At 42.9% G+C, this 57,671-nt stretch carries 49 protein-coding genes, 2 pseudogenes and 1 other annotated feature (1 of these 52 running past the window's edge); of the genes and pseudogenes, 42 read left to right on the forward strand and 9 right to left on the reverse strand.

Annotation, left to right across the window (positions count from 1 at the left end; translation table 11 throughout):
• The 9 genes from V1L65_RS15085 to V1L65_RS15125 all read left to right on the forward strand — a co-directional run.
• Positions 1-1,386, forward strand: a 1,386-nt coding sequence (locus V1L65_RS15085) for a hemoblobin-interacting domain-containing protein (protein WP_331700019.1), incomplete at its 5' end; no start/stop codon positions are given.
• A gap of 202 nt (positions 1,387-1,588) precedes the next feature.
• Positions 1,589-2,287, forward strand: a complete 699-nt coding sequence (locus V1L65_RS15090; RefSeq protein WP_331700020.1) for a response regulator transcription factor — start codon at positions 1,589-1,591, stop codon at positions 2,285-2,287.
• A 98-nt stretch (positions 2,288-2,385) separates the two neighbouring features.
• Positions 2,386-3,786 carry a sensor histidine kinase gene (locus V1L65_RS15095; RefSeq protein ID WP_331700021.1) on the forward strand — a complete coding sequence of 467 codons (1,401 nt, stop codon included), beginning with the start codon at positions 2,386-2,388 and terminating at the stop codon, positions 3,784-3,786.
• A gap of 66 nt (positions 3,787-3,852) precedes the next feature.
• On the forward strand, positions 3,853-5,034 hold the full coding sequence (locus V1L65_RS15100; RefSeq protein ID WP_331700022.1) for a hypothetical protein: 1,182 nt from the start codon (positions 3,853-3,855) through the stop codon (positions 5,032-5,034).
• On the forward strand, positions 5,027-5,185 hold the full coding sequence (locus tag V1L65_RS15105; RefSeq protein WP_331700023.1) for a hypothetical protein: 159 nt from the start codon (positions 5,027-5,029) through the stop codon (positions 5,183-5,185). The genes V1L65_RS15100 and V1L65_RS15105 overlap by 8 nt, the downstream gene beginning before the upstream one ends.
• 216 nt (positions 5,186-5,401) lie before the next feature.
• The gene (locus V1L65_RS15110) at positions 5,402-6,184 is read left to right on the forward strand and encodes an SDR family oxidoreductase (protein ID WP_331700024.1); all 783 of its coding nucleotides are present in this window, start codon (positions 5,402-5,404) and stop codon (positions 6,182-6,184) included.
• A gap of 269 nt (positions 6,185-6,453) precedes the next feature.
• Positions 6,454-6,792 carry a PadR family transcriptional regulator gene (locus V1L65_RS15115; RefSeq protein WP_331700025.1) on the forward strand — a complete coding sequence of 113 codons (339 nt, stop codon included), beginning with the start codon at positions 6,454-6,456 and terminating at the stop codon, positions 6,790-6,792.
• Position 6,793: 1 nt separating this feature from the next.
• On the forward strand, positions 6,794-7,624 hold the full coding sequence (locus V1L65_RS15120) for a permease prefix domain 1-containing protein (protein WP_331700026.1): 831 nt from the start codon (positions 6,794-6,796) through the stop codon (positions 7,622-7,624).
• Positions 7,625-7,676: 52 nt separating this feature from the next.
• A complete protein-coding gene (locus V1L65_RS15125) occupies positions 7,677-8,312 on the forward strand; it encodes a trimeric intracellular cation channel family protein (RefSeq protein WP_331700027.1) in 636 nt (211 codons plus the stop codon).
• Between the two features lie 551 nt (positions 8,313-8,863).
• Here the strand turns inward: V1L65_RS15125 and V1L65_RS15130 are convergent.
• Positions 8,864-10,303, reverse strand: a complete 1,440-nt coding sequence (locus V1L65_RS15130; protein ID WP_331700028.1) for a hypothetical protein — start codon at positions 10,301-10,303, stop codon at positions 8,864-8,866.
• Between the two features lie 236 nt (positions 10,304-10,539).
• Between V1L65_RS15130 and V1L65_RS15135 the strand changes: the two genes are divergently transcribed.
• The 9 genes and pseudogenes from V1L65_RS15135 to V1L65_RS15175 all read left to right on the forward strand — a co-directional run.
• Complete coding sequence (locus V1L65_RS15135; RefSeq protein ID WP_331700029.1) at positions 10,540-12,297, forward strand: sensor histidine kinase; 1,758 nt, start codon at positions 10,540-10,542, stop codon at positions 12,295-12,297.
• A 37-nt stretch (positions 12,298-12,334) separates the two neighbouring features.
• The gene (locus V1L65_RS15140) at positions 12,335-14,014 is read left to right on the forward strand and encodes a response regulator transcription factor (RefSeq protein ID WP_331700030.1); all 1,680 of its coding nucleotides are present in this window, start codon (positions 12,335-12,337) and stop codon (positions 14,012-14,014) included.
• 181 nt (positions 14,015-14,195) lie between these two features.
• Positions 14,196-15,866, forward strand: coding sequence for an extracellular solute-binding protein (locus V1L65_RS15145; protein WP_331700031.1), 1,671 nt, complete (start codon positions 14,196-14,198; stop codon positions 15,864-15,866).
• A gap of 84 nt (positions 15,867-15,950) precedes the next feature.
• On the forward strand, positions 15,951-16,901 hold the full coding sequence (locus V1L65_RS15150) for an ABC transporter permease (RefSeq protein ID WP_331700032.1): 951 nt from the start codon (positions 15,951-15,953) through the stop codon (positions 16,899-16,901).
• 14 nt (positions 16,902-16,915) lie between these two features.
• Positions 16,916-17,788, forward strand: coding sequence for a carbohydrate ABC transporter permease (locus V1L65_RS15155; protein ID WP_331700033.1), 873 nt, complete (start codon positions 16,916-16,918; stop codon positions 17,786-17,788).
• 40 nt (positions 17,789-17,828) lie between these two features.
• Positions 17,829-18,926, forward strand: a complete 1,098-nt coding sequence (locus V1L65_RS15160; RefSeq protein ID WP_331700034.1) for a hypothetical protein — start codon at positions 17,829-17,831, stop codon at positions 18,924-18,926.
• Positions 18,926-19,522 carry a hypothetical protein gene (locus V1L65_RS15165; RefSeq protein ID WP_331700036.1) on the forward strand — a complete coding sequence of 199 codons (597 nt, stop codon included), beginning with the start codon at positions 18,926-18,928 and terminating at the stop codon, positions 19,520-19,522. Before V1L65_RS15160 ends, V1L65_RS15165 begins: the two co-directional genes overlap by 1 nt.
• A gap of 70 nt (positions 19,523-19,592) precedes the next feature.
• Positions 19,593-20,537, forward strand: coding sequence for a nucleoside hydrolase (locus V1L65_RS15170; protein WP_331700037.1), 945 nt, complete (start codon positions 19,593-19,595; stop codon positions 20,535-20,537).
• A gap of 17 nt (positions 20,538-20,554) precedes the next feature.
• Positions 20,555-21,091: pseudogene (locus V1L65_RS15175) on the forward strand (LacI family DNA-binding transcriptional regulator); the annotation flags it as partial.
• Between the two features lie 205 nt (positions 21,092-21,296).
• Here the strand turns inward: V1L65_RS15175 and V1L65_RS15180 are convergent.
• Positions 21,297-22,250, reverse strand: a complete 954-nt coding sequence (locus tag V1L65_RS15180) for a TRM11 family SAM-dependent methyltransferase (RefSeq protein WP_331700135.1) — start codon at positions 22,248-22,250, stop codon at positions 21,297-21,299.
• Between the two features lie 486 nt (positions 22,251-22,736).
• On the opposite strand from V1L65_RS15180, the pseudogene V1L65_RS15185 reads away from it, so the two are divergent.
• From V1L65_RS15185 to V1L65_RS15205, 5 genes and pseudogenes are all read left to right on the forward strand, one after another.
• Positions 22,737-23,928: pseudogene (locus tag V1L65_RS15185) on the forward strand (DEAD/DEAH box helicase).
• A gap of 270 nt (positions 23,929-24,198) precedes the next feature.
• A complete protein-coding gene (locus V1L65_RS15190) occupies positions 24,199-24,861 on the forward strand; it encodes a TetR/AcrR family transcriptional regulator (protein WP_331700038.1) in 663 nt (220 codons plus the stop codon).
• Positions 24,862-24,895: 34 nt separating this feature from the next.
• The gene (locus V1L65_RS15195) at positions 24,896-25,816 is read left to right on the forward strand and encodes an alpha/beta fold hydrolase (protein ID WP_331700039.1); all 921 of its coding nucleotides are present in this window, start codon (positions 24,896-24,898) and stop codon (positions 25,814-25,816) included.
• Positions 25,816-26,577, forward strand: coding sequence for an AraC family transcriptional regulator (locus V1L65_RS15200; protein WP_331700136.1), 762 nt, complete (start codon positions 25,816-25,818; stop codon positions 26,575-26,577). The genes V1L65_RS15195 and V1L65_RS15200 overlap by 1 nt, the downstream gene beginning before the upstream one ends.
• Before the next feature lie 28 nt (positions 26,578-26,605).
• Complete coding sequence (locus V1L65_RS15205) at positions 26,606-27,310, forward strand: transglutaminase-like domain-containing protein (RefSeq protein WP_331700040.1); 705 nt, start codon at positions 26,606-26,608, stop codon at positions 27,308-27,310.
• 453 nt (positions 27,311-27,763) lie between these two features.
• On the opposite strand, the gene V1L65_RS15210 is transcribed toward V1L65_RS15205, so the two are convergent.
• Positions 27,764-28,303: a DUF4362 domain-containing protein gene (locus V1L65_RS15210; RefSeq protein WP_331700041.1), complete on the reverse strand. Its 540-nt coding sequence runs from the start codon at positions 28,301-28,303 to the stop codon at positions 27,764-27,766.
• Positions 28,304-28,514: 211 nt separating this feature from the next.
• Between V1L65_RS15210 and V1L65_RS15215 the strand changes: the two genes are divergently transcribed.
• The 4 genes from V1L65_RS15215 to V1L65_RS15230 all read left to right on the forward strand — a co-directional run bounded on the left by V1L65_RS15215 (position 28,515) and on the right by V1L65_RS15230 (position 33,518).
• Complete coding sequence (locus V1L65_RS15215; RefSeq protein WP_331700042.1) at positions 28,515-28,628, forward strand: stalk domain-containing protein; 114 nt, start codon at positions 28,515-28,517, stop codon at positions 28,626-28,628.
• A gap of 142 nt (positions 28,629-28,770) precedes the next feature.
• Positions 28,771-31,695, forward strand: a complete 2,925-nt coding sequence (locus tag V1L65_RS15220) for a response regulator (RefSeq protein ID WP_331700043.1) — start codon at positions 28,771-28,773, stop codon at positions 31,693-31,695.
• 182 nt (positions 31,696-31,877) lie between these two features.
• Positions 31,878-32,588 (forward strand): response regulator transcription factor, encoded by a 711-nt coding sequence (locus V1L65_RS15225; RefSeq protein ID WP_331700044.1) that lies wholly within the window; start codon positions 31,878-31,880, stop codon positions 32,586-32,588.
• Positions 32,589-32,723: 135 nt separating this feature from the next.
• A complete protein-coding gene (locus V1L65_RS15230; protein ID WP_331700045.1) occupies positions 32,724-33,518 on the forward strand; it encodes a putative bifunctional diguanylate cyclase/phosphodiesterase in 795 nt (264 codons plus the stop codon).
• On the opposite strand, the gene V1L65_RS15235 is transcribed toward V1L65_RS15230, so the two are convergent.
• The gene (locus V1L65_RS15235) at positions 33,492-34,112 is read right to left on the reverse strand and encodes a LysE family translocator (protein ID WP_331700137.1); all 621 of its coding nucleotides are present in this window, start codon (positions 34,110-34,112) and stop codon (positions 33,492-33,494) included. The two genes, V1L65_RS15230 and V1L65_RS15235, sit on opposite strands and share 27 nt — an antisense overlap.
• Before the next feature lie 259 nt (positions 34,113-34,371).
• Positions 34,372-35,241 (reverse strand): DUF4358 domain-containing protein, encoded by an 870-nt coding sequence (locus V1L65_RS15240; RefSeq protein WP_331700046.1) that lies wholly within the window; start codon positions 35,239-35,241, stop codon positions 34,372-34,374.
• Between the two features lie 144 nt (positions 35,242-35,385).
• On the opposite strand from V1L65_RS15240, the gene V1L65_RS15245 reads away from it, so the two are divergent.
• From V1L65_RS15245 to greA, 3 genes are all read left to right on the forward strand, one after another.
• Positions 35,386-36,897 carry an FAD-dependent oxidoreductase gene (locus V1L65_RS15245; RefSeq protein WP_331700047.1) on the forward strand — a complete coding sequence of 504 codons (1,512 nt, stop codon included), beginning with the start codon at positions 35,386-35,388 and terminating at the stop codon, positions 36,895-36,897.
• A gap of 20 nt (positions 36,898-36,917) precedes the next feature.
• Complete coding sequence (gene thpR, locus V1L65_RS15250; protein WP_331700048.1) at positions 36,918-37,484, forward strand: RNA 2',3'-cyclic phosphodiesterase; 567 nt, start codon at positions 36,918-36,920, stop codon at positions 37,482-37,484.
• Between the two features lie 76 nt (positions 37,485-37,560).
• Positions 37,561-38,025, forward strand: a complete 465-nt coding sequence (gene greA / locus V1L65_RS15255) for a transcription elongation factor GreA (protein ID WP_331700049.1) — start codon at positions 37,561-37,563, stop codon at positions 38,023-38,025.
• 71 nt (positions 38,026-38,096) lie between these two features.
• Here greA and V1L65_RS15260 read toward each other — a convergent pair whose 3' ends face one another.
• Positions 38,097-38,624, reverse strand: a complete 528-nt coding sequence (locus tag V1L65_RS15260; protein ID WP_331700050.1) for an SMI1/KNR4 family protein — start codon at positions 38,622-38,624, stop codon at positions 38,097-38,099.
• A 206-nt stretch (positions 38,625-38,830) separates the two neighbouring features.
• Here V1L65_RS15260 and V1L65_RS15265 point away from each other — a divergent pair, with 206 nt between their 5' ends.
• From V1L65_RS15265 to V1L65_RS15275, 3 genes are all read left to right on the forward strand, one after another.
• Positions 38,831-40,603: a glycerophosphodiester phosphodiesterase gene (locus V1L65_RS15265; protein WP_331700051.1), complete on the forward strand. Its 1,773-nt coding sequence runs from the start codon at positions 38,831-38,833 to the stop codon at positions 40,601-40,603.
• Positions 40,604-40,730: 127 nt separating this feature from the next.
• A complete protein-coding gene (locus V1L65_RS15270; protein WP_331700052.1) occupies positions 40,731-41,333 on the forward strand; it encodes a stalk domain-containing protein in 603 nt (200 codons plus the stop codon).
• An 85-nt stretch (positions 41,334-41,418) separates the two neighbouring features.
• Positions 41,419-42,006 carry a GNAT family N-acetyltransferase gene (locus V1L65_RS15275; RefSeq protein ID WP_331700053.1) on the forward strand — a complete coding sequence of 196 codons (588 nt, stop codon included), beginning with the start codon at positions 41,419-41,421 and terminating at the stop codon, positions 42,004-42,006.
• Positions 42,007-42,488: 482 nt separating this feature from the next.
• Here the strand turns inward: V1L65_RS15275 and V1L65_RS15280 are convergent, their stop codons facing one another.
• Positions 42,489-43,001, reverse strand: a complete 513-nt coding sequence (locus V1L65_RS15280; RefSeq protein ID WP_331700054.1) for a GyrI-like domain-containing protein — start codon at positions 42,999-43,001, stop codon at positions 42,489-42,491.
• Between the two features lie 156 nt (positions 43,002-43,157).
• Here V1L65_RS15280 and V1L65_RS15285 point away from each other — a divergent pair, with 156 nt between their 5' ends.
• From V1L65_RS15285 to V1L65_RS15310, 6 genes are all read left to right on the forward strand, one after another.
• Complete coding sequence (locus V1L65_RS15285) at positions 43,158-44,132, forward strand: MraY family glycosyltransferase (protein ID WP_331700055.1); 975 nt, start codon at positions 43,158-43,160, stop codon at positions 44,130-44,132.
• A gap of 321 nt (positions 44,133-44,453) precedes the next feature.
• Entirely contained in the window at positions 44,454-45,143 is a 690-nt protein-coding gene (locus V1L65_RS15290; protein WP_331700056.1) for a response regulator transcription factor, read from the forward strand.
• A 1-nt stretch (position 45,144) separates the two neighbouring features.
• On the forward strand, positions 45,145-46,149 hold the full coding sequence (locus V1L65_RS15295) for a sensor histidine kinase (protein WP_331700138.1): 1,005 nt from the start codon (positions 45,145-45,147) through the stop codon (positions 46,147-46,149).
• 132 nt (positions 46,150-46,281) lie between these two features.
• Positions 46,282-46,965, forward strand: a complete 684-nt coding sequence (locus tag V1L65_RS15300; protein ID WP_331700057.1) for an ABC transporter ATP-binding protein — start codon at positions 46,282-46,284, stop codon at positions 46,963-46,965.
• Positions 46,962-49,559 (forward strand): ABC transporter permease, encoded by a 2,598-nt coding sequence (locus V1L65_RS15305; RefSeq protein WP_331700058.1) that lies wholly within the window; start codon positions 46,962-46,964, stop codon positions 49,557-49,559. The genes V1L65_RS15300 and V1L65_RS15305 overlap by 4 nt, the downstream gene beginning before the upstream one ends.
• Entirely contained in the window at positions 49,556-49,792 is a 237-nt protein-coding gene (locus tag V1L65_RS15310; RefSeq protein WP_331700059.1) for a hypothetical protein, read from the forward strand. The genes V1L65_RS15305 and V1L65_RS15310 overlap by 4 nt, the downstream gene beginning before the upstream one ends.
• A 79-nt stretch (positions 49,793-49,871) precedes the next feature.
• Here the strand turns inward: V1L65_RS15310 and V1L65_RS15315 are convergent, their stop codons facing one another.
• On the reverse strand, positions 49,872-51,668 hold the full coding sequence (locus V1L65_RS15315; RefSeq protein ID WP_331700060.1) for a methyl-accepting chemotaxis protein: 1,797 nt from the start codon (positions 51,666-51,668) through the stop codon (positions 49,872-49,874).
• Positions 51,669-52,033: 365 nt separating this feature from the next.
• Positions 52,034-52,286, forward strand: a binding site (T-box leader).
• Positions 52,287-52,366: 80 nt separating this feature from the next.
• Here V1L65_RS15315 and leuA point away from each other — a divergent pair.
• Positions 52,367-54,028 carry a 2-isopropylmalate synthase gene (gene leuA, locus V1L65_RS15320; protein WP_331700061.1) on the forward strand — a complete coding sequence of 554 codons (1,662 nt, stop codon included), beginning with the start codon at positions 52,367-52,369 and terminating at the stop codon, positions 54,026-54,028.
• 433 nt (positions 54,029-54,461) lie between these two features.
• Positions 54,462-55,367, forward strand: coding sequence for an AraC family transcriptional regulator (locus V1L65_RS15325; protein ID WP_331700062.1), 906 nt, complete (start codon positions 54,462-54,464; stop codon positions 55,365-55,367).
• A gap of 63 nt (positions 55,368-55,430) precedes the next feature.
• Here V1L65_RS15325 and V1L65_RS15330 read toward each other — a convergent pair whose 3' ends face one another.
• Positions 55,431-56,474, reverse strand: a complete 1,044-nt coding sequence (locus tag V1L65_RS15330) for a Gfo/Idh/MocA family protein (protein ID WP_331700063.1) — start codon at positions 56,472-56,474, stop codon at positions 55,431-55,433.
• Positions 56,475-56,714: 240 nt separating this feature from the next.
• Between V1L65_RS15330 and V1L65_RS15335 the strand changes: the two genes are divergently transcribed.
• Positions 56,715-57,671: the 5' portion of an extracellular solute-binding protein gene (locus V1L65_RS15335; protein ID WP_331700064.1), read on the forward strand. 405 nt of this gene lie beyond the right edge of the window; only the first 957 of its 1,362 coding nucleotides appear in the window; it begins with the start codon at positions 56,715-56,717; its stop codon lies beyond the right edge, outside the window.

A 57,671-nucleotide genomic window follows, 5' to 3' on the forward strand; every position in this document is an offset into this window, starting at 1 on the left:
TCCGCTAAAGCAAAAGTTGATCTAGTGGCGGATAGTGCGGAAAAGTCTACTTTGCTCGCAGATATTCAATATGCCCAGCAACTCTTAGATGCACAACTAGAAGCTATTGCTAAACTACAAGCAGCCACTGAAGCCGTAAATGGCTTGTTCACGGACAGTACGAAAACTGCATTGAAAGTGGGCGTAGATCAAGCCGCTATTGACGCTGCGAAGGAAAAGATTGATCTAGTGGCAGATGGTGAGGAAAAGTCTGCCCTAAAAGAAGCTATAGAAATTGCTCAAGATTTACTTAGTCAAATATTGGCGCCACCGACTTTAACGGGAACAGTTCCAAATGTCAACACGGTGCGAATTACATTTTCTGATGATGCTGCGTGGAGAGACAAAATTACAGGGGTTTATCAAAATGGCAACTCCGTTCCCATCCACAGCTCTAGGGTGAACAGGTCTACCGCAGGAATGATTGAAATTAATCTTACTGGTGCTTCACTAACACCAGGAACGCATAAATTTCAAATCAAAGCCGAAGGGTATGCGGACGCTGAGGTTACTATTGAAGTGCCTGTACCATTAGCAGCGCCGGAATTAATGGGGACAGCTCCGAATGTCGACACTGTGCGGTTAACGTTTTCCGATGATGCTGCATGGAGAGATAAAATTACTGGGGTTTATCAAAATGGCAACTCCGTTCCCATCCACGGCTCTAGGGTGAACAGATCTACCGCAGGAATAATTGAAATTAATCTTACTGGTGCTTCCCTAAGCCCAGGAACGCATAACTTTCTAATCAAAGCGGAAGGGTATGCGGACGCTGAGGTTACTATTGAAGTGCCCGTACCATTAGCAGCGCCGGTTTTAACGGGGACAGCCCCGAATGTCGAGACCGCGCGGTTTACATTTTCCGATGATGCTGCGTGGAGAGACAAAATTACCGGAGTGTATCTAAATGGCAACTCGCTTCCGATTCACAGCTCTAGGGTGAACAGGTCTACCGCAGGAATGATTGAAATTAATCTTACTGGTGCCTCGCTGACATCAGGAACGCATATATTTCTAATCAAAGCAGAAGGGTATGCAGACGCTGTCGTTACTATTGAAGTCCCCCCACCGTTAGCAGCGCCGACTTTAACAGGGACAGCACCGAATGTCGACACAGTGCGGTTAACGTATACCGATAATGCTGCATGGAGAGAAAAAATTACCGGGGTTTATTTTTATCGGAACGATATCTTGGTTTTCCTTCACCCCTCCAGGGTGAGCACATCCACCGCAGGAATTATTGTACTTGATTTTACTGAAATTTCACTAACACCAGGAACGCATCAATTTCTAATCAAAGCAGAAGGGTATGAAGATGCTACGGCAGTGATTATTATTGTGCCTTGATTATAGTATAAAGAAATCAGTTCAATGCCCGTAATTGTTATGTTAATATTTAACGCTATTTGTATTCAAAACATCGCCAAGGGCTAACCCCAGGCGATGTTTTTTTATATTGAGTTATGAAAATTCATCCCGTTCACATTGTGGCAATAACTGTCCGCTATAATGAAAGAATAGGTTAATAGTTTGAAAGCGGGGGAGTGCTGTGAGCGAGCCAAAGCAGAAAAAGCTGCTCGTCATCGAGGATGATGAAGCGATACGGGATTTATTAATCTATGCGTTTAAAAATGAAGGCTATCAGGTTTTTGGTGCTGGTACCGGAAAAAGCGGGCTTCGGATGCTGGAGCAAACCGAACCGGACGCCCTGCTGCTCGATGCTATGCTGCCGGATATTAGCGGCTTTGATATTTGCAGGGAAGTATCGGAGAAATACTCTATTCCTATTCTAATGCTTACTGCACGAACGGACACTGTAGATAAAATAATTGGCCTTGAGCTAGGCGCAGATGATTATGTGACGAAGCCATTCGAGCTGAGAGAGGTGGCTGCCCGCGTCAAAGCTTTGCTAAGACGAAAGGAAAAAGCGGAGCTTCGTAAAGGGAACCAGCGCGAGCAATTAGTTTACGGTGTAGAGCTGGACAAGAAGGGATACGCGGTCTATAGGCATGGAGAGGAAATCAAGCTTAAGCCGAAGGAGTTTGAGCTGTTGCTTCTATTTCATGAATATCCAGGGCGGGTCTTCTCCCGGGAAGAGATTGTGGATCGGGTATGGGAGATGGACTATGACGGCGATTTGAGGACAGTAGACGTTCATGTTCAGCGCATCCGCAAGAAGCTGGACGTTGCATTAATAGAGACGGTATTTGGCATCGGCTATCGAATGGGCGAGCGTGGAGCGGGATGAGCAAGGTGGCGCTCCCAATCCATTGGAAATTCACAATTGGATTTATACTTATTTTCTCCCTTGCAACCAGCTGTCTTTATTATTACATGTCTCATGTCATGGAAAAGCAGACAAAATCAACGATTCAGGAAGATATGAAGAAGCTGCAGCTGTATACCTATGACTTTATTCAGCAATATGCCCTTGTCCATCAAGGAAAAGAAGAAGCTGAGGGGATAACGCCATTGCTCCAGGCGATTAGCCGGAGCATTGGTCACCCTGTTGCTTATTTTGATAAAGAGGGTCGGTTTTTGGGAGAGTCGTTGTTATCGAAAAACAGGAGTACCCGATTGGATAGCAATGCATCTGATGTTTTTATGCATCATTTTGAGGAAGACCGAGCCTTAAGCATGCAAAATAAATCTGTCGTTACGATCGTTCAGGATGGCAGTAAGCATCAAGTACTGTTAACACTGCCTTACTATGCGGGCGGCCAATATGAAGGAGTTTTCCGGATGTTGGGCGATTATTCAAGCCGCTATGCGCACAATGCCGTGATGCTAAGAAGCCTTGCCTGGTTTATGGCTGGTCTTTTTGTTATTGTCCCGATATTTTCATATTTACTATCCAGAAAAATAACCCGTCCGCTGCTTACGCTTTCACGTGTAATGAGAGACTTTGGCGAAGGCGGGCAGGAGGATGAAACACTGCCGCTTGAGCGAAGGGATGAAGCAGGCCAGTTAGCGGAAAGTTTTAAACGGATGAAAGAACAAATTGAAAAGCAAATGACGCATCTTGCAGAAGAACGCAACCGGGTAATCGAGCTTGAGCAAAGCAAGCGGCGTTTCTATCAGCATATGACACATGAGCTGAAAACACCCCTCACTTCTATATCCGGTTACGCACAAATAATCAGTGAGCCGGGCTTTAACGATCCCGTGTTTCTTGAGCGGGCGGCCCATCGCATTAAAGCAGAGAGTGAACGGATGCATGCCATGGTAGTACAAGTGCTTGAGCTCGCACGCCGGGAGGATAGACAAAACGAGCCGGCAAAATTGCCCTTTGATCTAGGTGCTCAGCTCAAAGCTTGCTGCGAGGATATGGAAATGAAAGCTTCTCGTTACAATATTAAGCTCCAATGCAATATGCAGCCTGTATTAATGAACGGGCAAGAGGAAGAGCTGCGCAGAGTATGGGTGAATTTACTCGATAACGCAATAAAATATGGCGCTGCAGGCACCACTATTGCAATAAAAACAGAATGTGTTGAGGGGGATATCATTGTAAGGCTGAGAAACGAATTGGATCAGGATCAAAAGGCGGATGCTGCTTTAATTTTTGAACCCTTCTATAGAGAAAATGACATGCTGGCCAAAGAAAAGGGCAGCATTGGGCTTGGGCTGGCTATTTGCCGTTCGATCATTGAGCGGCATGCAGGAACGATTCATTTTCAACAAGGGGATCGATTCGCAGTTGTTCAGGTTCAGCTTCCGTATGGTCATAAGTTGGCAACAAACTAGGCTAATTCGGACATAACTCTCGGTTATAGTGGTCGTAAGAAACGATCAGAAAGGGTGTTAGTGGATATGAAAGTGTCGGCAACTGCTCAAAGAAATAACCGGAGGTGTAAGGAACGCAGATTAGGAATCGTTTTGCTAGCAGCGGCAATCATTATGGGGGGATGCGCATCCGTCGCAGCGGAAGCTCCAAAGACCAGCTCATTCGTGTTGAGTGAGGATGTGAGGCAGGAGCTTAACCGTATGGAGACGCCAATGTTCGAGGGACAATTGCTGCAGCTGAGTGAAGAGCTCAATTTTGACGATATTTTAACTATCAAGAAAGGCGAGATGCTGTTTAACAAACAGCAGGGCTTCTATACAGCTCATATAAAAGATGGCGGCAATCAACAGCCGATACAATTATTGGATAAGTCTGCAATCGCTGTTTCCGAGAATGGTAGGAAGGCGCTCTATGGAACAGCGACAGAAGCTTATATTCTTGATATCGATAGCGGAAAAAGTAAGAAAGTACAGACTAAGAGTGACTCGTATAAGGGTCAAGAAAGTATCGATGGATACACCAGTATGTATTTTGCAGATAAAGAGGGGCGTTACGTTGTTATTTTAAGAGAAGTAGGTGTGCTTGCTGTTGCAGATACGGCTACGGATGCTGTTTATACGATTATGCTGAAGGATTATTTGCAGTCGGAATCCTACGGGTATAGGCATGATTTTAAAGTGTATCAAAATGAACTGTATATGTTTGCGAGCGTTCCCGACCGTGACTATGACAATTTAATCAAGATTAATCTTGAACAGCTTCGCTTCGAGACAGTCCTGAGCGGCGATGATTTGTTTATTGGCAAGTACGAGCTGTTATCGGATGGCAAATTGTTGTTCGATGGGCAATTCCGTGAAGAAGATGGTATTTTCCTGTACGATCCCGTATCAGAAACATTTAGGTCTGTGCTTAGCGAGCCGGATGCAGATCCGGGGCGGTTTACTTATGCTTTTAGCTTATCGCCTGACGAAGGGCATATTCTTATTCATAATGTGGTCAATGAAAATGTGGAGTTAGCAGAGTTCAAGGAAGGCAAGCTGCTGAACAAGCGTTTTGTGATGAAAGGCTATTCGCTGCACGCATTGATCTGGCTGCTCACGAGCTGGAATGAGGATGGCAATGACCTGTATATTAAGTTGGCTTATGAGGATGGAGGCACGTCATCCGGGATTGTAAGTAATATCGTGGAATATACGATTAATGAATAAACAGTTTGAAAGATTAAGCTGCGGTATTTTGCCAATAGGCAATGTACCGCAGCTTTTTTATAATCAATCGGGCAACGATTGGCAAGCAAAAAGAAAAGGGGAACGAAGAGCAAGATTGGGAATGGAGAAGCGGCAGCGTCCGCCTTTGTAGGCCCATTTTATCCTTTACAGGGGTTATGTAATCAAAAAAATTGGACTACAACAGCGATCGGAATCCCAAACTTGATCGTAGTAACCTCCCTTATCGACAACCTACCAGTATTCGTTACAAAAGGGGAAGCTTTTTCGACACGCGGAATAAATGATTATATTTACAGAAAGAAGGGTATAACGGTTTATAATCGAGTATCCGAGGAGGTAATGAGGAATGAGCGAAATATTAAAAGACAAAGTAGCGGTCATCACAGGAGCGGGCTCAGGTATTGGACGTGCTACAGCGCTGCAGTTGGCTCGAAATGGATGCAGTATTTGCTTATTTGATTTGAATGACAACCGAACGGAGGAAGTGGAGAATACGATTCACGATATGGGCAGAGAATCCTTATTTCTTGATGTGGACGTCTCCGACACGCAGCGGGTAGAACGAGCGGTTCAGACTGTAATAGAACGCTTCGGAAAGATTGATATCGTGTTTGCCAACGCAGGGATCAATGGGACGCTTTCTCCAATCGAGGATTTAACACCGGAGGCATGGGATGAGACATTGGCGGTTAATTTGAAGGGAACTTTTTTGACGGTTAAAAATGCAATTCCGCATATGAAGAAATCCGGCGGCAGTATTATTATTACGAGCTCAATTAACGGAAGCCGGAAGTTTTCCGGCTTTGGCATGTCGGCATACAGTGCGTCCAAAGCAGGGCAGGTTGCCTTTGCAAAAATGGCAGCATTGGAGCTGGCTCGTTACAAAATCCGCGTTAACGTTATATGCCCGGGGGCTATTGAAACCAATATTGGTGAAAATACAGAACGCACGAAGCAGGTAGACAAAATCAGTATTCCCGTTGTATATCCGGAGGGCAATCAGCCGCTCGAACACGGTCCGGGCCAACCAGAGCAGGTAGCCGACCTGGTCATGTTCCTCGCTTCTCCGCAATCGAGTCATATTTCGGGAACGGAAATTTTTATAGATGGGGCAGAGACACTATTGTAGTGGAATTAAAATGAAGTAATATTGCAAGTGAAGTTTGGGGCTGTGCCAGGTTGAAAAGTAACCTGCCGCAGCTCTTTTTGTGCTTGTTTGCAAATACTTTTGCTAATCGAAAAAACGGTTCATAAGAAGCTGTTGATGCATTGTGGGCAACTGTTCCTTCTTGCTAGATCAACAATGCATCGACAGCCTCCATAAAAGAAATCTGTATATAGTAAACTACTTTACAGTATAGAGTAGTGTATGGTATATATAAGTGGGGGTGTTTTCTTTTGGAAATCGATAAAGAGATGTTAAAAGGCTATATTGAAAGCATTATATTAAGCTTTTTAAATAAAGAAGATCTGTATGGATATGAAATTTCTAAACGGATAAGGGAAATCAGCGGGAATACATTTGAAATCAAAGAAGGAACGATGTATGTCGTGCTGAAGAGGCTAGAGAATAGTGAATATATATTGCCTTATTGGGACGATTCTGAGAGCGGCGGGGGAAGACGCAGGTATTATAAAATAACAGATCAAGGAATCGAGTATTTGACAGTAAAGAAAAAGCAGTGGGATTTTTTCAAAAATATTATGGATACTTTTTATAGGGAGGTCGAGGTTTAGTATGGATCGAGTTGAAAATTATATGAAGTCACTGAGCAAAAATGTTTGTTTGAGTCCGAAGGAATTGGAGGATTTTAAAGCTGAAATTAGAAATCACTTAACAGATACAATAAAAGAGTTACAGCAGCAAGGAAAGTCGGAGGAAGAAAGTATTACAATTGCTTTAAACAGATTTGGAGCCGAAAAGTTTGTTAATAGGGAATTGAGAAAAGTTGTTCCGCCTCGGAGTAAATTAAGTAAATCAATGCTGCGGATTTCCGGTTTATTTTTAGCAGCTTCTTTATTGATTTTTTCATTCCATCTATTTTTAGAACAACGAAATAGTACTGATTTTGATAGAATGCAGCTGCAATATCATCAAATGGAAGAAAGAATAATAACTGATGGCACAGTCACCAATGAGCAAATGGAAGCCTTCTTTAGTAAAAATGAGCGAATTTTGCGGTTTGTTTACCTATCCAAAGTGGATAATGAGGGTCAGATAACGGAGCATGTATTTCCTTCTGGCACAGCAAAAGAGCAATGGCATACACAGCCATATATATCATACCCCTTTTTAATGGAGGCCAATAGCAGCAAATGGGAAACAAAGATCGGGCTAAATAGAGAAGCTCTATTTTCGCCAATTCCTAAAGTTGTACTTCTCCTCGCAATGACTAGTTTCGCCGTATATTGGATTTTGTTCGGATGGTGGAATACGATGAATGCCTATCGCATGAACCGGCTTAATATAGTGTGGGCGGTCATGTTTTTCACGCTTAATATATTCGCATATTTGTTATTTAGATTAGATGAGAATATTAAAATGCGGAGATTAAAGCTCACCGCTTAAGCAAGGTTTGTCGATAGGTAATAGAGAAGCCATTGCTAAGGAGATAGAATGAATGTTTTTACTAGATGCTTTTGTATACTTAGGTATTATCGCGGCGGGAATATCAGGGGCATTAATCGGGATTAAGAAGGAATTAGACTTGTTCGGAGTCATCTGCTTATGCGTGGCAACCTCACTCGGAGGAGGGATCATTCGCGATTTATTAGTAGGCAATGTGCCGCCGATTGCATTTGTAGAGCCAAGTTATTTCTTTGTAAGCTTGAGTGCGGCAATTCTGACCTGGTGCTTTTATGAGAGAATCAATCGGCTCGGACAAATCATTCTTATATCAGATGCGATTGGTCTGGGGGTCTTTACTGCGGTCGGTTCCAATACAGCCATAACCTTGTTTCCCGATGAATCCTTTTTGGTCGTGTCCATGGGGCTCATTACAGGAATCGGCGGCGGAGTATTAAGAGACCTGTTTGTGAAAGAGATTCCTTATGTTTTTCGTAAGGAAATATACGCAATAGCATCTATTTTGGGGGCTGTCAGTCTTATTCTAACGTATAATGTTGTCCCGCATATCGTCTCTCTCTATATTTGCTTCGGCATCACATTCATTCTCCGCATGGTATCCGTCTTCTTTAACCTTAACTTCCCTGTTTTAGCTGCTGAGAAGAAGAAGTCAGGGAGTGTTGGGAAATAACGGGTGGTTGTATGACAACCCTATCGTATTATTAGGTCAACCAGGTATTACTGGTTGGCTATTTTTTTGCTGTAACGGTTGCTATTGCGCCTATTCGCCTTAAAAAGAAAGGGTTCAGATTCTTACGGTTGTCACAGCGGCTATTTACGAAAAATCTCCAAAAAACCACCTGAAAACTCTAAATAAGCTCTGCCACAACCGTAAGAAAATAAAAGTGTGCAAAAACAAGTGTTTAGCCGCTGTGGCAACCGTTAGAACGATAGCGGCGGCGTTTACAAGCAACTATTAAAACTGTTGAATAACCCGTTTGGAAACTGTAACCAATGCTAGGGAAGGTGTCGATTTATTGTGGGCAACTTTGATAAGCAATAAGAAAGGGAACGAAGAGCAAGATTGGGAATAGAGAAGCGTCAGCGTCCGCCTTTGTAGGCCAATTTTATCCTTTTACAGGGGTTTTTTCATCAAAAAAATTGGACTACAACAGCGGTCGGAATCCCAAACTTGATCGTAGTAGCATCCCTTTCGACTTGCCATCCAACTGCTTCGAACCGCTACATGATGTTAATCCAACTGCTTTTGGAAGTAATCTCCTTCCCTTTGTCTGTCAGGAAATAGACCTCTAATTTTACTTTGTAGTTAGCAGCTGCGGGCTTGGGAATAGTTAGCGTGAAGCTGCGATCCTCATCGTCCACAATGTTATAATAGGCTGTTCCCGCGTCGAGCAGAAGGCCTTTTTGGTCAAAAAGGCGATAGCCGGTCCAAACGTTTTTATGTTTAAGCTTTGCTTGGGCTTTGCCATGAATATTTAGTTGCTGCGTGTTTAATTCATGCGTTAGCCGATCAACCGTAAAGTATTTATTGCTTAATGAGTTTATTTTATTTTCTATGATATGATTCCCGTCGCTTAACGCGCCTGTTATTCTCCAAATGTTATAAGTATATTCAGGCAAGCCGGTTAGGTTTGGAGCAGCCTGGCTTTCTGTAAAGTAAACGACTGCTTCGTTCTGATCTGGCAAGGTACCGAAAGCAGTGCGCACCAAGCCTGCATTATGATTGCGAGGCAGATCGGTCAGCTGCGGTGTAATATTGCCTTCTACCCGCCAAGCTCCGCCGCCGCCCCAAATAGAGGCGCCATCAATGCTGGCAAGCTGAATGCTTTCTGTTATATAGTTTGGCTGTCCGGACGGGAACGGATGCTGATCACGAATTGCATAGAAGCGATCGCGAGTAGGATCGTAGACGATATCGAAATTGTTAAGCCAATCGTTATTGCCATCCGTCCCGATTAGACCGGCGGTAGTCAACTGCATTGGCGTACCGATTACAGGCTGGCTCATATCGCCGAGATTCAGCTCAACCCGATATCCGGCTGTTGCTGACGGATCGCCCTGTGTATAAAACAGCATTAACCGTCCTTGCCCGTCTATACTTGTAGCTGATGGCTGCCCGACTCCCCAATATCCGTCATTCGGATATGTGATAATCGGATCGTGGTATCTTGTCCAGTCGCCGGACAAATCATTGGAAAAAGCAACGCCGATCTGATTATGGTAGCTGGCATTTACGTCGTTGCCCAAGTAGAACAGCGCATAGCTGTAGCTTGTTCCATTGTATAGAAATTTGCCTTCCACAACGGAAGGGTCGCATACATGGAAGCTGTCCCATGTTCCGGCTGGACCTGGTGCCAGTACGGAGCGGGATTCAACAACGGTATTGTTCTCGATTTTTGTATAGTAAATATGATCTCTTATGATACCGCTTTCATTGTTGTGGCAGCTCCACATATGAGTGGTATCTCCTTCTTGGATTACTGTAGGAGCGTAAGTATATATTTGCCCTGTCGGATTGTAAACCTCCTCAAGCGACTGTTTGTCCCAAAGAACGGCAGCAGAAGCGGATTGCGGCTGCATCAAACCGATCAATAGTACGATAGCCAGCATGAATGCACAGCTTGCGTATAACCATCGGCTGTTCTTTTTTTTAATTCTCATAAGCTATTCCTCCCTAAATGTTTTTGTTGTGCAATAAAGACAACCATGATGATGTCTTACATCTTCTTCATCATAGTAACAGCGAGCAGTTACAGTCTACTGCAAGATGATGACTGTCCGTTTTTTACACAGGAGAGTATAAACAGGTAAATATAAGATAGAAGGAAGTTCTTTTTGATCAAGTATAATAGAAAGAGAAGACAGCCATGCAGCGAAGGACAGAGAAGGGCGGTTAAATGATGAAGCTGTTTCCGATCAAAAAGATGCCCACAACAGGCTTTAATTTATTTCAAAAGCTTGTTGTTATTTTTTTAATTATGATAATTCCGGCATTTATTATTAGTGCTCTTATTAATCGTTCCGGCGAAGCGGCCGTATCCGGACAAATTACAAGCTCATTGAAATCGAATGCGCATTTTTACTTAAGCACCTTTGAGCGAGAGATGGAGCGGGTCATTCGTATGAAGCAGCAATATATGCTGGATAGCACTGTTCAAAATTTAATGCGCTATCATATGATTTACTCGGACAGCGATACGATTTATGCCATACAGGAAATTGAGCGCCGCTTGCAGCAATTCAAAGAATCGAGTTTGTTTGTTCACCAAATCAAATTGATGCTGCCAGAGCTGAACATCGTCATTCAAAACGACAGGGTGGAGCAAACGATTCCATTATCTGAACAGAAGGCGGTGTCTGAGCTGGCGGTGTCCGGAAAACATATCGAATCTTTTCAGGAAGAGCTGATTATGGGGGATTATTATCCGCGTCACGATATGCAGGAAGGATCAGCTAAGATGTGGATGGAAATTAAGCTGTCCCAAAAAAACATGGAAAAATCGCTTCGTGAAGCAGTTGCCTACAATGGCGGCGAGGCTATTATTGCCGATCGAAACAGCGCCTGGATGATTGGGGCATTCCCGCAACAAGAAATAAGCAATCGGCAGTTTATTGAACAATTGAATCTGGATGATAACAGCCAATCGGGAGGCATTGGACGCTTCTATATCGGACAAGAAGCTTATGTGTATGCATTTGAAGCCTCCTCTTTACTAGATGCTGTATTTATGGTCTATATGCCGGAGGACAGCTTCCTTGGACCAATCAAAAAACATAAGCAAATTTATGCTGCGCTGGCGGCTACATCTGTACTTGTAATTGTTTTGTTTGCAGCGTGGATTTACAACATTATTCATATTCCGATGCTGCGTTTGACGAGTGCTTTTCGGCGCTTGGAGAGCGGGAGCTTCCAGCATAAGTTGGAATCAAGCGGCAAAGATGAATTTAATTATTTGTACAAGCAATTCAACAAAATGTCTGAGCGGCTGGAAACGTTAATTAACGATGTTTATGAGCATGAGCTGCGCTTAAAACGTTCCGAATTAAAGCAACTGCAAGCACAAATAAATCCGCATTTTCTATACAATATTTTCTTTTTGCTAAACCGAACGATCCAGCTTGATGATATAGAGGCTGCCAAGCGTTTGACCAAATACTTGGGACAGTTTTTCCGATTTATTACGCGCAATAAAGAAGATGAAGTGCGTTTCAAGGAAGAGGTTGAGCATATTGAGGCCTATATTGGCATACAGGGTTTACGTTTCGGTCGAAAGTTGGACGCTCAAATAGGCACTTTGCCACCCGAGGCAATGCAAGTACAGGTTCCGCGGTTAATTTTGCAGCCGCTCGTGGAAAACGCTTTTGAATACGGATTGGAAGATCATTTGGTGCAGGGCGTGCTTCGCGTTTCCTTTGTAAACGGGGACGACAGCTTTTACGTCCATATAGAAGATAACGGAACGGAGTTATCTGACGACAAGCTCATGTATTTGCAGCAACAGCTCAGTCAGCAGGATAAGGATACAGAGACAACTGGGCTGCTGAATATTGACAAGAGGATAAAACTGAAGTTTGGCGGCGAGTATGGTATAAGCTTAAAGCGCAGCGGGTTGGGCGGACTGCATGTCATTCTTCGTTTGCCGTTGCATTCTTGATAACTATACAGAGGCAATAGGAAGGGAACGATCTAATATGTACCGCTTATTAATTGTAGACAACGAGGAATATGTTGTAGATGGCTTGGTTGATCTGTTTGGACCTGATAAGCATCCCGATTTGGAAACAGCAGGAGCCTATTCGGCTGCCGAAGCACTCAACTTTTTGATGACGACGCCTGCAGATATTGTATTAACCGATATTCGCATGCCCGGGATGAATGGGCTAGAGCTGCAAAAAATTATTGAAGCCAGATGGCCCTACTGCAAAGTTTTATTTTTGTCAGGGTATGATGATTTCAACTATGCGCAAGAAGCTCTGCGGCATGGTGCTGTTAATTATATATTGAAAACGGAAGATGACGAAGTGATCGAACAGGCGGTGTACGCCGCCATAGAGCTGGCGAAGCAGGACAAGGAATCCCAGAAGGTGCTGGAGCATGCCCGTCAACAGGTAAAGCAAGCGCTTGGCGCTTTGCAAAGAGAGTTTCTGGAAAGTCTGATCGTTGGTAATAAGCAGGCTTATCTTTCACTCGATAAACAGCTCGCAGAGCTGCAATTGCCGCTTCATTCGGACAAGCAACTATTTGTGGTCATCGGCAAGGTAGATGAATGGCGGCCGGGGGATAGCCATTATGATCGCTCGCTACTGCTGTTTGCAGTGCAAAATATAGCGGATGAATACTTGTCGTTATCTATGTCGCACTACTCCTTTATTCATGATCGCTCCAAAATAATATGGCTGATTCAATCAAAGGCTGAGCCGTGGATGGAAAATATACAGGCAGCCAGCACGATGGCATTGACAAGCCGCTTTGTGTACGGAACGTTCGAGTGTATTCAATCCTCCTGCAGCGATCTATTGAAGTTGTCGATGTCATTTGCTGTTTGCGGTCAGCCGATGGCATGGAATCAGCTAGGCAGCTATATGGAACAATTGCAGCTGCGTATGCGAGCATCCTTCAAAAAAGCGCAGCTTTATATAGAAGACGGCTCAGATAGGCAAGATAGCAGTATGCAGCAAAAATATGCCGTGCAACAACAAATTTTTAAACAATACGAGCATTTGTCCTATGCTATGGAGCATCGCAATAATGAAGAGTTTGACCGCATCTTTGAGCTATTGCTGCAAACAGGCGATCATTCCGCAGAGGCGGGACAGGCTGTTGGTTGCTTGCAAATTACAAGTTCGCTTTATGCAATATTTATGTCCTATGCGAGCAAGCTGAACACGACCGAAGCTGAAAATATGCCGCAGCATTTAACGATCATGATGAAACAGATGGAGCAAGGGGAGCTCATAAGCTGGCAAAGTCAGCGCTCGATGCTCATCTCGTTTGCCGATTATTTGTGGCAACAGGTGCTGCCTGCCGGAGAGCATGAGGAAAATCAAGTTGTGCAGAATATTAACGCTTATTTGGCAAGCAACTTGGACGGTGATTTGTCGCTCAAAACAATGGCCTTCGCCATTGGTCACAATCCATCGTATTTGTCGCGCCTGTATAAGCAAAAAGCAGGAAAAACATTATCTGAAACGATCAATGAGCTCAAGCTCGAGAAAGCAAAGGATTTGCTTGCCGGTTCCCAGTACCGCATCAGCGATGTGTCCAAAGCAATCGGGTTTTACTCGGAGCATTATTTTTATCGTTTTTTCAAAAAAGCGATGAATATGACCCCGCAGGAATATCGGGATAAGCTGGTTGCGGAGCAACCATAAAGAATGGGTAGTAAAGAAAAGATACGAATTTGCAGTTGAATGGTATCTAAGTAAACAAAGGACAGCAAATAAGGTCATCATATCGAAGTAGATATTAGCGCCTGCACACTTATACAATAAAGGCATAGTTCTGGCCCGAACAAAAAAATGCAGGTGCATCGCACCAACAGGGGGTAAAGGAATGAAGTACAGAAAGTGGACAGCTACAATTTTAGTTATGCTGCTTGCTGCAATGTCTATTCTGTCAGCATGTTCCGGCAAAGGCAACACAAATGGTCAAACAGGGAGCGCATCGCCCAATGGTGAGACAAGCGAGACGCCAAAACAAGAAGTAATCGATATTGATTGGTATGTGAACTTATCTTGGTGGAAATATAGCGGCGACTACGGCAAGGACAAGTTTTCACAATTGATCCGCGACCGTTTTGGCTTGAATATTAATTTCATTACACCTGCCGGAGACGGTTCGGAGCAAATGTCGGCAATGATAGCGACGGGCGCAGTACCGGATTTGATTACAGTCGAATCATGGCTTGATTACAAATCCAGCCTTGTAAAAGGCGGCTACCTCATTTCGATGAACGAACTGATTGAGAAGTATGCGCCGGATTTTGAGCCTTATGAGGATATTTTTAACTGGTACAAAGAGTCGGATGGCAAAACGTACGTTTTGCCGAACTATGCATACTCCAGCCATGCCATGAAACCGGGCGAGAAATTAGTTCCAAACAGCGGTTTTACGCTGCGTACTGATATTTATGAACAGCTCGGGCGCCCGGACATATCGACAGCAGACAAGTTTTTGGATGCGCTTGAGCATGTTAAAAATGAAGTGAAGTCTTACGATGGGAAGCCAATCATTCCGCTACAGCTCTATGAGTTTACAGCAAACGGCAACAGCTCGCTGGATTGGCTGCAAGAATATTTTGCGATTCCATATGAAACAGCAGATGGACAATTTGCCAACCGACTCTATGATGAAAAATATTGGGATACGATTCGTTTCCTTAATGATGCGTACAGAAGAGGCTTGATCTCCAAAGACAACTTTACAGATAAGCGCGATCAGGTAAATGAAAAAATTGCGAGCGGACGTGTATTTGCAAGCTTGACTGCACCTCAGGACTTTACCGATTCGATGCGCACCTTGTTCAACAATGACGAGAAAGCAGCTTATGAAACATTTGTACTGCGCAACTATGAAGGCGATGATCCTGTATTGACCGACATTCGCGGCTTTGGCTGGCTGGTCACAATGGTAGGCAAAGACTCCAAAGCACATGACCGGATTATTAAACTGCTGCAGTTTTTGAACAGTAAAGAAGGCCAGCATTTGGTGCATTTCGGCTGGGAAGGCGAAACTTACACGTACAATGAGGACGGTACAATTTCCTGGACGGAGCAGTATATGGATGCCACGACAAAGCAGGATGGCTCGGATAAGCAATGGGGCATGGGCTTTAACCTGCTAATGGATTGGTACTCTGTGAAGGATCTATTCCCGAAACCGGAGAAGCCGGTTGATATCTACTTGTCAGAAGAAAATATGAAAAAGCCGCTTGTTGATTATAGCTATGACACAAGCGCAAGAATCGGCAAAGTCATCCCAGATCATCCGGACCGCGACAAAATGCAAGAGGCGAGCAACCGCATCTCCCTTTATTGGGGCAGAGAGTTGCCGCGCATGATTATGGCTGATTCTGAGGATAAAGCTCGCAGCATCTTTGATGAAACATTGAAGAAGCTCGACGAAATGGGCAGACAAGAGCTGGATAAATACAGCAACGAGCTGTTCCAAAATGCAAAGGATGCGCTGGGCATCAAGCATTCATGGCCTTTGTATAACAACTAACTGACAAAAATTTAACAGCCCGTGCGGTTGCAGGTCAATCACACGGGCTGCTTGTATCCTGAAGAGGGGAAGGAGGCGCACGTTGTGCAGCAAACAACAGGAGTGCCGCGTAAACCAAGCCTGCCGTCGCGTCTGCTGAAGCAATGGGAAATCCAGCTAATGGCATTATGCGGCATCGTCTTTATACTGGTATTTTGCTATTTGCCGATGTTCGGAATCGTCATCGCTTTTAAAAAGGCAGATTATTCCGTCAATTTGATGAAAAGCCTGTCGGAAGCGCCTTGGGTTGGCTGGGCTTACTTCAAAGAATTTATTAATGACTATCAATTCCGAGATATTTTATTCAACACGATTGGTTTGAACCTGCTTCAACTGGTTATTAACTTTCCGGCGCCAATTATATTCGCCATTCTCATTAATGAAATTGCCAACAAACGCTACAAGCGGTTCGTGCAATCGATTACGTATTTCCCGCATTTTATCTCATGGATTGTGTTCGGCGGTATCGTCATTAATATGCTCTCGGTTGAATCAGGCATGGTCGTGCCGTTATTAATGAAATTGGGCATCATCGACGAGCCTGTCTCTTTCCTGGGAGAAGCTGGAGCGTTCTGGGGACTTATCATTATTACATCACTTATAAAAGGGCTTGGCTGGGGCTCGATCATTTATTTGGCGGCAATCACATCGATTGATCCTACTCTTTATGAAGCCGCTACGATAGACGGGGCGGGACGTTTCCGCCGCATATGGCATATTACAATTCCGTCCATATCCGGTACGATTATTGTCTTTTTCCTGCTATCCGTCAGTAATTTGCTTAATTCATCCTTTGACCATATTTGGGTATTCCAAAACCCGCTCAATCTGGAGCGAAGCGAAGTTATTGATACATTCGTCTACAAAATGGGAATTACACAAATGCGTTACTCCTATACAACGGCAGTCGGCCTGTTCAAATCCGCAGTTGCTCTTATACTGCTTGTGACTGGTCACTTAATCAGTAAACGAGTAGCGGGCAGAGGGATATTCTGATAGGAGGAAGAAAAATGGTTGCTAAGCGGCTAGACTGGTTCAACATCGTAAACTACACATTGCTGGCCATTTTTTGTCTAATAACGATCTATCCGATTTACTTCGTGTTAGTTGGTTCCTTTAATGAAGGCAACGACTATATGCGCGGAGGCATCTACCTGTTCCCAAGAGAGTTCAGCCTGTCCAATTACAGCGTGGTGTTGCAGGATGAGCGCCTTTTTACAGGTATGAAAATCAGCGTGCTGCGTACCGTCATCGGAACTGTAACGAGCATCCTCTTTACAGCGATGGTATCTTACGCGATGTCACGTAAAAACTTGATCGGACGCGGCCCATACTACTGGCTGCATTTGTTTACTTTGTTTTTTAACGGCGGTCTTATTCCGTATTTTTTAGTACTCAAAAACATCTATTTAATCAACTCCTTTTGGGTATATATCATTCCATCGCTATTCTCTGTATTCAACATGATTATTTTCAACTCGTTCTTCCGAGAAATACCAGAGGAGCTGCATGAATCTGCTACAGTAGATGGGGCAGGGGAGTTCCGTATCTTTTGGTCCATGTTCATTCCGCTCTCCGTACCCGTTCTGGCAACAGTGGCGTTATGGAATGCGGTGTACCACTGGAACTCCTTCTTCGACGCCATGATCTTTACGACCAATAAAGACTTAATGCCGCTGCAGCTGTTTCTGATGAAAATGATCCGAGAGGCGGACGTTATCTCCAACAGTCAATATATTCCGCCGCAAGTGAAAAAAAGCATCAGCGTGCAAACAATCCGTATGGCGGCTATTATGATCAGCACCGTACCGATCCTATGCGTTTATCCGTTTCTGCAAAGATACTTTGTAACGGGCTTTATGGTCGGTTCTTTGAAAGGGTAAGCGTGCAGTAAAACAGCCATAAAGAAGGGAGGCAACAAATATGCCTGTGGCAGAAAAAAACTATGAAATGTTTAGTGATGCTGATCTTATCTATAACTATTGTCCTGCTCCCGTCTGTACGGATGAGGAAACGATGTACGTTTTTTATTGTGCCAATACTCAGCCAGGACTGGTCATAGACGACATCTATGCGCGCAAAGGAAAGCTAAAGGAAGGTTTATGGGAATTTGGCGAGAAATTCCGCGTACTGGAGCCATCGCGACTCGGCTGGGACTGCATTCATGTATGCGATCCCGATGTCATTAAAGGGGATTTCCACTACAAGGGAGAGACCTATAGCTGGGTGATGGTTTTTCTCGGCTGCGACATTCATTACAGCTACCACAACCAAATTGGCATAGCCTTCGCCAAACAGATTGAAGGACCGTATATCAAATACGATGCCAACCCTATTGTTGCTTATGAGGAAGTGTTCCACTGGGGAGCGGGGCAGCCCTGCATTTTATCGCTTGATGGCAAAGGGAAGTTTCGTATGCTATACACCAAATCCATTCATGAATACGAACGCAGAATGCATATTACGAAAACCTTCTGGCGCGATCTCGATTTCTCAAACGCCGACAATCCCATCATCGGAGAAGAAGTGCTGATGCATGAGGGTGGTGTATGGAATGCAACGTTAAATGATCAAGCGGATGAGCAAATCAGTAGTGACATAAATCAGCAAACAAATAGTGAAGGATATAATCCGGACCCTAACGTGTCTATCTTTAATCCGTCGATTCTCTGGGATCGCCAAACGGATTGCTACTACTTGACCCGGGAAGGAACACCGTTTGACAAGGATCGGGTGCCAGGATTTATTTCATCCTATGTGCAACTGATAGTTATACCGAGAGAAAAATTTGAGCGCAATGAGGGCGGCTGGCAGGTGCTTTACAATTACAGCGAAAAAGATACCGGCTTCCCGCGCAACCATAACGCCGGACTCATTAAAAATGAATACGGCTGGCGGATGCCGGGAACTGCGCTATCAACGGCTGTTACCGTGTCGAAGCTGCATCCGACTCATTTTCTCTGGACATATCGCATCTATCATACGGAGCTGAGCAGCGTCCGAAAGGAGGGCGACAGCTGATGTCGAGAATTTATGTTCTGCAAGCGGAGGATATTGCTATTGCCGCGGCCAGAATGAAAGTGGATATAAACTATATTGGCATTTTGGACGAGAAGACCAAGCGAAAGCTCGAAGACAACCATGTGTTTATTCGAGATTGGTGGACAGAGGGAGAGCTTCATACCCGGCGTCTGCAACGGCTGTATCATCAACTGATGCCTGGCGACATATTATTTTTATCGGATGATTTGCCGTTGGAACAACGTGAAACAGCTATTCGTTATGCAAAAGAGCGTAGTGCATTGACAGTATTTTTGCAACTAAATGGAATGGATAACACTTTTAACTGTGCCGCTAGTTTAACGAACTGCTTTGCCGATATTGTAATCCATTATAAACAGGATGATGAGAGAGAAAGCAATGATATCCAAACAGCAGCAAACAAGTTTGCCGTAGAACGAATCGAGCTTGCAGCTAATGAAAATATAATCGGGCTTTCTGGAGCGCTTGCCCTCTGTTTGCTTAATGGTTTGAGGGGAGAAAAAGCTGCCGAGTTTTACCGCAAAGCCGCTAAATTTAAAGAACTGCCCTGGTATGATGAGGTGGCTTACAGCTAGGGATATAACGATATGAAATAGATCTAAAAAAAACAGATAAGGCAATAGAAGATAAACGGGAGTGACAACGATGCAACCAAGCTTTCCAGTGATTCCAGCAGATGAAATGATGCGTAAATTAACGCATCCCGGCAAAAAAATAAGAATGGTATTGGACACAGATACCTTTAACGAAATAGATGATCAGTTTGCAGTAACCTATGCGATCTTATCCTCTAATCAGATGGAGGTAGAAGCTTTTTATGCAGCTCCTTTCTATAATGAGCTGTCCGAAGGACCGGCAGATGGTATGGAAAAAAGCTATCAGGAAATACTCAAAATCAGAAAAATCTTGGGCAGTGAGGATATTCCAGTGTATCGCGGATCAGAAAGCTTTATGACGGAGGCGAATCGTCCGGTTGAAAGCGAAGCAGCCCGGAACCTGGTAGAGCGCGCTATGGCTTCCGAGCCTTCCGACCCGCTATATGTCGTTGGCATCGGCGCAATTACGAATGTGGCTTCGGCTATTTTGATGGAGCCGGCTATTATTGAACGAATTGTAGTTGTATGGCTGGGCGGCAACGCCCTGGAATGGCCGGATACAAGAGAATTCAACCTCATGCAGGATATTCATTCGTCGCGTTTGCTGCTGGATTGCGGAGTGCCGCTAATTCTTGTACCATGCGTCGGCGTGGCAACGCATCTGCATACCAATCTTTCGGAGCTGAGAGATTATGTGAAGGGCAAAGGCGCGATCGGCGATTATTTGTATGAAACCTATAAAAACTGCGCCAAAGACCATTTTGCCTATTCGCGCGTCATTTGGGATATATCCGTCATAGCATGGCTCAACAACCCGCACTGGTGCTGGAGCTCGGTCGTTCACAGTCCAGTGCTATCCGACGACCTGCGCTGGAGTAAGGATACGAACCGACATTTCATCCGCTGTGCTTACTTTATTACGCGTGACCCGATCTTCAAGGATTTGTTTACTAAGATTGCGGAGAGTGCCGGGAGCGGCGAAGAGAGAAGCTAAGAAAGGAAATTATTGCATTGCCGACAATTAGACAAGTAGCAGCGCTAGCTGGTGTATCTGTAGCAACAGTTTCCCGCGTATTAAATGACAGAGGATATGTCCAAAAGGATACTAGAAAAAAAGTAGAAGATGCTATTAAAAAACTGAAGTTTATTCAAAATGAAGTGGCGCGTTCTTTATATAGGAAAGAGTCGCGTTTAATAGGCTTGCTATTGCCGGACATTACGAACTCATTTTTTCCTGAGTTGGCTCGCGGCGTAGAGGATGAGCTTCAGAATGAGGGGTTTTATTTGCTTTTTGGTAATTGTGACGAGAAGCTGGAAAAAGAACTAAATTATATACAAACTTTTGTACAAAATAATGTAGTAGGACTGATTTCTGCAACAAATCTAGTTGATAACGTCAACTATGAACATTTGTCCATTCCAACTGTATTTTTGGATTGCGGATCGATAAGAGAATCTTCTATTTACTTGAATGGTAAAGAAGGCGGCAGATTAGCAGCTCGTGAATTGGGAAAAGAAGTTGCCAAGTCATTGATAACTCTAATAAAGAAACAAGAGATTTAACAATCTCACATTATGTTAATAGTATCCTATGTGGGGTAACGAAAAATTTTATTCTCACAAAATCGGTCATAAGCTGCAGACATACGTGTAATCTTCTTCGTAGGCTTCTAGTGGTATTTGTTCTTTAAAACAAGCTGACTCTAATAGTTAACAATAGTTAGCTTGTTTGTCATATTATTAGAGTTTAGAGCTAAGTACAAACAATAATTTGTCTAACAAAATTGCCCTTTCTAGTAGTACAGCGATCTTGAATTGTCAAACCAGCAATCTTAATTAAATCATCGATCTCGCCAACAGTTACAATAACGGCTTTGTCTGCAATTCGGCGAGTATGCCGCAGCAAGGAAAGCTGTGCCTCAGGTGTTGTGTGCGAGAAGTGATTATAGGGCATATCTATAATAGTTGTATCGTAATGCTCAGTCACCTCAGAAATATCGCCGCATACTACATCGGCTTGCAGGTTGAAATGAACTAAGTTTTCCCTCGTACCTCGAACAACGAAATGATTGATATCTCGTCCAACTATATTTATCCCCATGGAGAGCGCTTCGACTAGTACCGTCCCGATGCCGCAGCAGGGATCAATTGCGTTCACTCCTGTAGGTTCAGGGACAGCAATATTGGCGACAGCCCGCGCTACACGCGTACTCAGAGCAATGGAGTAGTTTCTTGGCTTTTTCATATGGTTTAACCAAATGGCTTTACTACTAATATAGTTGCCGAAATACCAGCGACCACCTATAGTTATGATGCCAAATAAGAAATCGGGCTGGCGCATACTGGCTTCAGCCTCGATGTATTCCCCGAGTGCCCGTTCAATGCTGCGCTGCTCTTCGAAGTCTAGTTCTTCCTCGGGTGCTAAATCATTTGTTTTTACAAAAATAATCTTAAAGGTTTTTTCGTTTAATTGTATCTGTTTAACCTGCGTTAATATTTCTTCGAGATTTTCACCTTCATACATGACTTCCAATCGTTCTCTCATAAAAGGGCTGCGGTCAGGCTGGACGGCTACAGGACTCATTAAAATTTTACCATTCGTATCTTTGCCGAAAAACATTCGCATCTCTAGCTGACATAGCCCGGTTTCCTCTACACGATACCCGTAAGTGTATATATATAATGGTTCTAATTTATTCATGTTCAGTATCGTCACATCCTTTTTATTAACGTACAGAACATCCTATTATACGCTAAATAAAGAAGAAGCGACATGTTGCTAGATAGGAGTAAGTATGCATAGGTAGCCTTCATTCGTAAATAATGACTAATAATGCTTCATAATGTGTAGCGAAATTTCTATAATAAAAATCAATAACGAGTATAATGAGAGTGTCGATTAATTGTGGCCAACTTTAGATAAAGTAAAGGAAGGAGAAGTGGAGAGCAAGATTGGAACTGGAGAAACGGTAGTGGCCGCCTTTGTATGGCAATTTTAACTGATAATTTGGTTAGAGAAAATTGACATACAACAGTGGTCGTAAGTCCAATCTTGTTCGCAGCTTCGTCTTTTTCCATTGCTTGTTGCACTATTCACAATTAATCGACAGTCACATAATAGATGCTATACTCAATAATGTTCGGCCTAGGTCGATATGTGGGATGAGCGAAAATAACGTAAATGAGGGTAATAATGGATCAGATGCAGTTTGCAGATTATCGAATAAGTGAAGAGATAATTAAAGCGCTAAGTAGCCTCGGCTACGAAACGCCAACAGAGGTTCAGACAAAGGTGATTCCAGTTGCACTAGAGAAGAGTTGGAACACCTGGTCGAGTATTCGACCATATTGAACGCGGCTCGTTGTCTCTGGAGCGTATTGCTTACTTAGTTATAGATGAAGCGGATGAAATGCTGAATATGGGCTTTATTGAACAAGTACAGTCGATTATTCAGGCGCTGCCTAGTGACAGGGTTACGATGTTATTTTCGGCTACATTTCCAGAGGATGTGGCGAAGCTGTCAAGCCAGTATATGGATCATCCTGTTAATATTGAAATAAAGGCAAGCGGATTGACGACGACCACCATTGAGCATTCACTGATTGAAGTGAAGGAATCAGAAAAATTGACGCTTCTGCAAGATCTGCTTATTGTTGAGAACCCAGATAGCTGTATTATTTTTTGCCGTACACAGGAGCATGTGGATCTTCTATTTAAAAATATGATTGAGCTTGATTATCCTTGTGATCGTATTCATGGCGGTATGGAGCAGGAAGAACGTTTCGGAGTAATGAATGCCTTCAGGGGAGGGCAATTCCGTTACTTAATTGCTACAGACGTGGCAGCGCGAGGAATTGATATTACAAACATTACTCATGTTATAAACTATGATATTCCACTTGAGAAGGAAAGCTATGTTCATCGAACAGGACGTACAGGACGAGCTGGCAAGAGTGGTAAAGCAATAACCTTCATCACTCCTAATGATGGAAGACGACTAGCCGATATTGAAACGTATATTGGATTTTCTATAAGTAGAGTAAAGGCTCCCTCGGAGGTAGCTGTAAGCCTTCGTCGAGAAGCGTTTGAACGGAAAATAAAAGCTGGTCCTGATGTGACGAAGGATAAACGTGAGCAGCTGAATAAGCAAATCATGAAGCTTAATTTCAATGGCGGAAAGAAGAAAAAGCTTCGAGCTGTAGACTTTGTTGGAACAATAGCCAAGCTAGAAGGGGTAACGGCAGACGATATCGGTATTATTACGATACTGGACCATGTTACAGATGTTGAGATTTTGAATGGTAGAGGCTCGCTTGTACTTGAATTAATGAAGAATACGACTGTTAAAGGCAAGCTGCTAAAGGTGCGTAGGAGGAAGAAATAGCAGTATTTTGGTGAGCTCACCAAAGAACAAAAAGAAGAATGCTTAAAGCTTGCTAATCAAATGGATGAAAAGAGTGATATTTTAAAGGAAACTTCGGAAGAACTGCGGAGCTTCTAGTTTATTTTTTGCAAGAGGGGTTATGGTTAACATAGCTCCTCTTTTATTGTCCTAATTTAGAAAAACGTAGAAGAAGACAGTAATATTAAGAAAAGGGTGTTTTTACTTGCAACAAAGAAATCAGTTGAAGCTAAACAATTGACATGATATTATTTGAATGAACGTTCATTCAAATTCGAGGTGAAATACATGACTTCGCAAAGCAAAGAGCTGCAAACAAAATTCGAAGAAGGCTTCGAGGCGCTAGTTCCCGATGGTGCTGTCAGACAAATTATTTTGCATGCTATTGAGGTTTTTTCTAAAAAAGGATTCGTAGGCACGAAAATAAAAGACATTGCTGCAAGCGCAGGCTTCAGCCAAGGTTATGTGTATACCTATTTTAAATCTAAAGATGAAATTTTCACCAAAATTGTCGAGCTTGCATCGGAAGGAGCGTGGCAGGCGGTTCGTGATGCTTCGGAGATGCCAGGAACACCGCTCGAAAAGATAACTTGTCTGACGGAAGCATTTTTATCTCCAGACAGTATAGCGATGCAGCATTGGAGACTGATTTTACTTCAAACCACTACATCTGAAGCGATACCGGAGGAAGCCAATCGAATAGCTAAAGAAAAGATGGGAAAACCGTTCGAATACTTAATCCCTTTAATCATACAAGGCCAACAAGCGGGAGAGATCAAAGAGGATGATCCGATGCTGCTGGCTTTGACCTACTTTTCTTTTATACAGGGCTTAGCAATTTCCAAAATACAAACAACCAGTAAGCTTCCATTTCCATCAGCAGAGGTCGTTTTACGTTTTATGAGAAAGGATTAGCGAGTAATGCAAACTGGCTTGAGAGGAGACGGCTATGGTGAAAATATACAAAAACGATAAGGCTAAACAACAGGTTATAAGCTCATATAATCAATTGATGGACAGGTGGGAGGTACAATATCAAGAGCATACTGTCGATACGAAGTATGGTTTTACGCATTGCATAACTTGTGGCAAGCCGGAAAATCCGCCGCTCCTTTTGTTTCATGGTGTTGGAGATAATGCAGCCGTTATGTGGGTATTGAACATAAAGGAATTATCCACGCATTTTTATTGCATTGCCGTTGATACGATCGGCGGACCGGGAAAAAGTGTGCCTAATGAAAATTACACCAAGCACTCTTTTAACCAGGTAGAATGGATTAATGAAATTCTTGATCATTTTAACATTAAAAAAATCAATATGGCCGGCGTGTCCAATGGAGCATATATGGCGTATAACTATGCTGCCGTCAATCCAGATAGAGTCCATAAAGTGGTATGTCTAGAAGGCGGTATGGTTACAAATCCGTTAAAAGCGATGTTTAACACCTTAATGATTATGTTTCCAGAAATACTAATTCCCACACATCGTAATTTATCTAAAGTGCTTAGAAAGCTTAGCTCGCCTCACACTGATCTGTTTGCCAAATACCCTATCATCGAAGAGCATCTTATTACGCTTATGAAAAGCCATAACCAACAAGCGATGTTTGCCCATAAAATAGAAAAGTATGACCGAAGCCGCGGTATCGCTGTCAGAGAGAAGCTTTATTTTTTAATAGCCGAGCATCACTTAAACCGGAAAAATGATCTTATACATACACTCGATGACGGCCCATATTACTATAAAGTGATTGCAAATGCCGGGCATGGCATAAATCATGAGCAGCCTGAAATTATTAATGATGAAATTATACAGTTCGTTCTAGGAGGCAGTAATGACAAGACAACGATAAGGAGTGCTTACAATTGATGCATTTATACGGGGCGGACCATCACCTTTTAATTTTATCGGATACGATTGATGCCGAAGTTCATCAGCATTCTTTTCTACAGGTGACCCTGTCCCTTCAGTCTGATTTCGAAATGGAAATAGAAGGGAATACAGTGCGCTGCGCCGGTATAGTCATTGATTCTCATGTCAATCATCGCCTGAACGGGGACGGTCAGCCTTTACTGCTGTTATTAATAGACAGCACCTCTAATTTGGCACGAAGCTTTAAGAAGTTGATTAATGGCAGTAATTATTATCAGTTTCCAAAAGACAGGCTAGAAAACACTGCATTATTTGTCCAGAGTCACTATTTGAACATTGAGGACAGCGACAGCTATCATCATTTTTTAGTACAGTTCTTAGATCAGCTTGGCACCAAGTATTTGCAGCCAGAGACGATTGATCCAAGAATCGCCCAATTTATCGATCATCTGAAAAACTGCAATGAACATGAGCATTCTGTGGATTCATATGCAAGCCAAGTCCATTTATCCAGCAGCAGGCTGTCGCATTTATTCAAGCAAAATACGGGCATATCCCTAAGCGGCTATATCGTTCTGCATAAGCTGCAGAAGGCGATTTATTTGATTTTTAATGGTCAAAGCATTACAGATGCGGCCTTAGCTGCAGGCTTTGACAGTCCTTCCCATCTGGCTGCTACGAGCAAGCGATTGCTTGGCATGGCAGCTAAGGATATTAGAAAAGATAGCAGCTTTTTGAAAGTTTCCTGCTTGCTATAATCGTATAGTAAAGGCAGGAGGTGCTGCTATGAAACAATATACGAAAGAAACAGCGTTGCTTAACTTTACTCATCCTGAAATTCAACAATTAGTAAATAAAAAACAGTGGGGCCGTCAAGCTCCCAAGGATCAAATATTAAACATTTATAATTACGTTAGAGATGAAATATTGTTCGGATATAATAGAGCTGATGATATACCGGCTTCAGAGGTTTTGATGGATGGCTACGGTCAATGCAATACAAAGGGCGTTCTTTTTATGGCGCTGCTAAGAGCTGTTGGGGTGCCTTGCCGCATGCATGGTTTTACGATTGATAAAAAGCTGCAAAAAGGCGCAATGAAAAGCTGGTATTATGAGCTTTCGCCTAATGAAATCGTTCATAGCTGGGTAGAGGTATTCTATGAGAACAAGTGGTATAATCTCGAAGGGTTTATATTGGATGTTCCTTATTTGACAAAGCTGCAGGAGAAATTCGATGATTGCCAGGGCTCGTTCTGCGGTTATGGTGTTGCTACCGACAATTTTCAAAACCCGGATATTTATTGGAACGAAAATGATACCTATGTACAAAAAGAAGGCATTGTGCGTGATTTGGGACTTTATGATAGCGCAGATGATTTTTTCGCCAAGCACAATCAGAATTTGAGCCCACTGCGAAAAAAAATATTCCAGCATGTGGTTCGGCATCTTATGAATCGGAATGTTAGCAAAATAAGGTTGAGTACAAAATAACTGATTTACGTACAAAAGCGTGTCTCAGGAGACTGTCGATTCATTGTGGATAGCTGCAACACGCAATAGAAAAGGGAACCTCTGCGATCAAGATTGGGATTCCGACCGCTGTTGTAGTCTAATTTTTTGATGAAATAACCCCTGTAAAGGATAAAATTAGCCTACAAAGGCGGACGCTACCGCTTCTCCATTCCCATTCTTGCTCTCCGTTTCCCCTTTCTCATTGCTTATAAATAGTTGCCCACAATGAATTTACACTCTCCTCAGTTCCGTTAGCTTTTTCAACGGCCTGAGGAAATACATGTAGATTCTTTTATTTTGGTAAAATGAAGAAACTAGATGTACAAAAGCATTTAGCTTCCAACAGTTCAAAATAAAGGTACAATGGTAAGGCCAACTATAGCAGACTAAAGTCTAGCAGTTGGCCTCTTAAGGTTCATCTTCCCGGAGGGTCTACTCTTTTTCCAACCAGAAATATTCACCTTTCTCATTATCACACTCCGTCAAAGCATAATATTCCTTGCCATTTTCATGCTTCTTGACTTCGATTCCCTTGCAGCTCGCCTGCGGTCTTTTGGAATCAACACCGAAGTTATCCATAGAGTTATCATAAACAAATTTAATGGTTTCCCCGTTGTAGGTCAATTCGTACAAAATAGGATCTCCCTCAATCGTATATTGCGTGACGCGGACCTTATCTTTTACCTCCAACTTTACGTTATTCGTAAACTCAGTCCATCTCTCAGCATTCGTATATTTACCATGAACATTTACGACATCGCCGTTTTGCGCTGCTAGTTCAGGCGTATAAGGCTTTTTAACTTCAGGAAAGTCAGGCTCCTCTGTAGGCGTAGGCTTATCATCTTCATTAGAATTAGGGGCTTGAGTCTGCATTTCTATAAGATCTTGATCATTTGGGTTTTGCTTCGTTTCATTGCCGCATGCTGCGAGCAAAAGCACAGCAACTGCCAGTATGCATATTAATTTTTTCATAATATCACCCTCCTAGCTCATTGACGAGTAGTAGGGCTCAATTGTTTCAACAACAATGTCAATGAGCAATGGAGATAGCAAAATAAATTCGTCGTAACGTAAAGTAATAGTAATTGAAATTTATCTATTAACATAGTAAGATGTTTGAAACAATATCTTCCAAAAGAGGGATGAGAATGAAATTTTCGTACAAAGTAGTTTCGTTTATAAGGTGTTAAATGTTAACGGCAAAAAGTATGCGCCAATCCGTTCCATCGTCGAAGGGCTTGGAGCAAAGGTAACGTTTGATCAAGACAAAAATGCGGTCCACGTCACACTTAAATAACATAAAAGAAGCCCTCCAGAAATGGCTGCCTGACGCATCCATCAAGGAGAGGCTTCTTTTTATTTTTTTAAAAATAGAGAAGACATTCTTCACGTAGTATAGTATGTTTATGGAAAATTAATAGGTAGAAAAAGGGGGAGCTATGAAAAAATTTGACGAAGGTTACGCCAAGAAATTAACTCTTTTAATTCTTTTTACAATTGCTATTTCCTTTTTTCTAACGGGTTATATTGTGTTTTCTCAATCCAGCAAGCTAATAAAAGCTGAGGTAGAGAATAAGCTGACACTGCAAAGTAAAGCTTTGGCCAATTTGATGAATGCTTTTTTTATTCAAAAAGGCACAATGGTCAGGCAGCTGAGCACCAGCCAAGCGATTATTAATTATTTAAAAGCAGTGCAATCAGGAGACGAGGCTTTCTCTAACCCTTATTATAAAGAAGCTGCAGCTGAGCTTGATGCGGTAAAAGCATTGGATAATACGCTGGGGCTCGTTTGGATCGGCAGCCAAACAGGCAATTTTTTTATCGGAAATGAAAATGTGACAGCAACGAAAGAGTGGAATATGCAAGATCGTCCCTGGTATAAAGAGGCTATAAGTTCAGATGATGTTTTTTTTACTGAACCCTATAAAGATTATTTAACTGGAAAGCTCGTAACTAGCGGTATTTTTAAAATTGTTGAAAACGATGTTTTACTTGGCTTTATTGCCGCTGATATACTGCTGGACGATATTCCCAAGTTTATGAAATCTTATCCGATTGGCGAGACGGGCTATCCTATTTTGTTATCGAGAAAAGGCACCATTTTGTATCACCCCAGGGATGAGTTAATCGGGAAAGAAACGCTTATGGAGCAGTCCGGCGACATAGGAGATATAGGCAAACATATGGTAGCTGGTGAGATGGGATTGCAAGTTGCAACTGTCAATGGACATAAAGAATATATTGGATATGCCCCTATAATTGACTCAAATTGGTCGGTTGCTGCTGCATTGCCTACTCGCGAAGCACTGCAGCAATTAGATGATATGAAGCAGTTAACTATTATTATATATGGGATATCTATTTGCTTTCTTGTCAGTTTATTGTATTTGTTATTGCGATACATGCTGCGAGAGCAAAAAAGAGCGCAAACAGAGCTGTTGCACGCTAAGGAAGAGGCAGAAGAAGCGAATCAGGCGAAAACTCATTTTCTTGCCAGAATGAGTCATGAAATACGAACGCCTATGAATGGCATTATGGGATTATCGGAATTGATGAAGAAAACCAGGATGACGGGTGTTCAGCAAGATTATTTGACAAAGATTATGTCGTCCTCACGTTTGCTGTTGCGAATCATTAATGAAATATTGGATTTCTCCAAGGTTGAAGCGGGCAAGCTGGAAATAGAAAAGGTGCCGTTCCGCCCCGATGAGCTTTTACAGGATTTATCTAATATGCTGGGCATCTATCTTGGAACAAAGCAGTTAGAGATTATTATAGATACAGGACAGGAAATCCCGGAGCAATTAATAGGAGACCCGCATCGTCTGGAGCAGGTGCTGTTGAATCTATGCAGCAATTCAATAAAGTTTACGGAGCAAGGGTTCGTTTCGCTGAGTTTGAAGGTAGAGGAGCAGTTGGAGCATAAGCTCATAATCAGGTTTGTCGTAGAGGATACAGGAATTGGGATGTCGGCAGAGCAGATGCGCAATCTATTTGAACCTTTTTCACAAGCAGATGGCTCAACTAGCAGAAGATACGGGGGAACAGGGCTTGGACTTGTTATTTCACAAAATTTAATTAAGATGATGGGCGGCAAGCTGGAAGCATCCAGTGAACTAGGTAAAGGCAGTTTGTTTTCATTTACGCTGCCATTCGAAACAATGTCAAAAAAGTATGAAAGTAGTTTCAGACTGCATCTGGAAAACGGCAGCCTGACTGCTCTTGTTATCGAAAACCATGACAGGATGCGAGAAAATCTTGCTAAAATGTTGGAATCCTTTCTATTATCAACGACAATCGTTCCTAATTGGCAGGAGGCCATTCATTTGTTAGAGCAACAGTCCGTTGAGGGCGGGTTTAGTTTTATTTTGCTCGATATGGAAGCTGATGATATGTATGGAGTAGAAACCTTAAGCCGGCTGCAGGAACTCGCGCGAAAGAGCAATAGTATAACGATTGCAATGACGTCCGAATACGGCAGGGATGAATTAGCGACGATTGAAGAGACGGCCAAGCCTAATGCGGCTTTGATTAAACCTATTAATCGATTAAATTTGTTTAAGGCTCTCCAGTCAACTCTTGAGCAAAGGCGGGAGTTATCCTCTCTCTCAAGCTTGGATGCGTTCAAGATGGATAACAGTATAAGCGGCTATAAAGGAAGCATTTTGCTTGCAGAGGATCATGAAATTAATCAACAGGTGGCGGTTGAGCTATTACAAGACCAGGGATATTCGGTTACTGTCGCTAAAAATGGGCATGAGGTTTTGGAAAAGCTGGATAGTACAAGCTGGGATTTAATTCTGATGGATGTGCATATGCCTGATATGGATGGATGCGAGGCTACTTTGATTGTTCGGCAAGATAAACGGTACGATAGCTTGCCTATTGTGGCAATTACCGCGAGTGTCATTAAAGAAGAGCATGACAAATGTTATCAAGCGGGGATGAATGACGTACTTACGAAGCCAATCGATTTTGAAGAAATGTCTTATTTGCTGGGAAAGTACATTCCTCTGCCCTATTTGGATGTACCCAAAGTTATGGAACGGTTAAATGGAAAGATGCGGATTTATGAGCATATGCTTAAAAAATTTGAGTGGGAATATGCAGGCTTTGGAGACAAGCTCCGGGAAACGCTGAGTAAAGGCGATTATGCTACAACTAAGCGCTTAGTGCATACGTTGAGCGGAGTTGCTGGAAATCTATCGGCTGAACGATTGTTTATTGCTTCAAAACAGTTTGAGGAAAAGCTTAATCAATCTTTATATGCGAATGAGTATCAAGAATATACGAAGGATATGAAGGAATTAGAGCAGCATTTAGAAAATGTCTTAACTTTAATACGTAGAACTGTACAAAACTGATATTGTCTTAACATTTTTCTGAATTTCAGCTTCAAACTGAATACAATTAGCGATTTATTTGTTAAAATACGTTGTATGTATGAAAAAAGTATGAAGAAAGTTTTAAAAATATAAGAAAGTATAAGTTTTCACCATGTAGGTATAAAGTAACACTGTCTTTTCAGAAGAAAAGGGGGGGACCGGTGTACAAAATATTAATTATTGAGGACGACCAGATCATGGGCGAAATGTTGGCCATGTATTTATCAGAAGAAGGATTTAATGTGCAGACAGCAGAAAACGGTCAAAAAGGGATCGAATTGTCTAAACAATTTTCACCTGATGTCATTCTTCTAGACATGGTTCTGCCGGATAAAAGCGGGCTCGAAATATGTAAAGAGATTCGAAGCTTTTCTACAACCCCGATTCTTATTGTATCCATGAAAACAGAAGTGTCGGAACGGGTGGATGCTTTGAAGGCTGGTGCTGACGATTACTTGTGCAAGCCTTTTAGCATGAGAGAATTAACAGCCAGAATTGAAGTGCTGATTAGACGAACTTATAAGTATCCGAAAGTTGATGAAGCAGAGGAAGAAAATTTAACCGAGCTGGTTAGTAAAAGCGATGCCGTTATGCTTGATTTAGATAGAAGATTAATTTATTTAAACAATGTTTATATCGAAACGACTTTTTCTGAGTTTGAAATTATGCGATTATTTATTACAAATGAAGAGAAAGTATTTAGCAGAGAAGAGCTCCTTAACGAGTTAAGGGGGTATGATTCATTTGTTACAGACAGAACGATTGACGTACATATTGCCAACTTGCGTAAAAAAATCGAGATTAATCCCAAGGAACCGAAATATATTAGAACAGTCTGGGGAGTAGGTTATAAGTTTGTCTCCAGAATATAGAAGAGCGGCAAAAACATCATTTCCATGCGAAGTGATGTTTTTTGTTTATACTTTTCTCAAACCTATTCGTTAACTTTTTTAATAACTTTTTCCTATTATGACTTTAATAGAGTAAATGTGCGGAGGCGGAATAGTGTGTTAAAGGAGCAGTGTTCGGAAGAAACGAGCAGGATCGCAGATGAATTGGAATATGCATTGGAAAAGCGTCAGCTTTCGCTTCATTATCAACCGCAATTTGAGTTCCCATCTGGGAATATTAGAGGCTTCGAGGCTTTGCTTAGATGGCATCATCCGGAGCTTGGTTCTATATCACCACTCAGGTTCATCCCTATTGCAGAAGAGACGGGTTTGATTGATTCAATCGGCATGTGGGTTATGCATCAGGCTTGTGAAAAGATTCGACAGATTCAAAAAAGTCATTTGCCCAACTCCATTATTTCCGTGAATATTTCAGCTATTCAACTAAACAATCCATTTTTTTTCGAAAATGTGATGAACGTGTTGCACCAAACATCGATAGCTCCCCAATACTTGGAGCTGGAATTAACGGAAAGCACCAATATAGCTTGTATAAACAATGGAACAGATACGTTGCGGACGCTGGCTCTCCAAGGAATCAAAATAGCTTTGGACGACTTCGGGGTAGAAAATAACTCCCTTTTGCAGCTGCAGAAGCTTCCGCTTTCCACAATAAAAATAGACCGCAGTTTTGTAATAAATATGATGCATGACTCACGCTGCAAAATTATTACAGAGTGGGTAATCACACTTGCAAGAAAACTGGGTCTAATTGTAATCGCAGAGGGTGTTGAATCCTTTGAGCAGCTGCATCAGCTGCGGCAATGGGAATGTGAATATATTCAAGGTTATTTGTTAAGCCGGCCATTAAGCGAACAAGAATTGTTACTTCTCGCTAAAAGCTACCTTTAGCCCGATAAGAGCGAACAGGGAGCCTTGAATCATATTCATTTTGCTTGATATAAACGTGCTTTTGCGCAGCAGATGTCCTACTTTTTCAGCAAAAATGCTGACAGCAACCAAGAAGATCAAGGACTCGATCAAAAAGATGAAGCCAAGCACGAGCATTTGCACCGTAACATTGTGCTGGTAATTAACAAACTGCGGCAGCAGCGCCAGAAAAAATAAAGAGAGCTTCGGATTCAAGAGGCTCATAATAACGCCTTTTTTGTATAAAGAGGTGTAGTTTTGCATACCGCTGCTTTTTAAGGATGGATCGAAGGACTTTTCCTTAAACGACTTGTACGCCAAAAACAGCAAATAAGCGGCTCCGGCGTATTTGACGATAGAGAAAGCTAACGCAGACTGGTAGATGACAGCGGAAATGCCTACCGTCGCGGCTGTAATGTGACCGAGCAGCCCTGTGCAAAGTCCGAAGGTTGTCGCTAGGCCTGCCTTGCGATTTTGCGCTATGCTCTGCGCAAGAACAAACATATTGTCTGGACCAGGCATAATAGTAAGCATAATCGCGACACCCAGAAAGGATAATATAGTTAAGCCGTCGATGATGAGCACCTCATTTTGAATAAAATTGATTATTACTATTATATTTGATTTTGTTCGAAATAGGAGAGGAATACTAAATAAAAAAAGAGCTACCCGAGGATCGTAAGCGACCAACTGACAGCCCATAGAAAGTCAAGATGTTTAGATAAAGACGTAAAGCCCTCTACTTTTTTGAGAATGAAATTAATTCTTACTGTTCTTACATTTTATCGGTAAACGCGCCTTTTTCGTTAAAGCAAAGGACAGCGCAGCCGCTTCCTTACTTAAAGCTATTGTGGAAAGCTTTCTCCAAATCATCAGCGCTTTCTGAGATCAGGAACAGCACATAGTTTCCTTTGGTTACAATTTTATAGTTTTTAGCGTTCTCATACTGATCCGGAAGGTAATGCTCGAATTGTTTTTGAACCGCCTCAGCACGCGACTTCATTCCATTCTTAACCTCATCAATATCCGAATCCTTTTTCACTTTAAAAACAGCAATTTCATTTGTCTTAATATTTATGAGTGGTATACGAACAGAGAAATCTTCAAGAATTGCAGGATCTATGCCGTAGTAATCCTTAATTTGCTCGCTGGTTAGTTCCGAGAGATGGGGTTGTTCCACTTCCTCTAGCATGCTTTTGACTATATCTGCGGAACTAAGAGCTGGCGCTTGGCTTGGCTCGGGCTTTTTAGTAGGTTCCGGTTTCTTAGTAGGTTCTGGCGCTTTGGTTGGGGCAGGTTTTTTAGTAGCTTCAGGCTGTTTTGTCGGCTTAGGTGCCTCAGTAGCCGTTGGTTTTTTTGTAGGAGCAGGTGCTTTGCTGGCAGCAGGCGCCTTGGTCGGCTTCGGCGATTGATCCGGAGTTGCAGGTTTTTGGCTGGCAGCAGGCTCCTTGCTAGGCTTTGCCGTTGGGCTTGGCGCTAAACTTGGAGCTGTTGATTCATTTGTCTCAGGAGTATTGTTTGGTTCTGCCGTTGGGCTGGGACTCGGTTCTGCACTTGCGCTAGGGTCAAGGCTAGGACTAGATTCAGGGCTCGCTTGTACATCGCTGGATGCAGCTGGATTTGGATTTGATGAGCTGGAGCATGCGCTTAATAACCCCCCTACGATCATAGTAGCGGTTAACAGTGCAATAATTCTTTTCTTCATGTTGTAAATCAATCTCCCTTTATGTTTTAGCAAAGTCGCTAGTGAAACTAACGAGGGAAAGGAAGAAAAGGTTTCACCGATTACTATTTATTAGCAATGGACATACTATGCAAAAAAAGTGTCACACAGGAAAGGAACTATGCCATGGAACTCCCTAAATTTCCAGAATCTTATTGGCTTACCTCGACAAGCATACCAAGCTATCCAAAGTTAGAACAAAATATTGAAGTGGATGTAGCCATTGTCGGAGCAGGTATAACAGGCATTACCACAGCGTATTTGCTCTCCAAGCATGGCCTTAACATTGCGCTCATTGAAGCAGGGCAAATTTTAACGGGAACAACTGGGCATACAACGGCCAAAATTACCGCACAGCATGGGTTGATCTACGATGAGCTGATTGCTCATATCGGACTAGAAAAAACAAAGCTTTATTATCAAGCAAATGATGAAGCTCTCAAATTTATTAAGCAAACGGTAAAAGCGCATGCCATTCCCTGCGACCTTAAGACGGAGGATGCGTATATCTATACGAATTCTGATGAATCTTTGGCCAAGCTGTCCAAAGAATTTCAAGCGTATCAGCAATTGGAGCTTCCAAGTGCCATGCTGCCGCAAGCGCCATTGCCATTCCCGACGATAGCAGCTATCGTGATGAATGATCAAGCGCAATTTAATCCGATTAAATATTTAACTGCTTTAACAGATTTGGCTGTAAAACAGGGTGTTCAAATATACGAGAACACAACTGCTGTTACTGTTGATAAAGGCGATCAAGCAGCCGTCGTAACAAGGGATGGCCATAAAATTGCTGCAAAGCATGTTTTATCCTGCTCGCACTATCCGTTTCATGACGGGGGCAGTTTTTATTTTGCAAGAATGTATCAGGAGAGATCTTACGCGCTGTGCATTAAGCCTTTGCATGCCTTTCCTAAAGGGATGTATATAAGTGCAGAAGAACCGACCAGATCGCTGCGCACCGTTACGGTCAATGGCGAGGAGATGGTTATCGTTGGCGGGGAAAACCATAAAACAGGGCAAGGTATTTGCACGATTAAGCACTATGAAGCGCTGCAGGCCTTTGCCGAGCAAACGCTTAGCGCCCAGGAAATTTTGTATCGCTGGTCCGCTCAGGATCTCGTTACGCTGGACAAACTGCCTTTCATCGGACAGACCGATTCGGATGCACCTAATATTTATGTAGCGACCGGGTATAAAAAATGGGGGATGACGACTGGCACAGCAGCGGCATTATTGCTGGAGAAGCTCGTTATGGGCCAAGAAAGCCCTTATGAGCAGCTGTTTACGCCATCAAGATTTTATGCCGACCCTACGATAAAACAATTTATTAAAACAAATGCTGATGTAGCCAAGCACCTGGTTGGCGGCAAGCTCGAATCGCTTAACAGATATCCGGAGCATTTAAGCAACGATGAAGGTGCTGTAGTAGCCGTTAATGGAAAAAGAGCAGGCGCTTATCGCGATCAAGATGGCCAGATGCATATTGTGGACACGACTTGTACGCATATGGGCTGCGAGGTGGAATGGAATAGCGGCGAACGCACTTGGGACTGTCCTTGCCATGGCTCAAGATTTTCATTTGAAGGCGAGGTGCTTGACGGACCAGCTAAAAAGCCTTTGAAAAAAATTAATTAATGAATGGGGGGAGGAGAACAATGAGCACAGCGGAGCAGTCTATGCGTTTATTTGTAGCGGTGCCTGTGTCGGCAAAAGTAACGGAGGAGCTTGGTAACTGGGCACAATTACATAAATCGAAAATAGCTTTTCGCAAATGGACGCATCCATCAGACTATCATATTACCTTGCAGTTTTTAGGTGATACTGTCATAGAGCAGGTTGAACACCTGAAAAATAGTTTAGCGGAGATTAAAGCAGATTCTTTTTCCTTAAAATTAGATGCAGCGGGCTTCTTCGGATTGCCAAAGTCGCCTCGTGTGCTCTGGTCCGATGTAGCTGGAGAGGTAGAGCGTTTGCGCAGCCTGCAGCGTGCAGTTACACAAGCAACAAGCAGGCTCGGCTTCGAAGCGGAGAAACGCGCCTACGTTCCGCATATTACGATTGCCCGCAATTACAATAGTCAGGATCCGTTTCCAGCAGAAATGCTGCAGACGGTTCCTTCCCAATTGAGCTGGACTGCAGATCGCTTTATTTTAATGAGAACACATATGAAAGCTTCTCCTATGTACGAGAATATAGGCAGCTTTTTATTGAACAAGGGCTAGGTATTTAAACGATTATGTTTTTTGGAGCTTTTTGAGTTAGAATAGAGGGAGGACATAGTGAAGGAGCGGGAACGCATTGAGCAATGAAACCATTTTAACAGCAGAAGGGCTTGCCAAAATTGAACAGGAACTGCAGGAGCTGAAGGGTCCGAGGCGCAAGGAGTTGGCGCAGAGGCTGAAGGTGGCGATCAGCTATGGCGATTTGAAGGAAAATAGCGAGTATCATTCTGCCAAAGAAGATCAAGCCTTTATGGAAACCAGAATTTTAACACTGGAACGGATGCTGCGGACCGCTCGTGTTGTTGAGTCTGCTGATATAAGCAAAATAGGGGTAGGCTCAATTGCATTGCTGCATGATCTTGAATTTGACGAGAAGCTGGAGTATCGTCTTGTCGGTCCTGCGGAAGCGGATGTCATCAATAACAAAATCTCGTATGAAAGCCCGCTTGGCAAGGAACTGATTGGCAAAAAGGTTGGCGATATTATTGAGGTCAGCGCGCCGGTAGGCATCATTAAATATGAGTTGTTAGAAATTAAATAAATAACGCAGCATGAACAGGCCGCAAGCATTTACTTTGAAAAAAGTGAAGCTTGCGGTTTTTTTGCATATCTTCATGAATAAGGGCTTGCCCCTACCCTCCAATACCAATACTTATTTCCTTGTGAAATTAAAAAGCGCTCCAGCCAAGTTTCAAAATTACAATATAAGCTTCTAACATCATCTAATGGACTCAGGCTTTCACACAAATATAAGTAGTGCTCATCCCCATTGCGCCATTTTTCTAAGTCAATCACAATACGATCATCGAGAATATAGGCAACTTCCATTTTGTCAGGGTAGTCATTAACCCAGCTTCTTCCGAGTATCTCCCCAACGCTGAATAAAAGATTTTCACTGCCATACTGTGGATGTATATAAAGCACAGCACCGTTGCAGCTTTCCAAAAATGCTACGTAATCAGGAGGCAATTCGGAAGAAAAATGATTTTTTAGCTCATCGATCATTTCTTTTGTAGCAGGAGGGTGAAAACGACTGCTCATTTTTACAATTTCTCCACTGCCATCCATCTGTTGGACATCAATTTCACCGTTGTGTTGCTCCAGTCTTTTTTTAAACGCTTCTATCAGCTGCATGGTCATCAGGTTACTCCTTTCCTCAGGAATTATTTACTATTATAAACTAAATTTATCCACAAATGTCCGTGCGTACTTCCTGTTTTGACATTCTTAATCTCACTTAGTCTTTCCAGCTACAATTTAAAGATATTTCTGCCCGATTATTTGTATAGCCTGCTTATTTTGTATAGTATAATATAGGAAGACTCTGACAGATTAGGTGGTTTAACATGCTTAGAATATTAGGCAGAAGCTGGCGAGACTTTCGGGCATCCTACAAAAAATTGCTTGCTTTTGAATATTTCTATATGCTGCTGACGAGCGTACTGATTATTCCGTCCATTACTTTGATATTTAATCGGATATTGATGGTAGCTGGTTCAGGCTCATTGCTTAATAGCGAGGTTTATTCCATTGGATATAACTATGAAGCCGTTTTAGGCTTGATATTAATTGGTTTGGTTGCTTCCTTTGCGCTGTTTATTGAGCTGTCTGTGCTGGTCATTATGGTACAGCAGCGTTATTTTGGCCGGAAAATAACGATTTCTGATGCTTTTTTTACGACTTTGCGCCAAACTCCCCGTTTATTTGGATTTGGTCTAGTGCAGCTGCTCGTATTTCTTCTTATTCTTATTCCGTTTATTGATTCGCCTCTTTCAAAATCGTTCTATGCTTTATTTAATTTTCCTATTTTTTTTCAAAATAAAGTGTTGGACGCTTCTTTTACTATGACTTTTATTTACGTTTTGCTGCTGCTTATCACGTTGTATATGGTGCTTCGCTGGGTATTTGTGCTGCATTTCATTATGCTGGAGGGCATGAAGATTACGGATGCTATACGCTCCAGCCAGGCTTTGACGCGCGGCAGGCGCTTGCAGTTGTTCGTATTTTTATTTGTGCTGAATGCGATCGTGTTTCTGATCGGTTTTTTAGTCATTTCCTCTCTTTCGTATTTGCCGCTATGGCTTAATATAAACGTCTTAAAGGTGTTTTCCACTCACTATTCCTTAACGCTGCAATCGATTCTGACCTATATGTTTGCCGCACTCTTAATGCCGCTTAACATTATTTTTGTGACTCGGTTATTTTACTATTTTGGTTACAGTGAAGGGCTTAAGCCTCGCAATAAGCTGAGCATCCATGCAAGCAGGCTGGGCAAGCTGGAGCGAAAGCTTACAATCGCATTTAAAAAGTGGAAAAATAAACGTCTCATAATTGTAAGCGCGGCAGCTATATATTTGGGCTTGGCTCTGTTTGTGGGCTTTAAAGCGAACGACGGGCTTGTCTATGCCAAATGGACAGTATTGATTTCCGCGCATCGCGGTGATACGGAGAATGCTCCTGAAAATTCTATACCTGCGATTACGCATGCGATTGAGAAGGGGATCCAGTCGGTTGAGATTGATGTGCAGCTTACTAAAGACGGTGTAGCTGTGCTGCATCATGATGTAAATTTGAAGCGAATGGCAGGTATTCCGCAGCGTGTGCCTGATCTTACTTACGATCAAGTAAGCAAGCTGACCATAGGCCGTGACACTGAAAATCAGCCTATTCGTATTCCGATGCTAAGCGAGGCTCTTGCAGAGGCACAGGGTAGATCAAAGCTGCTAGTTGACTTGAAGCCGTATGGCCCAAGCGATGATTTGGTGAAGGAAGTTGTAAAGCTTATAAAAGCGTTTGAGATGGAGCAAGAGGTGTATATACAGTCCTTTGACAAAACAGCGCTGCTGCAAATCAGAGAGCTCGAGCCTGAGATTAAAATAGGGCAAATTCTTTATTTTGCATTAGGCAACTTGTCGTCACTTGATGTTGATTTTTATACGATCGAGCAGACGATGCTGACGGATCAATTAGTGGACAGGGCGCATGCCGTTGGACGCGAAATATGGGTATGGACGGTCAACAGCAGAAACAATATGAAGGAAGTGCTGAAGTATAAGGTGGACGGTATTATTACCGACTATCCTGCTCGCGCGCAATCGCTGCTCGATATTAATTTATAGCGAATCATTAGAAATTGATGAGAGAACCATTAAGAATAGCTGCTTATTATTGAAATTAAAAAAAAATAAAGGTAGTATGTAAAAACAGTGAGCGTTATAACCAAAGACAGCAAGAGAGGTACCTGCTATGAAAAAATATTTTAAAACGATATCAATAATGTTGGCGTGCTTGATTACCCTAACAGCTGTGCTGTCAGCATGCTCAAGCGATACAGGCTCTAACAGTGCTGCCTATGCAAAGGAAAGCGCAATACATACAGGCAATGAGTCTGAGCAATCTGCAGCAAATAATAGCGTTACTGAAAATAAAAGTGAATGGCAGAAAAATAGTGCGGGTGAACTGCAGCAGGAAAGCCAACCGAACGGAGACAGCTCTGTAATAAAAGCAGCAAATGAATCAACGGGCAGTTATGAGGAATCTCCCTACAAGCTGTATGTAGATGGCGAGAAGCTTGCCCTCGAATCGGCTCCTATCGATAGACACTGCGAGGAGTATTTTCCTATTAATGAAGTTGCTGATGCAATAGGGGCAAAGGTTACAGTGGATAGCAAACGCTCGACAATTACGATTTCCAAAGGGAAAAGAAAGCATGTGCTTCATGACAAGGGAGACAAGTTTCCTATTATTGACGGCGTGAAATATGCTCCGATCGGCGCGATTGCAGGAGGATTGTATACACAAATCAGATTTAATCGTGAAGAAGCTGCAGTTTACTTGACGACGATGTAAATAGTGACTGGGCATGATAGCTCAGTCTTTCTTGTGTATGTGACGCAGAAACTATTAGAGCAAATGAATACCCCGGAGGTTGAGGATGAAAATAGAAAAGGTTACGCTTGAGGGCAGCAGAGTGATGTTGCTGCCGCTTGGGATTCAACATATCGAGCCTTTGTACCAGGCTTTGGATGATGAGCAGATTTGGACTTATTTGCCCGGCCGTATGGAAAACTTTGAGGATATGTCCCGGCTGGTAACAGATGCGCTGGATGCTCGGCAACGGGGAGAGGAGCTCCCTTTTGTTGTCTATGATAAGGAAACTCAAAAAATTGTCGGAATGACTAGACTGCTGAATATATCGGAACCAAACCGCAGCGTTGAAATAGGATATACCTGGTATTCTGCTTCTGTTTGGCGTACGCGTGTCAATACGGAAAGTAAATTTCTACTTTTGAAACATTGCTTTGAAGAGCTGCGAACTGTTCGCGTACAGCTGAAGACGGATCGCAGAAATACAAAATCCAATCAAGCGATCACTAGAATTGGGGCTAAGCTGGAAGGCGTGCTTCGCAAGGAGCGCATTTTGCAGGATGGCTATATTCGCGATTCTGTATATTACAGCATTATTGATGATGAATGGGACGCGGTAAAGCAGGGATTAATCGCTATGCTGGATCAGCGTTAGTAATTAGCCTATGGCTGAAAATTAACTGTATTCTCCAACAAACGCTAATGTGCTGAAGTTAACTGTATTCACCAACAAACGCTAATGTGCCGAAGTTAACTGTATTTATTGTTGGTGCGAATGCCTGCTCAACGCGAATCGGCATGGTCACACGTCCGCTATTCGCCTTAAACCACCTTTTTCTTAATTTGGCGGTCACACGTTCCGCTATTTGCCTTAAAACGACCTTTTTTTAAGTTTGGCGGTCACACGTTCCGCTATCCGGCTCTAAATGGGACTTTTTCTGCGATTTTTGGACCAATAGCGGAACGTCTGTCACTTTTTAGCCACAAAACTGCGATTTTGGGCGCAATAACGGAACGACTGACCAGCTAGTGAAGACGGAAAAGGAATAGCAGCCCGCCGAAATGTAATGCCGCACCAATGCTGGGAGCTGCGCGAAATTCGAGACATGGTGCAGCTTTGCAATGGCACGACATCGGCTACTTGCTTTTAGGCTTGATCGGCATATAAATATCCATTTCCAGCAGCTCATTACGGTCCGACCAGCACCGTTCATCGTAATATTCAAACTCTATGGCTTGTCCATGCTCGTAATCTGACGCGGGCAGCCATTCGTAATAAATGTAATGCCAAGTCTGTTGTATCGAAGGGGAAAACTGCTCAGGAGCAACTCGCGGAGTTGTGAATACAGCATACGTTTGCTCGGGATAGTACTTTGTAACGACAGCAGCTCCTTCAGGCGCTTGTACGTCCTCTTTTGCTTCGACTCCAATAATATAGCTGAAGGTGCCGGTTGCCGCATCAAACTCATCGCAAATGCCGTACTCTGCATTGTTGACGGCAGCATCGCATAAGCGTGGCCCTGCTTCCCCATTCATATAACGACTCCAAAAGGCGGGAATATCCTGCAGGTTTTGTCCGCCGTGAATCGATGTACGGATAGCGTAGCCAATAATGGTAAAGCCCGGCTTCGTGACAACTTGATAATCCATAAACAGTCCTCCTCATTTACTTTCGTCTTAAAATCAAATAGATTGTACCATGTAAATATAAAGGTTGAAATTATAGTTTTTTTGAATCATTTTTCAACATCCATCGACAGTTTATTCAATCGATTGTATAATTATGGGTGTATGTCAAAATGAAAAATGGCGGTGAGAATCATCTGGTACTTGTTTGCATTCGTAGTGTCATTAGTTACTGTGCTCGTCTTGATACCACCATTCAGCAAACTGGCGTTTAAACTGGATTTCGTGGACAGGCCTCAAAAGGATGTTGAACGCAAATTACATCGGCAGCCTATTCCGCTGACGGCCAGCTATGCTATTTTTATAGCTTTCTTTATAACCTATCTAATTGTTGCAAGAGATTTTTCGCTAGAAACAGGAGCTATATTTTTAGGCGGGATACTGCTTCTGGCAATAGGAACAATAGATGATTGGTTTAAAACAAAAGGAAAGGATTTTCCTGCATTGCCCAAGCTGGTTGTTCAGATGTCCGCTGCCGTGCTCGTATACGCTTCGGGAATTGCATTTACTGGTTTCGTTAATCCGTTCACTGGCGCGTATGTGGAGCTTCCGGCAATTTTACAGTTTATACTTACGATTTTATGGATTTTCGGCGTTACGACGGTTATTAATTTTACGGATGGATTGGACGGGCTGGCTGGCGGCCTTTCCGCTATTTCTGCCACGACGTTGTTCATTGTTGCTGTAGTCATGGGCCAGACCAATTCCGCTTATATGGCGGTTATCTTGATCGGCGTTACATTAGGATATTTGAAATATAATAAACCCCCGGCCAAAATATTTATGGGGGATGCAGGAGCGACGTTTTTGGGCTTTTTGCTTGCCGTTATAGCGCTGGATGGAGCCTTCAAGCAAGCAACGGTATTATCCTTGTTCATTCCAATATTGGCGCTTGGCGTACCGATCTTCGATAATATATTTGTTGTGGTCAAAAGATTTATGCAAGGGAAAGCGATCTATAAGGCGGATGCAAGCCAGGCCCATTACCGATTATTGCGAGCAGGTTTGAATACGAAGCAGGTATTAATGTTCCTATGCTTGCTCGGCACTTGCTTTGGCTTGTCTTCTATTATATTGTTGCTGGTACAACTGTAGTTAATAGATAAAATTGATAGAAAAAACGATAGAATGGAATCAATAAGTGAACGGCTGCCGAAAATTGGCGGCTGTTTTTTTAATGATAAGAACAATTTTTTGCTATAAACTTGTTCTTATCATTCATCGGTAAACGCGCCTTTCCAAAGGACGGCGGAGTTGTTTATCCTTGTCTGTCTATATTTAATAAGTAATCAAACCCTCAACGTATAATATTGGAAAATATCTCTTTTTTCTACAGTTGGAATTTAGTGTAACTTTCGTTATTCTAGGGTGAGAGTTATATTAGCTGTGTGATGACAAGTAAGGAGAGTTTGGTAAATGCAAATTTTAATCGTGGAAGACGATCGCACCATTGCTGCAGGGCTGGAGTATTCCTTACAGCAAGAACAATATAAAACTGTATTATGCCATACGGTTGCTGAAGCGGTCTCCGTTATTCAAAACGGTGATATTAAACAGTTTTCTTTATGCTTATTGGATTTATCGCTGCCTGATGGAAGCGGCTATGAGCTATGCCGCCTAGTAAAGGAAAAGAGCGGCGATGTCCCCGTTATTTTCCTTACAGCTATCGATGATGAGGTAAATGTGGTCATGGGACTGGATATGGGAGCAGATGATTATATTACGAAGCCTTTTCGCATTCGCGAACTGATTTCCCGCATAAAGTCTGTTATGCGCAGATATCAAAAGCAGCTTCCGCAAAAAAACGTAATCGATATGGGTCATATCCGTATTCATACGCTTGAGGGCAAAGTATACAAAAATAACGAGGAGCTGGTGCTTACTGCTTTAGAGTATCGCCTGCTGCTTATTTTTGCCAATCATATCGGTCAAATTTTGTCTCGTAATCAGCTGCTTGAGCAGATATGGGATGTTGCCGGCGATTTCGTTAATGACAATACACTGACGGTATATATAAAACGGCTTCGTGAAAAGCTGGAGGATGATCCTCAGCACCCGGCTGTCATAAAAACAATTCGCGGACTTGGCTACAAGGTGGGTGAATAGCTTGCTGCGCAATCGGGAATTTCGTTTATTTTTAGGAAGTATTATTGTAATTTCTATTGTATGTATTCTGTTTTCATTTTTGTATGATCCCTCTGCTGTATGGCCTGTTTGTATAACTTTGGCACTGCTGATTGGCTGTGTTATTACCTATACGGTATGGCGATATAGAGAAATTGAACGCCTGTCCGAGTATTTGCGGCAAATTAGTGGTGGGGACTACAGCCTTGATGTACGGGATAATGTGGAAGGCGAGCTTAGTATTTTGAAAAATGAAATTTACAAAATGACTGCTATGCTATCAGAGCATAATCAACTGCTTAGCCGCGACAAAATGAAGCTGACTGATGCGATATCGGATATTTCGCACCAGCTGAAGACGCCGCTTACTTCGATGATGGTGATGGCTGATTTGATTAGCGATACAGAGCTGCCGCCCGTCAAGAGGAAGGAGTTTACGCGCAATATTCGCATTCAGCTGGAGAGAATCGAGTGGCTCGTATCTTCATTATTGAAGCTGTCGAAGATCGACGCAGGTACTGCAGCGTTCAAGCAGGAGAAAGTAGCGGTCAAGCGTCTTGTGGAAAAGGCGTTAGAGCCGCTCGTCATTCCGATGGATATAAAAGGGCAGCAGTTAACAGTGGATGGGGACGAGAGCGTATCCTTCATTGGTGATTTGAATTGGACGGCAGAAGCGGTTCTGAACATTTTGAAAAACTGTGTGGAGCACACGCCCGAAGGGGGCAAGCTGCATATTTCCTTCTCGGAGAACTCGCTATTTACTGAAATAAAAATTGAAGATAACGGCGTCGGAATCGCAAAAGAGGATATTCCTTACTTGTTCCAGCGTTTTTATAAAGGTAAAAATGCCAGTGAAGGCAGTATAGGGATCGGCCTGGCGATGTCGCACAGCATTATTACAAGCCAGCAGGGTGTCATAGAGGTCAAAAGCAAAGCAGGACAAGGGACAAGCTTTACGATAAAATTTTATCGTAAGTCAGCTTCATAATTAATTTTGCTGAGCGCTTTATGGATCAAAACGCTTTCCGGCCGTAAGTGACGATTTTGTCACTTAACAGTCACTGCATAGTCATTTTGGGCAGATATACTGACTTCATAAGCATAAAGTGGAGGTATGGAAATGGAAATTTTGAAGATCGAGCATCTGTCTAAAATGTACGGCAAAGGCGAAACAGCGGTTAAAGCGCTTGATGATATTTCATTTTCAGTTAATAAAGGTGAATTTGTAGCTATTATTGGCCCGTCGGGGTCAGGAAAATCTACACTCCTGCATTTGCTTGGCGGGGTAGACCGGCCAACAAGCGGGAAAGTATTTGTCAATAATAGGGATATTTATGAATTGAACGAAACGCAGCTGGCTATTTTTCGCCGCAGGCAAATCGGGCTTATTTATCAGTTCTACAACTTGATTCCGGTGCTGACAGTTGAAGAAAATATTACACTGCCAATGCTGCTTGACGGGCATAAGGTGGACAAGAAGCAGTTTGCTTCGATCGTGGAAAAGCTGAATTTGCAAAGCCGCTTGCAGCATCTGCCTAATCAATTGTCCGGCGGGCAGCAGCAGCGGGTATCAATCGGAAGGGCATTAATAAGCAACCCGGCCATTATGCTGGCCGATGAGCCGACGGGCAATTTGGACAGCAAAAACAGCGCCGAAATTATTGAGCTTCTGCGCATGTTCAATCGCACCTTTAACCAAACGCTGATCGTCATTACGCATGATGAGCGTATAGCGCTGCAGGCTGACCGGATTATTGCCATAGAAGATGGCAAGCTGGCCAAGGACGAGGTGGTTCGTCCATGAATATTGTAAACAAGCTGACGCTTAGAAGCTTGAAGCAGAACAAGCGCAGAACGCTGGTGACGATTATCGGTGTCGTTATTTCCGTCGCGATGATTACCGCTGTTGCTACCTTGTCAGAATCCTTTCTTAATCTGATGATCAAGCAGACGATTGCCATGGACGGCGAATGGCATTACGGCATGAGCGATGTCGATGGCGATCAGTTAAAAGCGATTAAGGAAGATAAAGCAACGAAGTCTGTAGTCGTTTCCCGTGATCGCGGCTATGCTCATCTGGAAGGAAGCGATAATAGAAGCAAGCCTTTTTTATTCATTGCACAGTATAATGCGGCCGGATTCGAACATTTCCCTATGAAGCTTCGCGAAGGGAGATTTCCAGCAGCGGAAAATGAAATTATGATCTCCGATGAGATTGCCGACACGGCTAAAGTAGAGCTGAAAATCGGCGATACACTGAATCTGGAAGTAGGACAAAGGCTGGGCAAGCGGGACGGTGAAATCGTTCGCTTGGGGCAGAATACTCCTTTGCTGGTAGAAGAAGATAAAATTGTCGAAGACTTTGCAGCCGAAGCAACAGAAAGCTATACTATTGTCGGCATTATGGAGCGTCCAGATTGGGAGCAAGCATGGGCGCCTGGCTATACCGTAGTCTCTTTTCTAGATGAGCAGCTGATCGGTGCGGATAAAACAGTTAAGGCGCAAGTTATTATGAAGGAAGTAAAAAGCTCGCTTTATGGGCATGCTAAACAGCTGGCAGAGGAAATAGGGATAGATAAAAATAAGCTGAAATTTAACAATGGCTTGCTGCGTTATTATGGCATCTCTAATACTGAAAATGTGCGCAGTATGATGTTATCCTTGGCTGCAATCATTATGGCCATTATTATTGTTGGCTCCGTTTCTCTTATTTATAATGCTTTTGCCATTTCTGTATCCGAGCGCTCGCGTTATTTAGGCATGCTGTCCAGTGTCGGAGCGACAAAACGGCAAAAAAGGAATTCGGTATTTTTTGAAGGGGCTGTTATTGGGCTTATAAGTATACCGATCGGCTTTGCATGCGGATTGTTAGGCATTTGGATTACATTCAAATTTATCAATTCGACGATTCAAGGCGCGCTTGAGTTAACAGAAACGCTGACGGTAACTGTAACGCCGATGACAATCGCCATCGCATGCGCAGTTTCTATTTTAACGATATTTATATCTACTTATATACCGGCCCGGAGAGCTTCGCGTATTTCAGCAATTGATGCGATAAGGCAATCGACGGATGTTAAGCTGACAGGAAAAGCGGTGCGCACTTCCAAGCTTATTCGCAAGCTTTTCGGTATTGAGGCTGAGATTGGATTGAAAAATTTAAAACGGAACAAGCGCAAATATCAAGCTACCGTATTTTCGTTAGTTATTAGCATTGTTCTGTTTTTATCTGTTAGCTATTTTACGGATACGCTGAAAAAATCGATGGTGCTGTCCCAGGATGGCATTAACTTTGATATTAAGGTTTCGTTGTATAACGATGAAAAAGCGGATACGATCAAGAAGATCGGCTCCTTGCCGACAATATCAGATTATAATGCGATTCAAGAATTTTATATGACAAGCCGATTCGCACAAGAAAAACTGCCGGCTCAGTTGAAGGGCGGCGACAGCACGGATGAACGTGTCGGCAAGGATGGCGGCTATCTCTATGATTTAAATGTGTATGCGCTGGATGACAATAGCTTGCAAGCTTACGCCAAGGAGGTTGGCGTCGATTGGAAAGCATATACTGATGTGAACAATCCTGCTGCAATCGTAGTGGATACGATAGTTTATAAGGATGAGATTGCATCTAAGTATGTGGAGATGAAGGCGGTCAATCTCAACGTTGGCGAGCCGCTCGATTTGGAATACCATGATTACGATACGAACAAGGATATAGCTGCGCTGCAGGTTAAGGTAGGGACGTTGACTGACAAGCAGCCTATGGGAGCCTTCTCGCCTGGAATAGGCGGCTTAAATATTGTAGTCTCGGATCGTTTGGCAGCTCAATTGTATAATGAGGAATATGAACCGCGTACTTCTACGATTATGTACATTAACAGCAGTGATCCGATGAAAACACAGCAGCAAATTGAAGAACAAAAGCATGAGAGAATCAGTGTGTACAATATTTACCAAGCAAGAGAGCGAGAGAGGCAAATGCTTCTGCTTATGCAAGTGTTCACGTATGGATTCATTAGCTTGATTACGGCGATTTCAGTAGCTAACATTTTTAATACGATTTCTACGAGCATTTCTTTGCGCAAACGGGAGTTCGCGATGCTGAAGTCAATCGGCATGACGCCTAAGGGCTTCAATAAAATGATTAATTACGAAAGTATTTTTTATGGCGTAAAGTCGCTGCTATATGGTCTGCCGCTTAGCGGAATATGCATGTATTTGATATACTGGTCAACTAGCAAAACCTTCAGCTTCACATTTGAGCTGCCTTGGGTTGATGTAATAGAAGTTATAGCAATAGTCTTTCTAATTGTAATAACAGCGATGATGTATTCAAGCTCCAAGGTGAAGAGGGAAAATATTATCGATGCGCTCAAGCAGGAAAATATATGAGTAAGGTTGAAGTGCTAAGATCGTTTGAAGTGACGGGGTACCGAATCGCTTATTATTTGCTAAAGGATGAGGAGCTCGCAGCGAAATCTGTGACGGATGCATTACTGGAGCTGTATAAAAATGATGCGTTTTTTGTTCAGCCGTGTGAATTGCAGCAGCAGACAGCAAAGAAAATGTTTATTAAAAAATCAATCGATTGTATAAAAGTAGCCTTAAACCGTTCAATTGTATAAACAAAGAGCAAGCTTAAACGGAAATGTAATTGTATTCCGTCCTAGGCTTGCTCTTTTGTTTGGTGGCAGCCGTTTATCTCTAGCTTAGCTTAAATTCGTTGGCGAGCTTCTTCATATCCTCAGACATTGTCTTCAGCTTTTCTAGAGAAGCTGAAATTTCATCCATAGATGCAAGCTGCTCTTCAGCTGCGGCTGAAACATTTTGCGCAGAGTCTGCGGTACGGTTCGAAATTTGTTCAATTTGATGGATTGTAGCTGCTATTTCCTCTGTGCTGGCGGACATTTGCTGCGCAGCTGCAGAAGCTTCAGAAATTTGCTCAACAACTGAACGCGTAGAGGAGACGATGGTGGTAAAGCTCTCACCTGTCTGTTTCATAGCTTGTACAGCTGCAGATACCTCGGATTGACTCTTGTTCATAGAAACTGATGTATTGGCAATATGACCTCTTATATCCGCGATCAGCGCTGAGATCTGTTCAGCGGAGGTGTTGGTCGATTCAGCAAGCTTTCTCACCTCGCCAGCAACGACGGCAAAGCCCTTGCCGTGCTCGCCTGCTCTGGCTGCCTCGATTGCCGCATTCAGCGCCAGCAGATTCGTTTGGCTGGAAATGCCTTTAATCGTATTAATAATTTCTTCGATCTGTTCGGATTGCTCCATTAGCTTGCCGACGGAAGCATTCATTTCTCCAACCGATTCGCTGACGACTTGAACTTGGTTTGTAGTGCCTTCTATTAATTGATTGCCGTTTTCGGCTTCCTCCAGTGTTGCAAGAGAAAGCTCATGCGCATGCGAGGAGGCGTCTGCTACCCTGCCTATGCCATCGGTCATTTCATCCATCGCACGAGATGTTTCCTTTGTGGAATGAGCCTGTGTTTCATTATCGCTGGCTACCTCGGAAATGGCATTAGTTGTATGGTGTATGGCCTGTATGGTTTCGTTGGTCGTTGCAGACAGCTGATTGGAATAGTTAGCTAATGTATGCGAGCTCAGTGTCAGGTTGCCGATTATTTGCTGTAAATTTTGCGATAGCGTAGTGAATGCCTCGCCGAGGCGGCCGATTTCGTCACGATTGCGAATTTGCAAAGGCTCGCTGGTCAAATCGCCGCTTGCAATTTGTTCAGCTGCGCGAGTAATGCGAATGATAGGCTTCGCTAAATGCTGTGAGAAGAAATACAAAATAATGCTGCCTGCTGCTGTGCAAATGATCAGCGTTGTAATAATAGCCCCAAGGATATTGGCTTGTCCTTCATTGAAATCCTGCATATATGATCCCGCGACAATAACCCATCCCCAAGCTGGAGCATATTTTCCATAAGTAATTTTCATAGCTTCTTTATTGCTTTCTTTATTGCTTTCTTTATTGTCCGAGCCGTCGCTATTTTCAAGCGGCCAAGGATAGTAGGTAAAGCCGCCTCCATTCATACCCGTTTGTATCACATCTTTTATGTAGTAGGTACCGTCTGATGACTGGCGGTCAATGATATTTTGTCCTTCCATGGTAGGATGTGCAATCAAATCACCTTTACCATTAATAACGTAAAAATAGCCGTGTTCACCTAAATCGAGATTAGCATTGATCGGACGGGTGCCATCAGCCGCCAGCTTTCCTAGCAGTATTTCTTTTACCTGCTCTTGCGCATCGCTCCGATTTATTATTTGCTTATTGATGGATGTTTCCAAATTATCTATCATTTCGATTACGAGGTTTACATTGGAGCTTAGTTTACTTTCGATTAATGTATTAGTTTCTTTCAATGATACTTGATAGGCGGTAATACCTAACGCGATAACGGGAAGAATAAGTAGAATAAGTGATATGCTGATAAGCTTTTTGCGAATGGTCAAAAGACTTCTGGCATTTGCGACTTTTTTCATGGGTAACCTCTCCATCCTGCTTGTTTTTCTAGTATATTGTTACTACTATAATTATATATACGGCGCTTTGCAAGATAGGTCACAAAGTGTTAGTAAATTCGTATACAAATGAGCAAAAATGATAGTATTTGTGAAAAATAAGTTCAATATTTTCACGTTTCAACATCACTATTTTCAATATTCTGTATAATCATCTGCCCTTTATTAAATAAAAGATGCTGTTAGGTAGGTATAAAGGACTATGGCGATATGCTGGTTTTGGTAGTTATGTTCTTTTTAAAATTATCGATATCGGAATATTAACAACAAACATGCTGTGAGCAGTTGTAATTTAAAGCAATTTGTATTAAAATACTAAGCAATATTCAAATACGTTGAGAAGGACTAGTAGGTTATTCTAAACGCTCAGAGAGCTGTTGGTTGGTGCGAAACAGCGGTGCGGAATGACTGAACTCACCTTGGAGTTGCTCACTGAACAAACCATAAGTAGGTGCAGCCGGGGCCTGGCCGTTATTATACAGGAGGATAGGGCGTTATTGTCTTTATCCGTCAAGTGCATGCCATCAGGCATGAATTGGAGTGGTACCGCGTGAGATTTTATAATCTTTCGTCTCTGTTAATTGGAGATGAAGGATTTTTTTTGTTTCTAAAATATAGCAAAGTATGAGAAATTATCTCGGTGAAGGATGGTAATGAAAATGAACAATTACAGCAAATATGCAAAAGGTTATTTTATGCCTCCCGTTTCCAGCTTGAAATGGACGCAAAAAGAATATATTACCGAAGCGCCGACATGGTGCAGCGTCGATCTTCGCGACGGCAATCAAGCGTTGATTGTGCCGATGAACCTGGAAGAAAAGCTCGAGTTTTTTCAATTGCTAGTTAAAATTGGCTTTAAGGAAATTGAAGTTGGATTTCCTGCGGCATCGGAGACGGAATTTACATTTCTGCGCACATTAATCGAGCAGGATTTGATCCCGGATGATGTGACGATCCAAGTGCTTACCCAGTCCAGAGAGCATATTATTAGAAAAACATTCGAATCCTTGAAGGGCGCCAAAAAAGCAGTTGTCCATCTTTATAACTCGACATCTGTTGCACAGCGCGAGCAGGTGTTTAGAAAGTCTAAGGAAGAGATTATAAATATTGCAACGACAGGTGCAAAATTGCTTAAGCAATGCGCAGAGGATACAGAAGGCAACTTCCAATTCCAATATTCTCCGGAAAGCTTTACGGGGACAGAAATAGAGTTTTCGCTAGAAATTTGCAATGCTGTCTTGGATGAGTGGAAGCCGACAGCAGACAATAAGGTCATTATTAATTTGCCTGCGACCGTATCCATGTCGATGCCGCATGTGTACGCCAGCCAAATCGAATACATGAGTGAAAATCTTAAATATCGCGAAAACGTGATCGTTTCCCTGCACCCTCACAATGACCGCGGCACTGGCGTTGCTGATGCAGAGCTTGCTATGTTGGCTGGGGGACAGAGAGTGGAAGGTACTTTATTTGGCAATGGTGAAAGAACGGGCAATGTAGATATCATTACGCTTGCGCTTAATATGTACTCGCATGGTGTTAATCCAAATCTTGATTTGCATAATTTGCCTGAAATCCTTGCTGTATATGAAAGATTGACCAAGATGAAGGTAGGCGAAAGACATCCTTACGCCGGTGAGCTTGTCTTTACAGCTTTTTCGGGATCTCATCAGGATGCCATTGCCAAGGGAATGAAATGGCGCGAAGAGGCGGACCGTGAGTTCTGGTCGGTCCCTTATCTACCGATTGACCCGCTTGATATTGGCCGCCAATACGAAGGCGATATTATTCGCATTAACAGCCAGTCCGGCAAAGGCGGCATTGGCTACCTGCTGCATCAGAAGTACGGCCTTGATTTGCCGCAACAAATGCGCGAAGGGTTTGGCTATGTCGTAAAAAATGTATCTGACCGTCTCAATAAAGAGATGATGATTGATGAAATCAGAGAAATTTTTATGCAGGAATATGTGAACATTGATTCACCGCTGAAATTTGTCAACTATCAATTCACGCATCATGACGATTATCAGACGATCGTTAAGGTTTCTGTGAATGGCGAGGTGAAGGAGATTTCCGGGAACGGCGAAGGCAGGCTGGATGCGATAAGCAATGCCCTGCAAAGCAATCTGGAGCTAAACTTCTCTAATCTGATTTATAAGGAGCATGCTTTGGAGGTCGGATCAAAATCACAGGCTGTTACGTATATCGGCATTACAGCTGATAACGGTTCCTCCTACTGGGGCTGCGGCATTGATGCCGACATTATGACTTCTTCAGTAAAGGCGCTGTTTAGCGCGATTAACAAAATGATGACAGCATAAAAAATGAGAAGACTCTGTGTACCGTTAAGGCTGAACAGAGTCTTTTTTTGTAAAATTATAAGACGTTATAAGTTTTCACGATAAACTTGTTCTTATAATTCATCGGTAAATAAGATCAGTAGACTCGGCGTCGAAAAGTTAGTAATGATTGTCATCATGAATCGGTTACTTTGACATCCAAAGTGTGTAACGGTTGCTACAGCCGCTAAAGGGCTGATTTTATGCTGTTTAATTTTTTAACGGTTGTTTTAGCGACTATTTCGGCATTTTGACGGACTTTTAGCAGATATTGATCGAATAGCGGCACTGGCGAACGTTAGATTTTAAAATACCTTATTTTTTAGCGGATAGGCTCTGGGGCAACCGTTAGAGCTGTATATGGAGTGGTTCTGTTTTTGCAGAAATTACATTCATTGAATAAGAGGTGTCTGCCTTGAATTATGAGAAGCTTGAGCTGCAGGAGCAACTAATCGTTAGTAAGTTAATCTCTTTTTACTATTTGGAGATGTCCGCTAATTTCAGGAGCCACGGAGAAAAGCATTATTTTTGGGAAATGGTGTTAGTCGACAAAGGGAATATGGAGGTCGAGATTGACGGAGAAGTATTTCTCCTTGAACAGGGCGAGCTTGTTTTTTACCGTCCCAATGAATATCATATCGGCGGCGCAGCAAGGCGAACAGCTCCTAACGTTATTATCCTTTCGTTCGAGTGTGACTCTCCCGCAATGGCAATGTTCATGGAGCATCGTATTTTTGTACCTGATGAGAATGAACGAGTGCTGCTTTCACAATTGGTTAGAGAGTGTCGCGAGGCTTTTGAGCCGAGTTCAAAAGCGAGTGAGGGCGTACTGTTGCAGCGCCGGAAGGATGCGGAATTTGGCTGCGAGCAGCTTATTCGCAATTATTTGGAGAGCTTCTTGATTCATCTTATTCGCAGACAAAATAAGCTTAGTCAGGTTAAGAAGGCGAAGCCGATTACTATAGTGAAGGAAAATAGGGATAAGGCAATCGTGGATGACATTATTGCTTATTTAAAACTTCATGTTTCTATCAATCCTACGGTGGATCAATTATGCAATAAGTTTAATATTAATAAAACATATTTGAATATGGTGTTTCGCAGAATTACAGGTCAAAGTGTGCATGCTTACTGTGTTAGCTTAAAAATTGAGCTTGCAAAGGAAATGATACGCGAGGAGCAGTACAACTATACGGAAATATCGGAACGTCTTGGTTACGGCAGTATCCATTATTTTTCCCGCCGTTTTAAAAGTGAGACAAACATGACGCCGACCGAATATGCAAGGACGATTCAATCGAAGGTTAAACGGATTGAATAGGTTGTCCAAATGAGTGAATTACGGAGCTGGCAACGTCTCCGTAATTCACTGGAAAGCGGACTGCTAAGTTAAAGAATCGAAGCCGAGTCCTCTTAAATCAGCAACCGTATTATTTTGTTCAGCTTCGTATAGCTTCCAGATGACGCGAAGGCCTTGTAAGCTGGAGAGACCATCTGTAACTGGCTTCTGGCCTGTAAGAATGCAGTCGAGGAAATGCATCGTTTCGAATTGCGTAAATTTACCTGATTCAAATTCCATTAAGACCTCCGTTTTTGAATCATTGTTCAGATCGGCCTTCTCCGGGTTAAGCTCAGTGTGGGCATACAGCTTACCCTCCCGCAAATTAATTTCCAGCATGCCCTCGGTGCAATGTGCATGAAGACTCCAGCCAAGGCGCGTACCGCGCGCTCCCCAGGTTCCAAAGTGATAGCCTAATGCACCGCTTTCAAAAACGATGCTTACGCTGCTCGTTCCTTCTTTTTCCATCCAAGAAGTTCCATAATTAGTGCCAAGATGTGTGCCTCGTACCGGATTGCCGAGAAACCATAAAAGAAGGTCTACGTAATGACACCCGTGGCTGAAAAACTGCCCTCCGCCTAGACGATCAGCTGATAAAGCCCAATGTCCCTCTTCATAGCGTGTGTATTGCTCGGTCCAAATGGACATTTGGAAGCAGTCGCCATATGCCTTCGAATCGATAAGCTTTTTTAGCTTTAGCACAACAGGCCAGAAGCGCACTGGATAAGCGGTCATCAGAACTTTGCCGAGCTTATCTGCTGTGCGAATAAGCTCTAAACATTCCTCCTCCGTGTTGCACATCGGCTTTTCCATAAGCACATGTTTATCGGCGTTCAAGAAAAACATTCCGACTTCAAAATGAAGATCATGCGGAAGCGCAATAAGAACTGCATCGACCTGATCGGTCAAATCCTGATAACGCTCGAATGCCTGAGCCGTTCCGAGCTCAATGGCAGCTGCCTGAGCACGCTCCAATATTAAATCGCAAGTAGCCGTAACGATCAGGCGATCGCTCAGTTCCAAATAACCTTTTGCATGGCTTGCCGCCATACCTCCGCAACCAACTATTCCAAGTCTGATTTTCGACATGCTGCCATTCTCCTTTTTAATGGTTGTTGTGAATTCATACTTGTATTGTAAAAGCAATCTGGCTTCGTTACTTTATCTTAAAGGTCTTATATTTTGCACTTCTGCTTTTCGCCGGTTCCTAATCCTTTCAATCGAAAAAATTTAAACTTTCATTCGAACGATCGTCTCCTCTTCAAAAAATCCATTCTGTAATAAGCTCAAGATGTAACCAATCAATGGACCTTGAGGGGGTATTATCCAATGAGAATTAAATGGAAAAGAGGCTCGTATTTGCTGAGTTTGATTGTGCTGATGACCGCACTCGCAGCTTGCGGCGGCAACAGCGGAGGTTCGCCAGGCGCATCAAGCTCGCCAAGCTCACCAACCAGTGCATCACAGAAACCTACAGACAATAATACAGATAAGCCTGTCAACAATGATCCGGTAAAGCTGACCTTCTGGACGCTCGGAACGAACGGCTATGAGGAGTTGGCCAAGGAGTACACAGAGAAGGTAAAGACTAATGTTACGATTGAGGTTCAAAATACGTCGGATCAGACCGTTCACCACAACAATATGCTGACTGCCTTGCAAGCGGGAACCGGGGCTCCGGACATTTTCATGCTGGAAATCGCGTTCTTGGACCGCTTTATAGAAGCAAGCGATAAGTTCGTCAATTTGTATGATATGGGAGCAGAAAGCATTAAAGGAAATTACTTGGATTGGAAATGGCAGCAAGCCGAGGCGGATGGAGGCAAGTATTTGCTTGGCTTGCCGACGGATGTCGGCCCGACAGTTGCCTACTATCGCACTGACCTTCTTCAGCAAGCAGGGCTGCCGACGGAGCCTGATGCATTTATGAAGGAAATCGACACTTGGGAGAAGTTTTTTACGGTTGCCAAACAATTCAAGGAGAAAACAGGCAAAGAGTTTATCGATATGCCTGACCTGCTTTTCAACTCGATTCGCGACCAAGGGGACGTGCTGTACTACGATGAGAATGACAAGTTCATCGGCGATACGAATCCGCTTGTAAAGAAGGCATGGGACTATACGGTAAGAGCTATTCAAGAAGGCTGGGTGGGACTAAACCGTCTATGGACAGCTGAATGGGGGCAAGCGACCAATAACGGCGACTTTGCTGTGCTGCTCGGTCCTGCGTGGATGAGCGGTGTTATTAAAGGCAACGCGCCTGATGCAAACGACAAATGGGCGATT

The sequence above is a fragment of the Paenibacillus sp. IITD108 genome, assembly GCF_036541265.1.
In the GTDB taxonomy this organism is placed as follows: Bacteria; Bacillota; Bacilli; order Paenibacillales; family Paenibacillaceae; genus Pristimantibacillus.

What these genes read in the sequence shown, in the direction of transcription:
- V1L65_RS15315 (WP_331700060.1), bottom strand. Translation starts at nt 51,668, where the DNA reads ATGAAAAAAGTCGCAAATGCCAGAAGTCTTTTGACCATTCGCAAAAAG.
- V1L65_RS15210 (WP_331700041.1), bottom strand. Translation starts at nt 28,303, where the DNA reads ATGAAAAAATTAATATGCATACTGGCAGTTGCTGTGCTTTTGCTCGCA.
- V1L65_RS15105 (WP_331700023.1), top strand. Translation starts at nt 5,027, where the DNA reads ATGAATAAACAGTTTGAAAGATTAAGCTGCGGTATTTTGCCAATAGGC.
- V1L65_RS15260 (WP_331700050.1), bottom strand. Translation starts at nt 38,624, where the DNA reads ATGACCATGCAGCTGATAGAAGCGTTTAAAAAAAGACTGGAGCAACAC.
- V1L65_RS15205 (WP_331700040.1), top strand. Translation starts at nt 26,606, where the DNA reads ATGAAACAATATACGAAAGAAACAGCGTTGCTTAACTTTACTCATCCT.
- V1L65_RS15140 (WP_331700030.1), top strand. Translation starts at nt 12,335, where the DNA reads ATGTACCGCTTATTAATTGTAGACAACGAGGAATATGTTGTAGATGGC.
- V1L65_RS15305 (WP_331700058.1), top strand. Translation starts at nt 46,962, where the DNA reads ATGAATATTGTAAACAAGCTGACGCTTAGAAGCTTGAAGCAGAACAAG.
- V1L65_RS15145 (WP_331700031.1), top strand. Translation starts at nt 14,196, where the DNA reads ATGAAGTACAGAAAGTGGACAGCTACAATTTTAGTTATGCTGCTTGCT.
- V1L65_RS15125 (WP_331700027.1), top strand. Translation starts at nt 7,677, where the DNA reads ATGTTTTTACTAGATGCTTTTGTATACTTAGGTATTATCGCGGCGGGA.
- V1L65_RS15200 (WP_331700136.1), top strand. Translation starts at nt 25,816, where the DNA reads ATGCATTTATACGGGGCGGACCATCACCTTTTAATTTTATCGGATACG.
- V1L65_RS15310 (WP_331700059.1), top strand. Translation starts at nt 49,556, where the DNA reads ATGAGTAAGGTTGAAGTGCTAAGATCGTTTGAAGTGACGGGGTACCGA.
- V1L65_RS15120 (WP_331700026.1), top strand. Translation starts at nt 6,794, where the DNA reads ATGGATCGAGTTGAAAATTATATGAAGTCACTGAGCAAAAATGTTTGT.
- V1L65_RS15330 (WP_331700063.1), bottom strand. Translation starts at nt 56,474, where the DNA reads ATGTCGAAAATCAGACTTGGAATAGTTGGTTGCGGAGGTATGGCGGCA.
- V1L65_RS15165 (WP_331700036.1), top strand. Translation starts at nt 18,926, where the DNA reads ATGTCGAGAATTTATGTTCTGCAAGCGGAGGATATTGCTATTGCCGCG.
- thpR (WP_331700048.1), top strand. Translation starts at nt 36,918, where the DNA reads ATGAGCACAGCGGAGCAGTCTATGCGTTTATTTGTAGCGGTGCCTGTG.
- V1L65_RS15195 (WP_331700039.1), top strand. Translation starts at nt 24,896, where the DNA reads ATGGTGAAAATATACAAAAACGATAAGGCTAAACAACAGGTTATAAGC.
- V1L65_RS15130 (WP_331700028.1), bottom strand. Translation starts at nt 10,303, where the DNA reads ATGAGAATTAAAAAAAAGAACAGCCGATGGTTATACGCAAGCTGTGCA.
- V1L65_RS15270 (WP_331700052.1), top strand. Translation starts at nt 40,731, where the DNA reads ATGAAAAAATATTTTAAAACGATATCAATAATGTTGGCGTGCTTGATT.
- V1L65_RS15095 (WP_331700021.1), top strand. Translation starts at nt 2,386, where the DNA reads ATGGAAAAGCAGACAAAATCAACGATTCAGGAAGATATGAAGAAGCTG.
- V1L65_RS15220 (WP_331700043.1), top strand. Translation starts at nt 28,771, where the DNA reads ATGAAAAAATTTGACGAAGGTTACGCCAAGAAATTAACTCTTTTAATT.
- V1L65_RS15245 (WP_331700047.1), top strand. Translation starts at nt 35,386, where the DNA reads ATGGAACTCCCTAAATTTCCAGAATCTTATTGGCTTACCTCGACAAGC.
- V1L65_RS15300 (WP_331700057.1), top strand. Translation starts at nt 46,282, where the DNA reads ATGGAAATTTTGAAGATCGAGCATCTGTCTAAAATGTACGGCAAAGGC.
- V1L65_RS15240 (WP_331700046.1), bottom strand. Translation starts at nt 35,241, where the DNA reads ATGAAGAAAAGAATTATTGCACTGTTAACCGCTACTATGATCGTAGGG.
- V1L65_RS15290 (WP_331700056.1), top strand. Translation starts at nt 44,454, where the DNA reads ATGCAAATTTTAATCGTGGAAGACGATCGCACCATTGCTGCAGGGCTG.
- V1L65_RS15265 (WP_331700051.1), top strand. Translation starts at nt 38,831, where the DNA reads ATGCTTAGAATATTAGGCAGAAGCTGGCGAGACTTTCGGGCATCCTAC.
- V1L65_RS15280 (WP_331700054.1), bottom strand. Translation starts at nt 43,001, where the DNA reads ATGGATTATCAAGTTGTCACGAAGCCGGGCTTTACCATTATTGGCTAC.
- leuA (WP_331700061.1), top strand. Translation starts at nt 52,367, where the DNA reads ATGAACAATTACAGCAAATATGCAAAAGGTTATTTTATGCCTCCCGTT.
- V1L65_RS15110 (WP_331700024.1), top strand. Translation starts at nt 5,402, where the DNA reads ATGAGCGAAATATTAAAAGACAAAGTAGCGGTCATCACAGGAGCGGGC.
- V1L65_RS15100 (WP_331700022.1), top strand. Translation starts at nt 3,853, where the DNA reads ATGAAAGTGTCGGCAACTGCTCAAAGAAATAACCGGAGGTGTAAGGAA.
- V1L65_RS15135 (WP_331700029.1), top strand. Translation starts at nt 10,540, where the DNA reads ATGATGAAGCTGTTTCCGATCAAAAAGATGCCCACAACAGGCTTTAAT.
- V1L65_RS15285 (WP_331700055.1), top strand. Translation starts at nt 43,158, where the DNA reads ATGGCGGTGAGAATCATCTGGTACTTGTTTGCATTCGTAGTGTCATTA.
- V1L65_RS15170 (WP_331700037.1), top strand. Translation starts at nt 19,593, where the DNA reads ATGCAACCAAGCTTTCCAGTGATTCCAGCAGATGAAATGATGCGTAAA.
- V1L65_RS15160 (WP_331700034.1), top strand. Translation starts at nt 17,829, where the DNA reads ATGCCTGTGGCAGAAAAAAACTATGAAATGTTTAGTGATGCTGATCTT.
- V1L65_RS15275 (WP_331700053.1), top strand. Translation starts at nt 41,419, where the DNA reads ATGAAAATAGAAAAGGTTACGCTTGAGGGCAGCAGAGTGATGTTGCTG.
- V1L65_RS15155 (WP_331700033.1), top strand. Translation starts at nt 16,916, where the DNA reads ATGGTTGCTAAGCGGCTAGACTGGTTCAACATCGTAAACTACACATTG.